General features: G+C 61.0%; 48 protein-coding genes and 2 pseudogenes. 21 read left to right on the forward strand and 29 right to left on the reverse strand.

The genetic code is table 11. The features are described from left to right. The first annotated feature begins 198 nt into the window (after positions 1 to 198). From ACF8Q6_RS11580 to ACF8Q6_RS11590, 3 genes are all read left to right on the forward strand, one after another. Positions 199 to 2,889, forward strand: a complete 2,691-nt coding sequence (locus ACF8Q6_RS11580; RefSeq protein ID WP_392498820.1) for a putative bifunctional diguanylate cyclase/phosphodiesterase — start codon at positions 199 to 201, stop codon at positions 2,887 to 2,889. A 168-nt stretch (positions 2,890 to 3,057) separates the two neighbouring features. Then, complete coding sequence (gene msrA / locus ACF8Q6_RS11585; protein ID WP_010951691.1) at positions 3,058 to 3,726, forward strand: peptide-methionine (S)-S-oxide reductase MsrA; 669 nt, start codon at positions 3,058 to 3,060, stop codon at positions 3,724 to 3,726. Between the two features lie 3 nt (positions 3,727 to 3,729). After that, on the forward strand, positions 3,730 to 4,353 hold the full coding sequence (locus tag ACF8Q6_RS11590) for a glutathione S-transferase (RefSeq protein ID WP_323600706.1): 624 nt from the start codon (positions 3,730 to 3,732) through the stop codon (positions 4,351 to 4,353). A 166-nt stretch (positions 4,354 to 4,519) separates the two neighbouring features. Here the strand turns inward: ACF8Q6_RS11590 and creD are convergent, their stop codons facing one another. The 4 genes from creD to ACF8Q6_RS11610 form a co-directional block, all read right to left on the reverse strand. Next, positions 4,520 to 5,848 (reverse strand): cell envelope integrity protein CreD, encoded by a 1,329-nt coding sequence (gene creD / locus ACF8Q6_RS11595; protein ID WP_392490087.1) that lies wholly within the window; start codon positions 5,846 to 5,848, stop codon positions 4,520 to 4,522. 103 nt (positions 5,849 to 5,951) lie between these two features. Further along, entirely contained in the window at positions 5,952 to 7,388 is a 1,437-nt protein-coding gene (gene creC / locus ACF8Q6_RS11600) for a two-component system sensor histidine kinase CreC (RefSeq protein ID WP_392490088.1), read from the reverse strand. Next, entirely contained in the window at positions 7,388 to 8,068 is a 681-nt protein-coding gene (gene creB, locus ACF8Q6_RS11605; protein WP_392490089.1) for a two-component system response regulator CreB, read from the reverse strand. Before creB ends, creC begins: the two co-directional genes overlap by 1 nt. 147 nt (positions 8,069 to 8,215) lie before the next feature. After that, positions 8,216 to 8,716, reverse strand: a complete 501-nt coding sequence (locus ACF8Q6_RS11610; protein ID WP_014860930.1) for an ATP-dependent zinc protease — start codon at positions 8,714 to 8,716, stop codon at positions 8,216 to 8,218. 181 nt (positions 8,717 to 8,897) lie between these two features. Here ACF8Q6_RS11610 and ACF8Q6_RS11615 point away from each other — a divergent pair, with 181 nt between their 5' ends. Together ACF8Q6_RS11615 and ACF8Q6_RS11620 are read left to right on the forward strand one after the other, a co-directional pair. Continuing rightward, complete coding sequence (locus ACF8Q6_RS11615; RefSeq protein WP_392490090.1) at positions 8,898 to 9,785, forward strand: acyltransferase; 888 nt, start codon at positions 8,898 to 8,900, stop codon at positions 9,783 to 9,785. Positions 9,786 to 9,996: 211 nt separating this feature from the next. After that, entirely contained in the window at positions 9,997 to 10,746 is a 750-nt protein-coding gene (locus tag ACF8Q6_RS11620; RefSeq protein WP_392490093.1) for an RHS repeat-associated core domain-containing protein, read from the forward strand. Positions 10,747 to 10,766: 20 nt separating this feature from the next. Here the strand turns inward: ACF8Q6_RS11620 and ACF8Q6_RS11625 are convergent, their stop codons facing one another. Beyond that, complete coding sequence (locus ACF8Q6_RS11625; RefSeq protein WP_143494272.1) at positions 10,767 to 11,342, reverse strand: DUF2780 domain-containing protein; 576 nt, start codon at positions 11,340 to 11,342, stop codon at positions 10,767 to 10,769. A 193-nt stretch (positions 11,343 to 11,535) separates the two neighbouring features. Here ACF8Q6_RS11625 and ACF8Q6_RS11630 point away from each other — a divergent pair, with 193 nt between their 5' ends. After that, entirely contained in the window at positions 11,536 to 12,459 is a 924-nt protein-coding gene (locus ACF8Q6_RS11630; RefSeq protein ID WP_392490091.1) for an RHS repeat-associated core domain-containing protein, read from the forward strand. Between the two features lie 203 nt (positions 12,460 to 12,662). On the opposite strand, the pseudogene ACF8Q6_RS11635 reads toward ACF8Q6_RS11630, so the two are convergent. After that, positions 12,663 to 12,911, reverse strand: a pseudogene (locus ACF8Q6_RS11635) (formaldehyde dehydrogenase, glutathione-independent); the annotation flags it as partial. Positions 12,912 to 13,166: 255 nt separating this feature from the next. Here ACF8Q6_RS11635 and ACF8Q6_RS11640 point away from each other — a divergent pair. Further along, positions 13,167 to 14,141, forward strand: a complete 975-nt coding sequence (locus ACF8Q6_RS11640; RefSeq protein ID WP_392490092.1) for an RHS repeat-associated core domain-containing protein — start codon at positions 13,167 to 13,169, stop codon at positions 14,139 to 14,141. A gap of 54 nt (positions 14,142 to 14,195) precedes the next feature. Here the strand turns inward: ACF8Q6_RS11640 and fdhA are convergent, their stop codons facing one another. The 7 genes from fdhA to ACF8Q6_RS11675 all read right to left on the reverse strand — a co-directional run bounded on the left by fdhA (position 14,196) and on the right by ACF8Q6_RS11675 (position 23,249). Continuing rightward, complete coding sequence (gene fdhA / locus ACF8Q6_RS11645) at positions 14,196 to 15,395, reverse strand: formaldehyde dehydrogenase, glutathione-independent (RefSeq protein WP_011953256.1); 1,200 nt, start codon at positions 15,393 to 15,395, stop codon at positions 14,196 to 14,198. 301 nt (positions 15,396 to 15,696) lie between these two features. Further along, positions 15,697 to 16,554: a formyltetrahydrofolate deformylase gene (gene purU, locus ACF8Q6_RS11650; protein ID WP_016714526.1), complete on the reverse strand. Its 858-nt coding sequence runs from the start codon at positions 16,552 to 16,554 to the stop codon at positions 15,697 to 15,699. An 11-nt stretch (positions 16,555 to 16,565) separates the two neighbouring features. Beyond that, on the reverse strand, positions 16,566 to 17,198 hold the full coding sequence (locus tag ACF8Q6_RS11655) for a sarcosine oxidase subunit gamma (protein WP_003255677.1): 633 nt from the start codon (positions 17,196 to 17,198) through the stop codon (positions 16,566 to 16,568). A gap of 170 nt (positions 17,199 to 17,368) precedes the next feature. Beyond that, a complete protein-coding gene (locus ACF8Q6_RS11660) occupies positions 17,369 to 20,383 on the reverse strand; it encodes a sarcosine oxidase subunit alpha (RefSeq protein ID WP_392492730.1) in 3,015 nt (1,004 codons plus the stop codon). Then, a complete protein-coding gene (locus ACF8Q6_RS11665; RefSeq protein WP_003255679.1) occupies positions 20,380 to 20,715 on the reverse strand; it encodes a sarcosine oxidase subunit delta in 336 nt (111 codons plus the stop codon). Before ACF8Q6_RS11665 ends, ACF8Q6_RS11660 begins: the two co-directional genes overlap by 4 nt. A gap of 14 nt (positions 20,716 to 20,729) precedes the next feature. Further along, a complete protein-coding gene (locus ACF8Q6_RS11670) occupies positions 20,730 to 21,980 on the reverse strand; it encodes a sarcosine oxidase subunit beta family protein (RefSeq protein ID WP_003255680.1) in 1,251 nt (416 codons plus the stop codon). A gap of 15 nt (positions 21,981 to 21,995) precedes the next feature. Then, positions 21,996 to 23,249, reverse strand: coding sequence for a serine hydroxymethyltransferase (locus ACF8Q6_RS11675; RefSeq protein ID WP_003255681.1), 1,254 nt, complete (start codon positions 23,247 to 23,249; stop codon positions 21,996 to 21,998). Positions 23,250 to 23,573: 324 nt separating this feature from the next. Between ACF8Q6_RS11675 and ACF8Q6_RS11680 the strand changes: the two genes are divergently transcribed. After that, the gene (locus ACF8Q6_RS11680; RefSeq protein WP_392491340.1) at positions 23,574 to 24,614 is read left to right on the forward strand and encodes a low specificity L-threonine aldolase; all 1,041 of its coding nucleotides are present in this window, start codon (positions 23,574 to 23,576) and stop codon (positions 24,612 to 24,614) included. 138 nt (positions 24,615 to 24,752) lie between these two features. Here the strand turns inward: ACF8Q6_RS11680 and ACF8Q6_RS11685 are convergent, their stop codons facing one another. From ACF8Q6_RS11685 to ACF8Q6_RS11700, 4 genes and pseudogenes are all read right to left on the reverse strand, one after another. Next, a complete protein-coding gene (locus ACF8Q6_RS11685) occupies positions 24,753 to 25,490 on the reverse strand; it encodes a methyl-accepting chemotaxis protein (RefSeq protein ID WP_370588310.1) in 738 nt (245 codons plus the stop codon). Positions 25,491 to 25,616: 126 nt separating this feature from the next. Continuing rightward, positions 25,617 to 26,831 (reverse strand): annotated as a pseudogene (locus ACF8Q6_RS11690) (cache domain-containing protein); the annotation flags it as partial. Between the two features lie 40 nt (positions 26,832 to 26,871). Continuing rightward, the gene (locus ACF8Q6_RS11695) at positions 26,872 to 27,174 is read right to left on the reverse strand and encodes a cell division protein ZapA (protein ID WP_003255684.1); all 303 of its coding nucleotides are present in this window, start codon (positions 27,172 to 27,174) and stop codon (positions 26,872 to 26,874) included. Beyond that, positions 27,171 to 27,401, reverse strand: coding sequence for a hypothetical protein (locus ACF8Q6_RS11700; protein ID WP_003255686.1), 231 nt, complete (start codon positions 27,399 to 27,401; stop codon positions 27,171 to 27,173). Before ACF8Q6_RS11700 ends, ACF8Q6_RS11695 begins: the two co-directional genes overlap by 4 nt. 266 nt (positions 27,402 to 27,667) lie before the next feature. Between ACF8Q6_RS11700 and ACF8Q6_RS11705 the strand changes: the two genes are divergently transcribed. Further along, a complete protein-coding gene (locus ACF8Q6_RS11705; RefSeq protein WP_392490125.1) occupies positions 27,668 to 29,293 on the forward strand; it encodes a methyl-accepting chemotaxis protein in 1,626 nt (541 codons plus the stop codon). Positions 29,294 to 29,401: 108 nt separating this feature from the next. On the opposite strand, the gene gbcB is transcribed toward ACF8Q6_RS11705, so the two are convergent. Further along, positions 29,402 to 30,502: a glycine-betaine demethylase subunit GbcB gene (gene gbcB / locus ACF8Q6_RS11710; RefSeq protein ID WP_392490124.1), complete on the reverse strand. Its 1,101-nt coding sequence runs from the start codon at positions 30,500 to 30,502 to the stop codon at positions 29,402 to 29,404. Between the two features lie 295 nt (positions 30,503 to 30,797). On the opposite strand from gbcB, the gene gbcA reads away from it, so the two are divergent. Then, entirely contained in the window at positions 30,798 to 32,090 is a 1,293-nt protein-coding gene (gbcA, locus tag ACF8Q6_RS11715; RefSeq protein WP_392490123.1) for a glycine-betaine demethylase subunit GbcA, read from the forward strand. Positions 32,091 to 32,154: 64 nt separating this feature from the next. On the opposite strand, the gene ACF8Q6_RS11720 is transcribed toward gbcA, so the two are convergent. From ACF8Q6_RS11720 to ACF8Q6_RS11750, 7 genes are all read right to left on the reverse strand, one after another. Next, positions 32,155 to 32,886: an RHS repeat-associated core domain-containing protein gene (locus tag ACF8Q6_RS11720; RefSeq protein WP_143494264.1), complete on the reverse strand. Its 732-nt coding sequence runs from the start codon at positions 32,884 to 32,886 to the stop codon at positions 32,155 to 32,157. A 588-nt stretch (positions 32,887 to 33,474) separates the two neighbouring features. Beyond that, the gene (locus ACF8Q6_RS11725) at positions 33,475 to 34,245 is read right to left on the reverse strand and encodes an electron transfer flavoprotein subunit beta (RefSeq protein WP_392490122.1); all 771 of its coding nucleotides are present in this window, start codon (positions 34,243 to 34,245) and stop codon (positions 33,475 to 33,477) included. A 10-nt stretch (positions 34,246 to 34,255) separates the two neighbouring features. Then, positions 34,256 to 35,488, reverse strand: coding sequence for an electron transfer flavoprotein subunit alpha/FixB family protein (locus ACF8Q6_RS11730; protein ID WP_392490121.1), 1,233 nt, complete (start codon positions 35,486 to 35,488; stop codon positions 34,256 to 34,258). Further along, complete coding sequence (gene dgcB, locus ACF8Q6_RS11735; RefSeq protein WP_198747617.1) at positions 35,488 to 37,440, reverse strand: dimethylglycine demethylation protein DgcB; 1,953 nt, start codon at positions 37,438 to 37,440, stop codon at positions 35,488 to 35,490. The genes ACF8Q6_RS11730 and dgcB overlap by 1 nt, the downstream gene beginning before the upstream one ends. A gap of 178 nt (positions 37,441 to 37,618) precedes the next feature. Further along, entirely contained in the window at positions 37,619 to 39,679 is a 2,061-nt protein-coding gene (dgcA, locus tag ACF8Q6_RS11740) for a dimethylglycine demethylation protein DgcA (RefSeq protein ID WP_003255697.1), read from the reverse strand. A gap of 15 nt (positions 39,680 to 39,694) precedes the next feature. Further along, complete coding sequence (locus tag ACF8Q6_RS11745; protein ID WP_003255698.1) at positions 39,695 to 40,225, reverse strand: DUF5943 domain-containing protein; 531 nt, start codon at positions 40,223 to 40,225, stop codon at positions 39,695 to 39,697. Between the two features lie 76 nt (positions 40,226 to 40,301). Further along, positions 40,302 to 41,279: a dipeptidase gene (locus ACF8Q6_RS11750; RefSeq protein ID WP_003255700.1), complete on the reverse strand. Its 978-nt coding sequence runs from the start codon at positions 41,277 to 41,279 to the stop codon at positions 40,302 to 40,304. 285 nt (positions 41,280 to 41,564) lie between these two features. Here ACF8Q6_RS11750 and ACF8Q6_RS11755 point away from each other — a divergent pair, with 285 nt between their 5' ends. From ACF8Q6_RS11755 to ACF8Q6_RS11765, 3 genes are all read left to right on the forward strand, one after another. Beyond that, positions 41,565 to 41,981, forward strand: a complete 417-nt coding sequence (locus ACF8Q6_RS11755; RefSeq protein ID WP_392492681.1) for a lysozyme inhibitor LprI family protein — start codon at positions 41,565 to 41,567, stop codon at positions 41,979 to 41,981. A gap of 138 nt (positions 41,982 to 42,119) precedes the next feature. Next, on the forward strand, positions 42,120 to 42,812 hold the full coding sequence (locus ACF8Q6_RS11760; protein ID WP_014589381.1) for a hypothetical protein: 693 nt from the start codon (positions 42,120 to 42,122) through the stop codon (positions 42,810 to 42,812). A gap of 73 nt (positions 42,813 to 42,885) precedes the next feature. Continuing rightward, a complete protein-coding gene (locus ACF8Q6_RS11765) occupies positions 42,886 to 43,503 on the forward strand; it encodes a hypothetical protein (protein ID WP_392492683.1) in 618 nt (205 codons plus the stop codon). Positions 43,504 to 43,506: 3 nt separating this feature from the next. Here ACF8Q6_RS11765 and ACF8Q6_RS11770 read toward each other — a convergent pair whose 3' ends face one another. Further along, positions 43,507 to 44,454, reverse strand: coding sequence for a GlxA family transcriptional regulator (locus ACF8Q6_RS11770; protein ID WP_392492685.1), 948 nt, complete (start codon positions 44,452 to 44,454; stop codon positions 43,507 to 43,509). Positions 44,455 to 44,598: 144 nt separating this feature from the next. On the opposite strand from ACF8Q6_RS11770, the gene choX reads away from it, so the two are divergent. The 4 genes from choX (at position 44,599) to ACF8Q6_RS11790 (ending at position 48,168) form a co-directional block, all read left to right on the forward strand. Beyond that, a complete protein-coding gene (gene choX, locus ACF8Q6_RS11775; RefSeq protein WP_392492686.1) occupies positions 44,599 to 45,543 on the forward strand; it encodes a choline ABC transporter substrate-binding protein in 945 nt (314 codons plus the stop codon). Between the two features lie 124 nt (positions 45,544 to 45,667). Next, entirely contained in the window at positions 45,668 to 46,552 is an 885-nt protein-coding gene (locus tag ACF8Q6_RS11780) for a 3-keto-5-aminohexanoate cleavage protein (protein WP_392492687.1), read from the forward strand. 169 nt (positions 46,553 to 46,721) lie between these two features. Beyond that, a complete protein-coding gene (locus ACF8Q6_RS11785) occupies positions 46,722 to 47,687 on the forward strand; it encodes an L-carnitine dehydrogenase (RefSeq protein ID WP_392492688.1) in 966 nt (321 codons plus the stop codon). Positions 47,688 to 47,697: 10 nt separating this feature from the next. After that, positions 47,698 to 48,168 carry a thioesterase family protein gene (locus ACF8Q6_RS11790; protein WP_392492690.1) on the forward strand — a complete coding sequence of 157 codons (471 nt, stop codon included), beginning with the start codon at positions 47,698 to 47,700 and terminating at the stop codon, positions 48,166 to 48,168. A gap of 99 nt (positions 48,169 to 48,267) precedes the next feature. Here ACF8Q6_RS11790 and ACF8Q6_RS11795 read toward each other — a convergent pair whose 3' ends face one another. Next, complete coding sequence (locus ACF8Q6_RS11795) at positions 48,268 to 49,848, reverse strand: zinc-dependent metalloprotease family protein (protein ID WP_392492691.1); 1,581 nt, start codon at positions 49,846 to 49,848, stop codon at positions 48,268 to 48,270. 338 nt (positions 49,849 to 50,186) lie between these two features. On the opposite strand from ACF8Q6_RS11795, the gene ACF8Q6_RS11800 reads away from it, so the two are divergent. Further along, positions 50,187 to 50,444: a hypothetical protein gene (locus ACF8Q6_RS11800; protein WP_003255717.1), complete on the forward strand. Its 258-nt coding sequence runs from the start codon at positions 50,187 to 50,189 to the stop codon at positions 50,442 to 50,444. Positions 50,445 to 50,563: 119 nt separating this feature from the next. On the opposite strand, the gene ACF8Q6_RS11805 is transcribed toward ACF8Q6_RS11800, so the two are convergent. Both ACF8Q6_RS11805 and ACF8Q6_RS11810 read right to left on the reverse strand, forming a co-directional pair. Continuing rightward, positions 50,564 to 51,670 carry a GlxA family transcriptional regulator gene (locus tag ACF8Q6_RS11805; protein ID WP_011953240.1) on the reverse strand — a complete coding sequence of 369 codons (1,107 nt, stop codon included), beginning with the start codon at positions 51,668 to 51,670 and terminating at the stop codon, positions 50,564 to 50,566. 501 nt (positions 51,671 to 52,171) lie between these two features. Then, positions 52,172 to 53,548: an L-serine ammonia-lyase gene (locus ACF8Q6_RS11810; RefSeq protein WP_392491402.1), complete on the reverse strand. Its 1,377-nt coding sequence runs from the start codon at positions 53,546 to 53,548 to the stop codon at positions 52,172 to 52,174. 452 nt (positions 53,549 to 54,000) lie between these two features. Here ACF8Q6_RS11810 and ACF8Q6_RS11815 point away from each other — a divergent pair, with 452 nt between their 5' ends. The 3 genes from ACF8Q6_RS11815 (at position 54,001) to choV (ending at position 57,053) form a co-directional block, all read left to right on the forward strand. Continuing rightward, a complete protein-coding gene (locus ACF8Q6_RS11815; protein WP_010951661.1) occupies positions 54,001 to 54,948 on the forward strand; it encodes a choline ABC transporter substrate-binding protein in 948 nt (315 codons plus the stop codon). Between the two features lie 81 nt (positions 54,949 to 55,029). Beyond that, positions 55,030 to 55,878: a choline ABC transporter permease subunit gene (gene choW, locus ACF8Q6_RS11820; RefSeq protein WP_172830946.1), complete on the forward strand. Its 849-nt coding sequence runs from the start codon at positions 55,030 to 55,032 to the stop codon at positions 55,876 to 55,878. Further along, positions 55,875 to 57,053: a choline ABC transporter ATP-binding protein gene (gene choV / locus ACF8Q6_RS11825; protein WP_003255727.1), complete on the forward strand. Its 1,179-nt coding sequence runs from the start codon at positions 55,875 to 55,877 to the stop codon at positions 57,051 to 57,053. The genes choW and choV overlap by 4 nt, the downstream gene beginning before the upstream one ends. Positions 57,054 to 57,110 lie beyond the last annotated feature (57 nt).

The raw sequence follows: 57,110 nt of genomic DNA on the forward strand, positions 1-57,110 counted from the left end.
CCTGTGGGAGCGGCCTTGTGTCGCGATGGGCCGCAAAGCGGCCCCAAAATCTCCAGCCAAACTGCAGAATCGGCCACGTCAGCCGATAACCTGTCCACAGCATCACTCATGGCCGCTTGCCAGCCCTCGGGACATGATGCAACCTTGCCAAATCCGCCGCAGCCAAAAGGCAGCGTTCCCTCTTCAAGCGAGTCTTCGATGAAAAGCCAACCCGATGCCGCCAGCCGTGTGGCGGCCGAGGTCGTGACACAGTTACCCGTGCCCTCGCGGCTCGGCATGCTGCGTTTCGAAAGGCTCAACGAAGCCACCTGGGCCATGCTCTACCTTGACCCAGCCTGTGAGCGCCAGTTCGGCCTGAAAACCGGCGAGTTGTGTGCCCTGATTGACGCGCCCTACGCCAGCCTGATGGAACCCGAAGCACGCTACCGGCTGCACGACGAAATCCAGTTGCAACTGGCCCAGCGCGGCTACTATCGCGTGCGCTACACCCTGCACACGCCGAGCACCGCGCTGCGCCTGCTGGAAGCGGGTGAAGCCTACAAGCAACACAACCGCCAGCTGTTGCGCGGCTACCTGAGCGTGCTCGACGACCAGCAGGAAGAGACCGGCGAACCCGGCGCCAGCGACCTGGAGTCACGCAACAACCGCCTGCAACTGGCCCTGCAGCTGAACCAGCGCACGCAGCAGGAACAACTGGAGCACCTGGAGCGGGTGCGCGGCCAGCAGGACCTTATCCTGCGCCTTGCCCGCCATCGCTACAGCGCGGGCAACTCGCTGCTCGAAGCGGCCCAGCTGATCACCCAGAGCGCCTGCGAAATCTACAAGGTCGACAGCGCCAGCATCTGGCACCTGGAAGACCAACGCCTGGAACCGATCATCGCCTGGTACCGCGACGCACAGGAGCACCGTCAGCCCGAAGCCATCGATGCCAGCCGCTTCCCCGACTACCTGGATGCACTGCACGCAAGCCGCGCCATCGACGCTCACAACGCCGGCCACGACCCGCGCACCCGCGCCCTGGCGCAAAGCATGCGCCCGGAAAACAAGGCCATGCTCGACGCCAGCATCCGTGTCGATGGCCAGGTGATTGGCGTGCTGTGCCTGGAGCAAACCGGCCAGCCACGGGCCTGGCAGTCGGACGAGATTGCCTTTGCCGGCGAGCTGGCCGACCAGTTCGCCCAAGTGATCACGAACCACAAACGACGGGCCGCGGCCAGCGCCCTGCACCTGTTCCAGCGTGCGGTCGAGCAGAGCGCCAGTGCCTTTCTGCTGGTGAACCGCGACGGCCGGGTGGAGTACGTCAACCCCAGCTTCACCGCCATCACCCAGTACAGTACCGACGAAGTGCAGGGCCGCCAGTTGGGCGAGCTACCGGCACTGGAGAACCTCAGCGAACTGCTGTTCGACTCGCCGTCGAGCCTGGCCATGGGCAACAGTTGGCAGGGCGAGTTCAAGAGCCGGCGCAAAAACCTGGAGCCGTACTGGGGCCAGTTGTCGATTTCCAAGGTGTACGGTGACAACCGTGAGCTGACCCACTACATCGGCATCTACGAAGACGTCACCCAGACCAAGCTGGCCCAGCAACGCATCGAACGCCTGGCTTACACCGACAACCTCACCAACCTGGGCAACCGCCCGGCGTTCATCCGCAGCCTGGACGAGCGCTTCGCCCGCGATGGCGAAAGCTCGATGTGCCTGCTGCTGGTGGACATCGACAACTTCAAGCGCATCAACGACAGCCTTGGCCACCAGACCGGCGACAAGCTGCTGATCAGCCTGGCCAGGCGTTTGCGCAACAGCCTGCACAGCGGTGGCATCCTGGCGCGCTTTGCCAGTAACGAGTTCGCCGTGCTGCTCGACGACACCAGCCTTGAAGATGGCCAAGGCGTTGCTCAACAGTTGTTGTGCACCCTCGACAAGCCGATGTTCGTCGACAACCAGCTGATCAACGTCACCGCCTCGGTAGGCCTGGCCTGTGCACCGTTGCACGGCGTCGACCCGGCCAGCCTGATGAAGAATGCCGGCCTTGCATTGCACAAGGCCAAGGCCAACGGCAAACACCAGGTACAGGTGTTTACCGAAGTGCTCAACGCCGAAGCCAGCTACAAGCTGTTCGTCGAGAACAACCTGCGCCGTGCCCTGACCCAGAATGAGCTGGACGTGTTCTACCAGCCCAAGCTGTGCCTGCGCAGCGGTCGCCTGCTGGGCCTGGAAGCGCTGCTGCGCTGGAATCACCCCGAACGCGGCATGATCCGCCCGGACCAGTTCATCAGCGTGGCCGAGGAAACCGGCCTGATCATCCCTATCGGCAAATGGGTGGTGCGCCAGGCGTGCTGCATGAGCCAGCAACTGCGCAAGGCCGGCCTGGGCAACCTGCATGTAGCCATCAACCTGTCGCCCAAACAGTTCTCCGACCCGGACCTGGTGGCGTCGATCAGCACCATCCTCAAGGAAGAAGCCCTGCCCCCGCACCTGCTGGAGCTGGAGTTGACCGAAGGCCTGCTGCTGGAAGCCAGCGAAGACACCCACCGCCAGCTGGACGAGCTGAAGGCCCTGGGCCTGACCTTGGCCATGGACGATTTCGGCACCGGTTATTCGTCGCTGAGCTACCTGAAGAAGTTTCCGATCGACATCCTCAAGATCGATCGCAGCTTCATCAACGAAATCCCCGACAACCAGGACGACATGGAAATCACCTCGGCGGTGGTGGCCATGGCCCACAACCTGAAGCTGAAGGTGGTGGCCGAAGGGATCGAGACGCCGGAGCAACTGGCGTTCCTGCGCCGCCACCGCTGCGACGTGGGCCAGGGCTACCTGTTCGACCGGCCGATTCCCGGGCGCGAGCTGGCCGAGCGGCTGAAGCGCTATCCGCGTGGCCCGGTGGCCTGACAGCTGCGTAATCCTCGGGCACTATAGAAGCCATTCGGGCCCTTTCGCGGGCACGCCCGCTCCCACAGGAACACCACAACCTTTGAAACCTGTGCTGTACCTGTGGGAACGGGCATGCCCGCGAAGGCCCAAACCCCTATCCCACTGAATAAACACAGAGGAACGGCCATGGTCCTGCGTTCGGAAATCCTGGTGAACAAAAACGTCATGCCAACTGCGGAACAGGCCCTGCCTGGCCGCGACACGCCAATGAGCCTGCCCGAGTTCCACTACGTCTTCAAAGACACCCCGCTGCTCGGCCCGTTCTTCGAAGGCGCCATCGACTTCGCCATCTTCGGCCTGGGTTGCTTCTGGGGCGCGGAGCGCCGATTCTGGCAGCGTGAAGGTGTGGTCAGCACCGTGGTCGGCTACGCCGGCGGCTTCACCCCGCACCCTACCTACGAAGAAGTCTGCTCGGGCCTGACCGGCCACACCGAAGTGGTGCTGGTGGTGTTCGACAAGGACAAGGTCAGCTACCGCGAACTGCTGGCAATGTTCTGGGAGCTGCACAACCCGACCCAAGGCATGCGCCAAGGCAACGACATCGGCACCCAGTACCGCTCGGCCATCTACTGCACCAGCCCGGAACAGCTGGAACAGGCCAAGGCCAGCCGCGACGCCTTCCAGGCCGAGCTGAGCAAGGCCGGCTTCGGTGAGATCACCACCGAAATCGACCAGGCACCGACCGTCTATTTCGCCGAGGCCTACCACCAGCAGTACCTGGCCAAGAACCCGGACGGCTACTGCGGCATCGGCGGCACCGGCGTGTGCCTGCCACCCAGCCTGCAAGGTAACTGAAGCATGAGCACGATGACCCTGTTCCACTCGCCGTTGTCGCCTTTCGTGCGCAAGGTCATGGTGGTGTTGCACGAGACCGGCCAGCTTGAGCGTGTGCAACTGCAGCCGGTGAACATCAGCCCGGTGAGCGGCGACCCGCAGCTCAACCTGGACAACCCGATCGGCAAGATCCCGGCCCTGCGCCTGGAAGACGGCACCGTGCTGCACGACAGCCGGGTGATCTGCGAGTACCTTGACCTGCAGCACGTTGGCCTGCCGCTGCTGCCGCGTGAAGGTTCGGCGCGCTGGCGGCGCATGACCTTGGTATCACAGGCCGATGCGATCATGGATGCGGCGGTGTCAAGCCGGTATGAGAGCTTCCTGCGGCCAGAAGACAAGCGCTGGGAGGGCTGGCTGCAAGCGCAGGGTGACAAGATCCGCCGTAGCCTGGCCAACCTTGAGCAGGAGCACTTGCCGGAGCTGATCTCCGGCTTCGACCTGGCGGCGATTGGTGTGGCCTGTGCGCTGGGCTATCTGGATTTGCGTCAGCCCGGGTTTGGCTGGCGTGAGCGCCAGCCTGGGTTGGCGGCGTGGTATGCCGAGGTGGTCAAGCGGCCATCGATGGTCGCTACAGCGCCAGTGGCCTGAGGGCCCCTTCGCGGGTAAACCCGCTCCTACAAGGTTTTGACACAGTGTTCGGTATCTGTGGTGGGCTTGTGGGAGCGGGCGTGCCCGCGAAGGCCTCACCTCGGTATCACAGGAAACAACAGCCCGATCCTGAGCGCCAACCAGCGCCCGATCTCTCTATCCTCCCTCATGCCGCCCTCCCCACACGCGCCCAGTCCAGCCGCCGGGTCAGCACCATGAACACCCCAAGCAATCCGAAACACAACAGCGACCCCATCAGCAGCGCATAGTCTTCGGCACTCAGCAGCCCGAAGAGCAGCGCGTACAACGCCGCCAAACCCGCAGCAAAACCCACCCCTCGCCACAGGCTGCGTAAAACATGGCTCAGGTAGAAGCCGATCAGCAGCACACAGCCCGAAGCCGACAGCCCATACGCCAGGCCAAAGCCAATGTGCTCGGATAACGACAGCAGCAGCAGGTAGAAGAACGCCAGCGCCACGCCCACCAGGATGTACTGCACCGGGTGCACACTCAGGTTTTTCAACACTTCGAACAGGAAGAAGCCGGCAAAGGTCAGGGCGATGAACAGCAACGCGTACTTGATCGCCCGCTCACTCTTCAGGTACTGGTCCACCGGGTCGATAAAGCTCACGCCGAAGCTGCGCTCGCTGAAGTCTTCGCAACGGCCGGCAGTGGCGCATTGGCGCAGGGCATCTTCGAGGTTGGTGGCGAAGAACGACGTCTGCCAGTGGGCGCTGAAGCCTTGCGCATCGATGTCGCGGCGGTTGGGCAGATAGCTGCCGACGAAGCTCGGATGCGGCCAGTTGGCACGCATGTCAACGCTGCTGGTGCGGCCCACCGGCACGATGTGCAACTGGCCGGTGCCTTGCAAAGCAAGGTCGAAGCCGTAGCTGAATTCCCGTGCCTGCATACCGTCCAAAACCGGCAGGCTGGCATGCACGCCACCGCGCATCCAGTCGAGCTGGGTGCCGGCCTCGAACGGCACCTTCTGTTCGTCCATACTCAGTTCCAGGCCATTCTCGATGCCGCGGATATCACTGATACCCACCACCAGGAACGGCTTGTCGAAGCGATAGTCGTCAAAGTCCTTGTCGATGCCCCAATGCGCCGGGAGCTTGAAGCGGCCGCTGATGCGGCCTTTGGTGTGGAACAACCGGGCCTGGTAGATGCCGCGTGCGCGCAGTTCGGTGTCCACCCCCAGGTCGGCGTCGAAGGTTTCCGGCAGAAAGTACAGGTGGCCGGCGATGGTGCTGGTTTCCTGGGTACGCTCACCGTCCTTTTCGATCCAGCGGCGCTGGTACTTGCGGTACGGCACCACCAGCAGCGGGCCGCTGAGTTGCTGATCGAAGCTGGTGCTCTGGGCGATATCGCGCAGCACGCCGTCGCGCATGGCCTGGCGGTCGTCGATCAGGCCGTTGATCAGCAGTAGCGGGATGAGCAACAGCAACATCAGCATGGCGATCATGCCGAGTTTGAAACCGAGGGTCTTGTTCATGTGGCCTCCTGTGGCAGTGGGCGCAGTGTCTGCGCCTTGCGTGGAGGCTTTGTGGAGCGCGTGTGTGATTTACGTGTATTTGGACTGCTGCGCCCCGCCTATCTCAGCTAATGCGCCGCACCGGCAGCCACAACCGCACCCGCACCCCGCCATCGACATTGTCCACCGCCAATGCCCCGCCATGCAGCTGCATCACCTCGGCCACGAAGTTCAGCCCCAGCCCGGTGCTCTTGCGCCCGCTCCCGGGCCGCGGCAGCGAGTAGAACCGCTCGCTGACCCGCCCGATGGCGTAGGCCGGTATCGCTTGCCCCTGGTTGAACAAACTCAACGCCACCCGTTCGCCATCGCGCTCCAGATCGAACAGCAGCGTGCCCCCTTGCGGGGTGAAGTCCAGTGCGTTGTCGAGCAGGTTGGCCAACGCCTGGCGCATCAGAAACGGATCGCAGAGCAAGCGCAAAGTGGCAGGCACCCGCTGACGTACCTGCAAACCGGCGCCTTCGATACGCGCTGCATGGGCCAGCAGCAACTCATCGACCAACGCCGCCAGCGCCACCTGCTGCTCGTCCTCCAGCGCCTGCATCTGCTCGACCCTGGCCAGGTTGAGCAGCCGCTCGATCATCTGCTGCAAACGCTCGCTCTCGCGCTCGATATTGTCGGCAAAGCGCGCCCGCTGATCAGCGGGCATGTCCTCGCCCTGCAACAGCTCGGAAGCACCACGGATGGCCGCCAGCGGGCTTTTCAGCTCGTGAGTCAGGGTGTGCACGTAGCGCTCGACATAGGCCTTGCCTTCCAGCTGGGTGCGCATGCGCTCCACTGCCTGTGCCAGGTTCGCCAGCTCGCCGCCCTTGTAATGCGGAAGCTCCGCACGCTCACCTTCGCTGACCGCCTGCGCATAACCTGCCAACTTGCGCAGCGAGCGCGCAAGCCACCACGACAGAGCCGCGCCGATCAGCAAGCCCAGGCCGATCAGCCCCAGCCCCAGGGTGAGCAGGCGCCGCTCGGAGCGGTCGATGTAGGGTTGCAATGAGCTATTGGGCTTGGCGACGGTGACAACGCCGATGATCTTGCCGTTGTCGATGATCGGCGCGCCAACGTGCATCACCGAGGTGCTTTCGTCGTTGGGGTCGCTGCGGGTGGAGCGGGCGCCATACTGGCCACGCAGGGTCAGCAGCACGTCATTCCACTGCGAGTAATCCTTGCCCAGGGCCTCGCCACTGGAGTCCAGCAACACGATGCCCTTGGCGTCAGTGACATAGATACGGTGGCTGACCTGGTTCTTGGCCAGCCCCCAGATCTGTGCGCCCGGGCTGCGCGAGCCGTAGGCCTCGAGCACCTCGGGCAGGCGGCCCTGGTTCAGGGTGCCGGCCTTGACGTCGTCCCGTAGGATTTCTGCCAGCAGGTTGGCAGTGTCTACCAATGTTTCTTCGGAGGATTGGCGCACTACCGGGCGAATCTGTTCGCGTACGGTATTGAGCAAGAAGTAACCGGCCAAACCGACGAACAGGAAGTACACCAGGAAGATGCGAATACCCAAGCGCATCAGGCGTGCTCCGGGCTATAGCTGTAACCGAGGCCGCGATGGGTCTGGATCGGCTCGGCGTCACCCGCTACCTGGCGCAGCTTGGCGCGCAGGCTCTTGATATGGCTGTCGATGGTGCGCTCGTAGCCCACGTCGGAGGCCACGCCCAAAGCGTCGAGCAGCTGTTCGCGGCTGAACACCCGCTGCGGTTGTTCGAGCAGGCATTGCAGCAAGCGGAACTCATGCCGGGTCAGCGTGAGCGGCTGGCTGCGGTAGCTGATCTGCATGCGCAAGGTGTCGAGGTGGAACAAGGTGGTTTCGCCGACAACCTCGGCCCTCGGGGCCATGCGTTTGAGGATCGCCCGAACGCGCGCTGCCACTTCACGAGGGCTGAAAGGTTTTACTACGTAGTCGTCGGCACCGATTTCCAGGCCTACTACGCGGTCGATTTCACCGTCCCGGGCGCTGAGAAACATCACCGGCACCTCGGTGAACCGGCGCAGTTGGCGACAGGTTTCGAAGCCACTGATGTCGGGCAGGCCGATGTCGAGGATGACCAGGTCGGCCGGGCGCTGGCGCTGCTGCTCGAGGGCGGCACTGCCCAAGGTTACCCACTCGGTGCTGTGACCGTCGGCCTGCAGGGCGTAGACCAGGGTGTCGGCGATGGCGGCTTCGTCTTCGACGATGAGGATATGAGGCATGGCGTCCGGCCTTGCGGTTTTGAAGGTTGGCACATCTCAGTGTAGGAGCGGGCTTGCCCGCGAACACCGGCGAAGCCGGTGCCTGACACCCCATTATGTGTGTTCGCGGGCAAGCCCGCTCCTACATTGTATGGCGCACGCTTCAGATCAGCAGCCTGGCTTGCCAGCAGTGAACTTCTTCGCCGGGTTGACCGCCGCCTTGAACTCGCGCAGTGCCTTGGAACCCACCAGCAGCGGGTAGTTGAAGTTGCTGCGGTCCACCAGATTCACCTCGACGGTGCGCTTCACATCCCCCAGGCACAACTCCAGGTCGACCACCGGGCGCTTGGAGATCTCTGGCGCATCCCCTTCGTCCTCTTCATCGGCACGGCCCTTGATCTTGCTGATGCGCGAGACCTTGTGCTCGTACACCTTGCCGTCCGATTCCTTGGTCGCCAGGCGGAAGCGCACCCACTCGTCCCCATCGCGGGTGAACAGCTCGATATCCTTGGCCGACAGCGACGCGGTGAAGGCGCCAGTGTCCATCTTGGCTTTCAGGGTTTCGCCCAGCTCGGGCAGGGCGATGTTCTCGTAACGGCCGTAGATAGTGGGTTCTGCGGCCATCACCGGCAGCGCCAACAGCGACAACATGGCTAAAAGAGATTTCACAAGCAGGCTTCCTTGAGAGGGTCAGTGCTTAGATTGCACTGGACAGATAGGTTCGCTGTCACAAGCCTAACCAACATAATGTGAAACATTTGTCCCCGCCGTCGGGCATTGGACATTTGGCGTAGACCTGGGCGCTGCTTATCATTGCGCCCTGCCAACTTCCCACAACAAGAGTTTCCTTATGCGTCGCCTGTTTACCGGCATTCTTACGACCACCCTGCTGCTGCTCAACACCGTGGTGTTGATCTGCCCGCTGCTGGTCTTCGCCCTGCTCAAGCTGGTGTTGCCGGGCCGTGGCCGCGACTACGCGTCGTGGGCGGTGATGTGGGTGGCCGAAACCTGGTCGGAAATCGACAAAGCCATCTTCGCCCTGTGCATCCCTACCCAGTGGGACATCCGCGGTGTGGAAAACCTGCGCAAGGACACCTCGTACCTGGCCGTGAGCAACCACCAGACCTGGGTCGACATCCCGGCGCTGATCGAAAGCCTCAACCGCCGTACACCGTTCTTCAAGTTCTTCCTGAAAAAGGAACTGATCTGGGTGCCGTTGCTGGGCCTGGCCTGGTGGGGGCTGGATTACCCGTTCATGAAGCGCTACAGCAAGGCGTTTCTGGAAAAGCACCCGGAGCTCAAGGGCAAGGACCTGGAAATCACCAAGGCGGCCTGCGAGCTGTTCAAGCGTCAGCCCGTGACCGTGGTCAACTACCTGGAAGGCACCCGGTTTACTGAAGCCAAGCGCCAGGAGCAGCAGTCGCCGTATCGCTACCTGCTCAAGCCCAAGGCGGGTGGTGTGGCGTTTGTGCTCGCGGCATTGGGCGAGCAGTTGGATGCCCTGCTGGATGTGACCATCGTGTACCCCGGCAACAAGGCGCCGGGGTTCTGGGACTTGCTCAATGGCAGCATCAGCCGGGTGATTATCGACATTCAGGTGCGGGAGCTGGACCCAGCGTTGTGGGCGGGGGATTACGAGAATGATCCCGAGTTTCGGCAGACGGTTCAGGCTTGGGTGAACCAGCTGTGGGTGGCGAAGGACCAGCGGATCGAGCAGCTGCGCGCGGAGATGGGCTGAGACCTCTGCCGCCTGAACTGGCCTCCTCGCGGGTAAACCCGCTGCTACGCGGATTACCACATCCCCAAGGATAGGCTCTACCTGTGTAGGAGCGGGTTTACCCGCGAAGAGGCCGAAGCAGGCAGCCGGTTGACATCAGCACGGTTACGTTGCGCCCCCTGATAATTCTGCTAGTTGTGCGCGGCCTCGCAAAGACCCAGACTTGAGCAGCATGTCTCTTGCGAGCGGCTCTCAAGTGAAAATCACCGCCCTGGTCTACAGCCCTTACGGGCACATCGGCAGCCAAGCAGGTAGAGCCACGATAATAGGCTTCAAGGATGAACTATTTGATCCGCTCCTTGGCACCTATGCATTGGGGCGAGGATACCGAAGCTATAGTCCAGCCTTGATGCGCTTCCTCAAGCCCGATGATCTCAGCCCGTTCAGCGACGGTGGCTATAACGCCTACGCATACTGTGCCTGTGACCCCATCAATTACCGTGATGATACAGGGCAACAGCGGGAATTCGCCAATTTACAAAAATTTTGGGAGCAAAAGTCTAACCCGAAACCTCAACGAACAGCACCGCTGACAAAAAAGCCTGCGGCGCAGGTAACAGAGCCCCCTCTGTTGAACGCCAGGCACTCGGTCTCACACCATCTGGCGAAAAAGAAGACTGTTGCCTTTCACAAAGACATAACGATCAAGACGTACCCGAAGGAACAGGTCACCCACAAAAACAGCCTTCTCAAAGAAAGACGATCATTAGCCATCTATGTAAAAAATCTTACGAAACGCGCAGCGCGAAAAAAGCAAGACTACGACGAACTTTTGGAACCTTCTTCGAAAGCCTTCGCCAAAACCCAAGGGATCAGTGACCAACGATATCGTACAGAAATGGAATCACGCAAAGTCTGGCTGACTGAAGCACAATATCGAATCAGAGCCCTGGAAGAGACGCTCAAGACCTTCGATGTATGACGTCTGGCCTTGTGATAATCTCAAACCGATGGCGTGCTCACTGGCGCCGGCGTGGTCCACAGGCTACCCAGGTTCTGCAGCAACGACCCGGCGATGCCCTGCTGGCCGAGGTACTGCAGGATCAGCGGGGCAAACTGGCCGATCATTCCGGTATCCATACCCAGTGCCTTGAACGCATTGTCCAAGTCATTACGGCTCTCCACGTCGTTGCCCAGCGCGTTGCTCAATGCCGACTGACTTTCGCTGTTCTTGCCCAGCAAATCGCCCAACCCGCTCAAACTACCGAGCATATTGGCACCGGACAACAGGTCCAGACCCGGCACGGCCTTGGTCAATTGGCCATAGTCCTCACTGCTCAGGTTGTTGCGCGCCAACCCCAACATCGCCCCTGCGCCGCCCACGGCCTGTTCGGGGGTGATCTTCAATTCGCTGCCCAAGGTGTTGAGCAGATTGGCCTGCGCCTCGGGGGCCTGCACCTGGCCTTGCAGTTGCGGGTTCTGCATGGCGGACACGGCATTGGCGGCGTCGCTGAGGTTGAAGGCGAACACCGGGCTGGCGGCCAGGGTCATCAGGGTTGCCAAGGTGAGTGCTTTCATCGGAAGGGACCTCGTCGGCCGGGATGGCCTGGAAAACGAAGGGTTTGACTGGAAATCTGAGGGATTGTTCCGGGCCCCAGCAGGCGCGTACCTGATATTTCTACCAGTAGTCAATTGCTCAAGACACTTCAGATAATCGTAGTGCCCACGCCATCCATTTCCGGGGCCAACTGCAGACAACGGGAGCACGTCGGTGAAAAACAGTCCTGATACCCCCAAATATTTCTACCAGACCAATAAACTGACCACTGTCATTGGAAATGATCAGAAGCGTTCAATCCTGCGGATTGGAACCCTCCCTCTTGCTGAGTCCGCTGGCAAAGAAGCAAAAAGCTCCCAGCTTCTCGCAACGGATGAGATGGACTCAGTGCTTGTCGTGAGCACGCCTGACGGAAAGAAAAACAATCACAACTATACCCCCTTCGGATTCAACGACAAACTGCCATCAGGATCCACAGCGATGGGATTCAACGGCGAGTTCATATTGGAAAACATGCACCTTTATCTTCTAGGCCAAGGACACCGTGGCTTTAGCACCGAGATGAGACGGTTCATCGGACCGGACAACGCTGAAAGCCCATTCGCCCGAGGCGGGGTCAATGCTTTCGCGTACTGTGTGAACGACCCAGTCAATCGGAAAGACGAAACGGGGATGTGGGGTATTTTCAAGCCTAGAACGTGGTTTCGTAGTAACCAAGCAAAATTGGAGCAGCGCGTGGAAAGCATGACGGTTATTAATGCAAACCTGACAACGCAAACCGCCGAACTCACTACTTTAGTCAAGGAAAGAAAATACGGAGGAAAAACATTCGACAAAAGAATTGAGGCCGCTAAAAAAACCCTCCAAAAAACGCTTGACAGGGGCTTAAAAAAGAAACGCGGCATAAATAAATACATTGAGAACAAAGACCTTGTATACATTTTCCCCGAACTCGAAAAAGCCCAGCAAGCAATAACGGATTCAACCCCTGTCACCTATCGCCCAAAAAGCGGGAACACAGACAGCGGAAACATGTTCTACACCCGTAAAAAATATGACGATCCTAATGACGACAGAAACTACCAATTCGGGGCAACCGACGCAAACAATGAGACGCGCCGGCCACAATCGAAGTAATTAACTGTCTGTATGAAAATGACTGAGCAGTGGCCCTTTGCTCCAGGGCCACTCACCAGGCTTCGGAACTGATGAGGTATGTGCGGGCGGCGCTCGATTTCAAAAGCGATGAAAGGCTTATGACAAGCACCTCCGGCTGAGATGCCTTATCAGAATGGACAAAAAGCCCCTCGATGCGAGGGGCTCTTTTTACTCGACGCTGATTACGCCGCACCCCACATTTTGTGCGGGTCGATAACGAATTTCTTCGGCACACCTGCATCAAACTCGCCATACCCTTCCGGCGCCTGATTCAGGTTGATCACCTGCACACCTACCAATTCAGCAATGTTGATGCGGTCCCACATGATCGCCTGCATCAGCTGGCGGTTGTAATGCTTGGTCGCTATCTGGCCGGTGTGGGAGCTGTGCAATTTGCTCCGGCTCAGGCCGAAGCGGATGCTCAGCGCGCGAATTTTGCTAAGACTTTCAGGTTTTACATCGGGGCGACCGCTGCGAAATCAGCGACCGGTTTTGACAGGTTGCCCTGGTATGAATCACAAGGCTTCGCCTTCATGGCAGCTGTGCATGGGGCACTTCGTGTGCGCCGGGTTTTGGTTCACCTACCGATCTAAGACTGTTATTTCTGCCAGTATCCAAATTCCTGTGGCAATTCAGAATGGGTTGCATGCCGCCTTCATTCATCCAGCACGGTAGGGATTTGAATCATGAGCAAAGCATCGAACAGTTCCCTTTTCTTCTATTACGACAACAAGCTCGTAACCGTGAAACACGGGGACCAGCATCGCGCCATCTTGCGAAATGCAGAACAACCGCTGGCAGAGCTGAGCACAAGCGACACCCACACCTGCAGCTTGCTGGCCACCGATGACAAAGGCTCGGTGCTGTCGGTACAACAAGCGGATGAAGACGAGCAGCACACTTATTCGGCGTATGGACACGATCCAGGATTGCCTTCCTCGCGTACGCAGCTGGGCTTCAATGGCGAGGTTTTGCTTGCGGCGCCGAACAGCTACCTGCTGGGCAACGGCTATCGGGCCTACCACCCAGCCTTGAGGCGGTTTGGTTCCCCTGACAGCTGGAGCCCCTTTGAAGGTGGTGGCGTGAACGCTTATGCCTATTGCAGCGGGGATCCGATCAACCGCATCGACCCAAGCGGACATGTAGTTGCGCTTGTTCAACCTGCTAGCCAGCAGCTACTTATCCCTAAGCCTAAGCTACCCGCACACATCTTCACCACGCAAAAGTCGCCCATCGTGCGGCGTTATGAGGTCGAACACTATGAAACCGCAAGCAATACCGTCATCCAGACTGTGGGAACACAGCGCAACAGCAAAACCATGGCCGTCACCTCGACGCGCCGAACGTTGCGCACAACCGAGCTTATTGAGGTAGTTGCTGATCCGCACAAGGGACCAGCAACGGTGCATGTCACTCGTACCAGCCTCGATAGCTATCTGGAGGCCAGCTGGGAATTGCATGCCGCCGAAGCGGCGAACGCGCTCGGGGATCCAACGTTCGCAGCGGGCCCGGCTATTATCAACAATCTGCAAAACCGTCGCGAGGGGCTGGTAATGATAGGTGAGTGGTTGGCCCGCAGGGCGGCAGATCCGTCCGACCTGACTGCGTACGATAAAGGCACGTTTCGGGTGAGCAGTGGGGCATCGGCAGTGCGCCGCTAGCCCCACAGCCCCCAGAAAAACGCCCCTCTCAGCGAGGGGCATCATGGGCTGCGATCAAGCCGCGCCCCACATCTTGTGCGGGTCAATCACAAACTTCTTAGGCACACCCGCATCAAACTCGCCATACCCTTCCGGCGCCTGATCCAGGTTGATCACCTGCACACCCACCACTTCAGCAATGTTGATGCGGTCCCACATGATCGCCTGCATCAGCTGGCGGTTGTATTTCATGGTCGGGGTCTGGCCGGTGTGGAAGCTGTGCGATTTCGCCCAGCCCAGGCCGAAGCGGATGCTCAGCGCGCCGATCTTGGCAGCGGCATCCACCGCGCCTGGGTCTTCGGTTACGTACAGGCCCGGGATACCGATGTTGCCGGCCACGCGGGTCACTTGCATCAGCGAGTTCAGCACGGTGGCCGGGGCCTCGTGCTTGGCACCTTCGTGGCCATGGCCACGGGCCTCGAAGCCGACGGCGTCGACAGCGCAGTCCACTTCCGGCTCGCCGAGGATGTCGACGATCTGCTCGTGCAGCGGGGTGTCCTTGGACAGGTCGACCACTTCGAAGCCTTGCGACTTGGCGTGGGCCAGTCGAGCCGGGTTGAGGTCACCAACGATTACGCAGGCGGCGCCCAGCAGGCGCGCCGAGGCAGCGGCAGCCAGGCCGACCGGGCCGGCACCGGCAACGTAGACAGTGCTGCCTGGGCCTACGCCAGCAGTCACGGCACCGTGGTAGCCGGTGGGCAGGATGTCGGACAGGCAGGTCAGGTCACGGATCTTTTCCATGGCCTTGTCGCGCTCAGGCAGCTTCAGCAGGTTGAAGTCGGCGTATGGCACCAGCACGTATTCGGCCTGGCCACCGGTCCAGTCACCCATGTCGACGTAGCCGTAGGCACCGCCGGCGCGGGCCGGGTTTACAGTGAGGCAGACACCGGTGTGCATCTCTTTGCAGGAGCGGCAGCGGCCGCAGGCGACGTTGAACGGGACCGATACCAGGTCGCCGATCTGCATGCGCTCGACATCGCGGCCCTTCTCGACGATTTCACCGGTGATTTCGTGGCCCAGAACCAGGCCGACCTGGGCAGTGGTACGGCCACGGACCATGTGCTGGTCAGAACCGCAGATGTTGGTGGAGACCACCTTCAGGATGACGCCGTGTTCGATTTTCTTGCCGCGCGGGTCCTGCATTTTCGGGTAGTCGATGTGTTGCACTTCGACCTTGCCGGCGCCGAGATATACCACTCCACGATTGCCAGACATTGCTTGTACCTCGCTTGATTATTATTTATGCAGCGTTGGTTGAAGCGCCGCCATCCGTGGGCGGCATGTACTACTGGAATGCAGGGAATTGTGGGCCGGATGGGGCCGGACGCACTGACTGGAAGCGACAGGGAGATGCCTTTTAGCGGCAGGGTTGTCGTTGGGGAATATGGGCAGACAGAGGGGCGGCCGGCGCGGGCCTCTTCGCGGCTAAAGCCGCTCCTACGGGGACCGCACCAACCCGAGGGCTGTGCTGTACCTGCAAGAGCGGCTTTAGCTGCGAAGAGGCCGGTACCGGTTATTACAGAACGACAGTCCGGTTGGCGTTCAGGAACACCCGCCGCTCGATGTGATAACCCACCGCCCGCGCCAGCGTCAGGCACTCGATATCCCGCCCTTTGGCAATCAGGTCTTCGGGATAGTGACTGTGATCCACCACCTCGACACCCTGGGCAATGATCGGCCCTTCATCCAGGTCGTTGTTGATGTAGTGCGCTGTGGCACCGACCATTTTCACGCCCTTGTTGTAGGCCTGGTGATAAGGCTTGGCGCCTTTGAAGCCCGGCAACAGCGAGTGGTGAATATTGATCGCCCAACCATCCAGACGGCGGCAAAGCTCGGGCGACAGTACCTGCATATAGCGGGCAAGAATAACCAGCTCAGCACCGGTCTCCTCGATCACCTGCAGCACCTTGCGCTCTTGCCCAGGCTTGTCCTTGGGGTCGAGGGCGAAGTGGTAGTAAGGGATCTTGTGCCACTGCGCCAAGGGTTCGAGGTCCGGGTGGTTCGACACCACCGCGACCACATCCATACCCAGTTGCCCAATGCGCTGACGATACAGCAGGTCATTCAGGCAATGGTCAGCCTTGGACACCATGATCACCACCTTGGGGCGGTGGTTGGGCGCGGTCAGCTCGAAGGCCATACCGAACGCTTCGCTGCGCTCGGCGAGGCCGGCCCGGAAGCCCGCCTCGTCAAAATCGTCCGGCTGACGGAACTCGACGCGAATGAAGAAGCGTCCCGACTGCCGGTCATCGAAGGAGTGGTGCTCCGTCACGTAGCAGCGCTGCTCGAAGAGGTAACGCGTCACCACGTCGACGGTGCCGAGCATGCTCGGGCAGTCGGCGGTGAGAATCCAGGTATCCGGTGCCCGACTCATGTTCTTGCTCCTTAGGCTTCGATGCTCAGGCCGTATTCGGCAGAAGCATCCTGCAGCCACAGCCACCAGTAATCGGCGAAGCTGCGGCGAATTACCAGCTCCCAGGTGTCTTCTGCAGTGCGGCGGATCACCAGTTGCGACTTGGCGAACACGGTGCCCACGGCCTTGCCCACCGGGAAGTTGTTCGGGTGAACATCATAGCTGGTGGACTTCATCAGCACGTCGCGCACGTTCGGGCCGCGCAGTTCCAGCAGGCTTTGCCCGCCACTGACATTGACGACCTGAATGTGCTGGCCTTCAAGGGCCGCGCGCAGCTTTTGCTCCGCTGCCAGCTCCTGGCCGCCGGGCACGATCAGCAGCCACTCATCTGGGCCGACCCATTGCAGCGACATGTCCTTGTTGGCGACCACGGTCAGCGCCACGGGCAGCTCCAGGCCAAGGGCCTTGTGCACGCCGGCGGCGAATTCCGGGTTGTGGCCATCACCGCGCAGGGTGAGGTGACCGAGGAACTTGCGTTCACGCAGGGTCACGCCTGCGTTCTTGCGGCCTTTGCCTACCAGGCTGGCCAGGTCGGCATGGTGCAGTGGCGACTGGGCTTTGGCCTCGGCGCCGGGGTTTTGCTGGAAGACGTTGATAGCGCTCATTTCTTACCTGCCTTGAATTCTGGATTCGACCACGATGCCTGCGGGAGACGGCCATCCTGTGGGAGCGGGCATGCCCGCGAATGCGATGTTGAATTCACCGCCCTCTTCGCGGGCACGCCCGCTCCCACAGAGACCTCATTCCACGCTTGGCACCGGTTGGACCGGGGGCCTTAGACGTTCTGCCGCTCACCCTTCGGATCGAAGAACACCGAAGACACGATTTCCGCCTCGATCACGCTGCCATCTGCCTGCGGCGAGTAGACACGCTCGCCCATGCGCTTGAGGCCGCCTTTGACCACACCCATGGCGAACGAGTAGCCCAGGGAGTTGGACGCGTAGCTGGAGGTGACGTGGCCGACCATGTCCATCGGGATCGGCTGTTTCGGGTCGAACACCAGCTGGGCGCCTTCCGGCAGCCACTTGGTCGGGTCGACCGGCTTCAGGCCCACCAGCTGCTTGCGGTTCTCACGTACGCAGTCTTCGCGGTTCATGCCACGCAGGCCGATCCACGAGAACGGCTTGTTGCGGCCAACGCACCAGCTCATGTTCAGGTCGTCCGGGTTCATCGAACCATCGGTGTCCTGACCAACGATGATGAAGCCCTTCTCTGCACGCAGTACGTGCATGGTCTCGGTGCCGTACGGGGTCAGGTTGTACTTCTTGCCGGCCTCGATGATCTGTTCCAGCACGCCCATGGCGTAGTTGGCCTGCACGTTCACTTCGTACGACAGCTCGCCGGTGAACGAGATACGGAACACGCGGGCCGGCACGCCACCGACGTTGCCTTCCTTCCAGGTCATGAACGGGAAGGCTTCCTTGTCCATGTCGATGTCGGTCAGCTCGCTCAGCAGCTTGCGGCTGTTAGGGCCGGACAGGGTCATGGTGGCCCAGTGGTCGGTGACCGAAGTGAAGTACACCTTCAGCTCTGGCCATTCGGTCTGGTGATACAGCTCCATCCACTGCAACACGCGGGCAGCGCCGCCGGTGGTGGTGGTCATGATGAAGTGGTTGTCGCCGACGCAGGCGGTTACGCCGTCGTCGAAGACCATGCCGTCTTCCTTGCACATCAGGCCGTAGCGGGCCTTGCCCACGTCGAGCTTGGTCCAGGCGTTGGTGTAGATGCGGTTGAGGAATTCGCGCGCGTCCGGGCCCTGGATGTCGATCTTGCCCAGGGTCGAGGCGTCCAGCAGGCCGACGCTGTCGCGCACAGCCTTGCATTCACGCGTGACGGCAGCATGGATGTCTTCGCCGGCTTTCGGGAAGTACCACGGGCGCTTCCACTGGCCGACGTCTTCGAACTCGGCGCCATTCTTCACGTGCCAGGCATGCAGGGCAGTGAAGCGCACGGGCTCGAACAGGTGACCACAGTGACGGCCCGCTACCGCGCCGAAAGTAACCGGCGTGTAGTTGGGGCGGAACATGGTGGTACCCATTTCCGGGATGGTGATGCCGATCGAACGGGCGGCGATGGCCAGGCCGTTGATGTTGCCCAGTTTGCCCTGGTCGGTACCGAAGCCCAGCGCGGTGTAGCGCTTGACGTGCTCGACCGACTCGAAGCCTTCACGGGTGGCCAGCTCGATGCCGGCTGCGGTCACGTCGTTCTGCTGGTCGACGAACTGCTTCGGCCCCTTGGTGCCTTTGTCGTGCGGCACCAGGAACAGTGCCACGGTGGCCTCTTCCTTGCGCGCCACGGTTTTTGGCAGGGTGCCGACAGTGGCCTTGAAACCAGCCTCGGTGGCTGCGCGAACGCCGCCTTCGAAGCCATCGGCAATCACATCGCCCAAGGCATACACGCCGTTGATACCACCGACGCACTCGCGCTTCTGCGGGGCATCGCCCGGCACAAAGCCAAGGATATCGTCACGCCATACCGGGCGACCGCCCAGGTGCGAAGCCAGGTGCACGATCGGGCTGTAACCGCCCGAGGACGCGATCAGGTCGCACTCGAGGACTTCGCCTGGGCTGGTGACTTTGTGCGCCTGCACATCGATCGCCGCCACACGGGCACCGGTAACGTGCTTGCTGCCTTTGGCCTCGACCACGGCGCTGGAGGTGAGGATGCGAATGCCTTTGGCACGCGCTTCTTCAACCAGCGAGCCACGTGGGTTGTGGCGGGCGTCAGCGATGGCGACCACTTGCAGGCCTGCGTCGTGCCAGTCCAGCGCGGCGCAATAGGCGTGGTCGTTGTTGGTCGACAGTACCAGCTTGCGACCCGGCGCCACGCCATAGCGGCGAACATAGGTGGAAACAGCACCGGCCAGCATGTTGCCCGGCACGTCGTTGTTGCCGTACACCAGCGGGCGCTCGTGGGCGCCGGCAGCCAGTACCACGCGCTTGGCGCGAACGCGGTGCACGCGGTGGCGAACCTGGCCGATCGGGGCGCGGTCGCCGAGGTGGTCGGTGAGGCGCTCGTGAATGGTCAGGAAGTTATGGTCGTGGTAGCCGTTGACCGTGGCACGTGGCAGCAGGGTCACTTCCGGCAGGCCTTCCAGCTCTTTGACCACGGCGTTGACCCACTCGGCAGCAGGCTTGCCGTCGAGGGTTTCGCGGGTGTCGAGCAGGCTGCCGCCGAACTCTTCCTGCTCGTCAGCCAGGATCACACGGGCACCGCTGCGCGCAGCGGCCAGTGCGGCAGCCAGGCCAGCAGGGCCGGCGCCCACGATCAGCACGTCGCAGTGCCGGTTCATGTAGTCGTAGCTGTCAGGGTCGTTCTGCAGCGGCGCACGGCCCAGGCCGGCGGCTTTACGGATGTACTTCTCGTAAGTCATCCAGAACGATTTGGGGTACATGAAGGTTTTGTAGTAGAAGCCCGGCGGCATCATGCTGCCGCCTACCTTGCCGAGGATGCCCATGACGTCGTTGTTGACGTTCGGCCAGCCGTTGGTGCTGGTGGCGACAAGGCCCGCGTACAGCGCCTGTTGGGTGGCGCGCACGTTGGGGATCTGGGTAGCTTCGCTGGAGCCGATCTGCAGGATGGCGTTCGGCTCTTCGGTACCGGCGGCGATGATGCCGCGCGGGCGCGAATACTTGAAGCTACGGCCGACAATGTCGACGCCGTTGGCCAGCAACGCGGCGGCCAGGCTGTCACCGGCATAACCCTGGTAGGTCTTGCCGTTGAAGGTGAAGTTCAGGACCTTGCTGCGGTCGATACGGCCGCCGCTGGCGAGGCGATAGGTCTGGCTCATACTTTTTCCCCTTGGCCTTTGACGGTCGACGTGGCGCTGGCGGCTTTGCCGTTGGCGGTCACTTGCGGCTTCTCGCCAATCTTGTAGGTTTCCAGAATTTCGTAGGTCACGGTGTCACGGGTGACGTTGAAGTACTGGCGGCAGCCGGCAACGTGGTCCCACAGTTCATGGTGAATACCGCGTGGGTTGTCACGGTAGAACATGTAGGTACCCCACTCCTCGTCGGAGCAGGCGTTAGGGTCCAGCGGGCGGGCGATATGCGCCTGGCCAGAGGCGTGGAACTCTTCTTCGGAGCGCAGCTCGCCGCAGTGGGGACAGAAAATATGCAACATGACGGTGTCTCCGGTTAGTGGGCGACGGCGGCGGCGCCGTGTTCGTCGATCAGTGCGCCGTTGTAGAAACGGTCCATAGAGAACGGCGCGGCCAGTGGGTGCATTTCGCCCTTGGCCAGGCTCGCGGCGAAGACGTTGCCCGAACCGGGGGTCGCCTTGAAGCCGCCAGTACCCCAACCGCAGTTGAAGAACATGTTCTTGACCGGGGTTTTGGTGATGATCGGGCAGGCGTCCGGCGAGGTATCTACGATGCCGCCCCACTGGCGGTTCATGCGAACACGCGACAGGTTGGGGAACATCTCGACGATGGCCTGCAGGGTGTGCTCGATCACCGGGTACGAACCGCGCTGGCCGTAGCCGACCCAGCCGTCGATACCGGCACCGATCACCAGGTCGCCCTTGTCGGACTGGCTGATGTAGCCGTGTACGGCGTTGGACATGATCACGCTGTCGATGATCGGCTTGATCGGCTCGGATACCAGCGCTTGGAGCGGGTGCGATTCCAGCGGCAGGCGGAAGCCGGCCAGCTTGGCCATGTGCCCGGAGTTACCGGCGGTGACCACGCCGACGCGCTTGGCGCCGATGAAGCCTTTGTTGGTTTCCACGCCGATGACCGCGCCGTTTTCCTTGCGGAAGCCGATCACTTCGGTTTGCTGGATCAGGTCGACGCCCAGGGCGTCGGCAGCGCGGGCGAAGCCCCAGGCCACGGCATCGTGACGGGCAACGCCGCCACGACGCTGTACGGTAGCGCCGAGGATCGGGTAGCGGGTGTTCTTGGAGCAGTCCAGGTACGGGATTTCGGCCGCAACCTGGGCAGTGTTCAGCAGCTCGCCATCCACGCCGTTGAGGCGGTTGGCGCTGACCCGACGCTCGGAGTCACGCATGTCCTGCAGGGTGTGGCACAGGTTGTAAACGCCGCGCTGGGAGAACATCACGTTGTAGTTCAGGTCCTGGGACAGGCCCTCCCACAGCTTCATGGCGTGCTCGTACAGGTGCGCCGACTCGTCCCACAGGTAGTTGGAACGCACGATGGTGGTGTTACGGGCGGTGTTGCCGCCGCCCAGGTAGCCCTTCTCGATCACGGCAACGTTGGTGATGCCGTGCTCTTTGGCCAGGTAGTAGGCCGTGGCCAGGCCATGGCCGCCGCCACCGACGATGACTACGTCGTAAACCTTTTTAGGGGTTGGCGTGCGCCACATCCGCTGCCAGTTTTCGTGGTGGCTGAGGGAGTGCTTGAAAAGGCCGAAGCCCGAGTAACGTTGCATGGTGTGTGACTCCACTCAGCGGTAGACAGGGAAATCTGCGCACAGGGCCGCGACGTTCTTCGCCACATCGGCTTCGACGTCTGCGTCACCGAGGTTGTCGAGGATGTCGCAAATCCAGCCAGCCAATGCCACACACTGAGCGACCTTGAAGCCGCGGGTGGTGACGGCCGGGGTGCCGATACGCAGGCCCGAAGTGACGAACGGCGACTGCGGGTCGTTCGGCACGGCGTTCTTGTTGACGGTGATATGCGCACGACCCAGGGCGGCGTCGGCGTCTTTGCCAGTCAGGCCCTGACGGATCAGGCTGACCAGGAACAGGTGGTTGTCGGTGCCACCGGAAACCACATCGTAGCCACGGTCGATGAACACCTGGGCCATGGCCTGGGCGTTTTCGATCACTTGCTGCTGGTAGGCCTTGAATCCAGGCTCCAGCGCTTCCTTGAAGCACACCGCCTTGGCAGCGATCACGTGCATCAGCGGGCCACCCTGGGCACCCGGGAATACAGCGGCGTTCAGCTTTTTCTCGATCTCTTCGTTCGACTTGGCCAGGATCAGGCCGCCACGCGGCCCGCGCAGGGTCTTGTGGGTGGTGGTGGTGACCACATCGGCGAACGGGATCGGGTTCGGGTACAGACCAGCGGCAACCAGGCCGGCAACGTGGGCCATGTCGACGAACAGCAGTGCGCCCACCTTGTCGGCGATGGCGCGGAAGCGTGGGAAGTCGAGAGTCTTGGAGTAGGCCGAGAAACCGGCAACGATCATTTTCGGCTTGTGCTCGACCGCCAGGCGCTCGACTTCGTCGTAATCGATCAGGCCGGTGTTGGTGTCGATGCCGTACTGGACAGCGTTGTACAGCTTGCCCGAGGACGACACTTTGGCGCCGTGGGTCAGGTGGCCACCGTGGGCCAGGCTCATGCCCAGAATGGTGTCACCGGCTTGCAGCAGGGCCAGGTAGACCGCGCCGTTGGCCGACGAGCCGGAGTGCGGCTGGACGTTTGCGTAATCGGCACCGAACAGCTGCTTGGCGCGCTCGATGGCCAGGGCTTCTACCTTGTCTACGTGCTCGCAGCCACCGTAGTAACGCTTGCCCGGGTAGCCTTCGGCGTACTTGTTGGTCAGGCCGCTGCCTTGGGCCTGCATGACGCGCTTGCTGGTGTAGTTCTCCGAGGCGATCAGCTCGATGTGATCTTCCTGGCGCTGTTCTTCGGCATTCATCGCCGCCAGCAGTGCATCGTCGTAACCCTGGATCTGGTCTTGCTTGCTGAACATTGTGTATCTCCCGGCAGCGATCGTTTTTTGTCGTGGGGCACTGTGGCCCTTTGTGGCGATGTTATGACTGGCGGGGTCAGGTCAGATGCCTGCGCACGCCTTGCAATGGCGCGTTTACGACATTCTCTTTGTGCCACCCATGCGCGCCCCTTCGCGGGCGCGCCCGCTCCCACAGTGATTGGCGTTTGCAGGACCCTTGTGGGAGCGGGCGTGCCCGCGAATAGGCCGGCACAGTCATGAACAGAAATCGCTGCACGGGTTGTATAGGCAAGTGCTGAATCGATGGTTTAGAGTGCTGATCTGCGTCGTTCACAGGACCGTGCCATGACAGACAAGAGCCAACAATTCGCCAGCGACAACTATTCCGGCATCTGCCCCGAAGCCTGGGCGGCGATGGAAAAAGCCAACCGCGGCCACGACCGCGCCTACGGCGACGACCAGTGGACCGAGCGTGCATCGGAGTACTTCCGCAATCTGTTCGAAACCGACTGCGAAGTGTTCTTCGCCTTCAACGGTACCGCGGCCAACTCCCTGGCCCTGGCGTCGCTGTGCCAGAGCTACCACAGCGTGATCTGCTCCGAGACCGCCCACGTCGAAACCGACGAATGCGGTGCGCCGGAGTTTTTCTCCAACGGCTCCAAGCTGCTGACAGCGGCCAGCGTCAACGGCAAGCTGACGCCACAGTCTATTCGTGAAGTGGCGCTCAAACGCCAGGATATCCACTACCCCAAGCCGCGCGTGGTGACCATTACCCAGGCCACCGAAGTCGGCACGGTGTACCGCCCCGACGAGCTGAAGGCGATCAGCGCCACCTGCAAGGAGCTGGGCCTGAACCTGCACATGGACGGCGCACGCTTTACCAACGCCTGTGCTTTCCTGGGCTGCAGCCCGGCCGAACTGACCTGGAAGGCCGGTGTGGATGTGCTGTGCTTTGGCGGCACCAAGAACGGCATGGCGGTGGGCGAGGCAATTCTGTTCTTCAACCGCCAGCTGGCCGAAGACTTCGATTATCGCTGCAAGCAGGCCGGGCAACTGGCGTCGAAAATGCGCTTCCTGTCGGCGCCATGGGTCGGGCTGCTGGAAGATGGCGCCTGGTTACGCCATGGCAACCACGCCAATCATTGCGCGCAGCTGCTGGCATCGTTGGTCAGTGACCTGCCGGGGGTAGAGCTGATGTTCCCGGTTGAGGCCAACGGGGTGTTCCTGCAGATGCCGGAGCACGCCATCGAGGCGCTGCGGGGCAAGGGCTGGCGCTTCTATACCTTCATTGGCAACGGTGGCGCGCGCTTCATGTGCTCGTGGGATACCGAAGAAGCGCGGGTGCGTGAGCTGGCGGCGGATATCCGCGCGATCATTGCTGGCTGAGAGATTGCCGGGAGGGCTTTGCCCTCTATCGCGACACAAGGCCGCTCCCACAGGGGTTATGCATTCGCCTGCAGGTGATGCAATCCTCTGTGGGAGCGGCCTTGTGTCGCGAAAAAGCCGCAAGGCGGCCCCGGCAATCTAAAGCCTGAACCCACCCATCTGGCGCGCCAGGTCATCGGCCAGACCACGCAATGCCTGGCATTCTTCCCGACACCCCTGCACCTCCGCCGCCGTCTCACGCGCCAAATCGGAAATCCCCTGCACCGTCCGGTTGATTTCCTCGGTCACCGCCGACTGCTCCTCGGTAGCCGTGGCCACCTGGTGGTTCATGTCACTGATGTGCTCTACCTGGTCGGTAATCGCGCTCAGCGATGCCCCGGTGCGCTGGCTCGATTCCACGCCACTGCCGGTGGCCTGCTGCCCTGCCTGCATTGAACTCACCGCCGAACCTGCACCTAGCTTCAGGCGCTGGATCATCTGCTGCACTTCGTCGGTGGACAGCTGTGTGCGCCGGGCCAACGTACGTACTTCATCGGCCACCACAGCGAACCCGCGCCCCATCTCCCCTGCCCGCGCAGCCTCGATGGCAGCGTTCAACGCGAGCAGGTTGGTCTGCTCGGAAATGCTGCGGATTACCGCGAGCACTTCATCGACCGAGGCGACTTCGTCGGCCAGCTGGCTAACCGCATCGGCCGCTTTGCCGATGTCGCCCGACATGCCCTCGATGCCACGAATGGATCGTTGCACCACCTCGCGGGCCTGCAACGCCTCGTCTCGTGCCGACTGCGACGCCTGGGCCGCATCGCCGGCATTGCGGGCGATGTCCTGCACGGTCAGGCCCATCTCGTGTACAGCAGTGGCGACCATTTCGGTCATCTCCTGCTGGCGCCCGGAGCGCTCGGCGGTATTGTCCACCACCTGGGTTACCTGCTCCACGGCCCGCCGCAGCCGCTCGGAGGTACTCAACACCTCGCCGATCAGGCTGCGCTGGCTGTCCAGGAAACGGTTGAAACCACGGGCCAGGTCACCCAGCTCATCCTGACGCGAATCGTCCAGCCGATGGCTGAGATCACCCGCTCCCCCGCCAATCTGAACCAATGCGGCGGTAACGCGGCGGATCGGCCGCACCAGGCCACGCGCCAGCAGTACCACCAACAGCAGCGACACCAACGCGACGGCGCCACCGATCAGGCTGGTCAGCCAGACGGCCTGATGCATCTGCGCGTAAATTTCCGACTCTGGCACTTCGGCCACAAGGGTCCAGTTGAGGTCGCGCAGCGGCAGGCCCAGCGCCAGGTAGCGCTCACCGTCACGGCTGAAGCGGATGCTACGCAGGCTCTCGCCTGCGGTCATGACGCCTTTGGCTGCGTCCGCGCCAAGCTGTTCAGCAAGCTGGCGCTTGCCACTGAAGGCAGCATCGGGATGCACCTGGATCAGGCCATCGTTGCGCACCAGGAACACCTTGCCGTGCTCGCCAAAGCTGAAGTCGTGGATCAGCTTCGATAACTCGGTCATGCGCAAGCCCATGCCGGCCACACCCACCAGCTTGCCTTCCTTTTCCACGCGATAGTCGATGAACAGAGCCAGTTCGCCGGTGGCACCATCGATGTCGATGTTGATGAAACGCTCGGCGCCGCTGTCGATGTAACCGTAAAACCACTTGTCCTTGGGGTTGCTGCGGCTGAGGGTGCGGTCCAGGCCGTTCTCGTTGTAGTAGTGGCCGGTTTCAGTCGAGGCGAACAGCGTAGTAAAGGCGTGGTTGCGCTGTTTGGCGGCCGTCAGGTATTCGATGAACTGGGGCGCCTGCGCGGGATCTTCACCGGCAGCCAGCCAGTCGCGCAGCAGAGTGTTACCGGCAATGTCCGCGGCAGCGACCAACGGTTGGCCCAGCATGCGCTCGATGTCGTTGCGGATGGCTTCGATGCTGGCTGGCAGGGCAGTGTCGACCAGGTAGCGGTCGGTGAGGCGGTTGAGCGCCACGGTAAAGATAATGACCACCACCAGGATGCTCGCCAGCAAGGCAGCGCCCATGCTGGTGATCAATTGCAACTGGATGCTCTTACGCCAGATACGCATGCCCCTACTCCCCCGCACATTATTGTTTTGCGGAAAGTGTATACACTTGCGTATCCAGTTAATCCAGTGATCTGAAGCAATCAGATGCACCCTGTAGGAGCGGGTTTCCCCGCGAATGCGGTGTTGAAGGCACTGACGCATTCGCGGGTGAACCCGCTCCTACAGGGGAAGGTGTGCGGTCTTATTGCTCTGCAATGGTCCGCACGATGGCATCCACCGTGGCGTCGATCTGCGCTTGAGTTCGCGCAAGGGTCTGCTGATGCTCTTTCTGCAGTTCGACCTGTTTGGAGCACAGGTTAAGGGCAGCCAGTACCAGCAGTTTGTCACCGATCAAGGTCGGGTACTGACGCTTGGTCTCGTTAAGGGCTTTGTTGAGCATCCGTACCGCCTGGGCCAGGGTTTCTTCCTGGCCTTCGGGCGCCTTGATCGAATAGTCGATGCCGAGAATCGACACGACATTGATCGGCTGCTCTTGCAGTCTCATGCGCCCACAACGCCCGCGCTGGCGCGCTCGACCAGAGCCTGGATGCGTGCTGCGGTAGCGCCGTTCTTCTCTTCCTGTTCCATCAGCGACAGCTGCAGGGTTTCGTTCTCTTCCTTGGCCTGGGCCAGTTCCTGGCCAAGGGCGGTGTTCTGCTCGATGAGTTGAGCGTTTTTCTGCATCAGGTCGCTGACCAGTTGCTCGATTTGATTCAGGGAAGCTTCCAGCATGGGTCTATCTCAGGTTGTTGCGAGGGGCGCACACGATAAAGAAAAGTGCGGCCCATCGCCATTAAATATCGGATTCATAAGGTGTCTGACCCGCAGATTGACAGGGTAATCGACCCCTTGTTCCGACCTGGATCAACCGCCGGTCAGGAAAAGGTTCGCGGTTGCACAATTTTCCCCGGTCCCATTCAAGACTGGCCAGTCACGACCGATAGCCCGGCAAGTCATGTTTTGTCGCTCTTTCCCCACTTGCCTGGATCCTGCTCTCCATGTCCCTACGCAACATGAATATCGCCCCGCGCGCGCTTCTCGGCTTCGCGCTCATCGGCCTGCTGATGCTCGGCCTTGGTATCTTCTCCCTGGTACAAATGGGCAACATCCGCCAGGCGGGCGTTGCCATCGAGCAAGTCAGCGTGCCCAGCATCAAGATCCTCGACGAACTCACCGCGCTGAACCTGCGCATGCGCACGCTTTCCTACCGCCTGCTGCTCAACCGCGAGCCGGCAACCCAACGCGACACCCTCGATCTGCTGGACCAGCGCAACAGCCAGATCGACCGCGCACGCCAGGCCTACCTGCCAATGATCGTTGCCGCCGACGAACAGGCAGCATTCGACCAGTACGGTCAGTTGCTCAACCAGTACCGCCAGCTGGAATCGCGCATGCGCACACTGAGCCAGGCCGATCGCCTGGATGAATTGCGTGACCTGCTCAACCGCGACCTGTTGGCCAACTCGGAGCAGATCAACAAGGTCATGGACACCTTGGTACGCATCAACACTGACCAGACTCGCGCCACCAACGAAAAAGCCGCCAACCAGTATGCCGGCGCTTTCGCCCTGGTGATCGGCCTGCTGGTTGCCGCCACCGTACTGACCTTCGCCTGTGCTTTCCTGCTGACCCGCAGTATCGTCAAGCCGATCGAAGAAGCACTCAAATGCGCCGAGCAAGTCGCCGACGGCGACCTGACCCACGTCATCCGCGCAGAGGGCACCGACGAAGCCGCCCGGCTGTTGCGCGCCATGGCGCGCATGCAGGACAAGCTGCGCGACACCTTGCAGCAGATCGCCGGCTCCGCCACCCAGCTGGCCTCGGCGGCAGAAGAGTTGAATGCCGTCACCGACGAAAGTGCCCGTGGCCTGCAGCAGCAGAACAATGAGATTGAACAGGCCGCCACTGCTGTCACCGAAATGACCAGCGCAGTGGAAGAAGTGGCGCGCAATGCCGTAAGCACATCAGAAGCGTCCAGTGAAGCCAGCCGCTCCACCGGCGACGGTCGTGACCTGGTGATGGAAACCGTGGGTGCGATCGAGCGCATGAGCGGTGATGTGCAGGCTACCGCCAAGCTGATTACTCACCTGGCCGAACAGTCGCGCGACATTGGCAAGGTGTTGGACGTGATCCGTGGCCTGGCCGACCAGACCAACCTGCTGGCGCTCAACGCAGCCATCGAAGCCGCGCGGGCCGGTGAAGCGGGCCGTGGTTTTGCCGTGGTCGCCGATGAAGTGCGGGCACTTGCCCATCGTACACAACAGTCGACCAGCGAAATCGAGCGCATGATCGGCAGCATCCAGGGCGGTACGGAAGAGGCGGTAGAATCGATGCGCACCAGCACCGAACGTGCGGAGTCGACACTGAACATCGCCCGGGGCGCAGGCATGGCACTGGACACCATCGCCGGCGCGGTGGCGCAGATCAACGAGCGCAACCTGGTGATCGCCAGCGCAGCGGAAGAGCAGGCGCAAGTGGCGCGAGAGGTGGACCGTAACCTGGTCAACATCAATGACCTGTCGGCGCAGAGTGCTACCGGGGCGCATCAGACCAGCGCGGCGAGTGCCGAGCTGTCGCGCCTGGCGGTAGACCTCAATGGCCTGGTAGCCCGATTCCGCACCTAGAAGCATTCGCGGGCACGCCCGCTCCCACAAGGTTCACCGCAGTCCTGAAGATAGCGATGACCCTGTGGGAGCGGGCGTGCCCGCGAAGAATCCAGACTGGCCACTGGATCAGTAATCGATCCGCACATCCCCTTTCGGCACGCTGCAGCACGACAGGATGTAACCCTCGGCTTCGTCCTCTTCGGTGATGCCGCCGTTGTGTTCCATCTCCACCTCGCCGCCCAGCTTGAGCACCTTGCAGGTGCCGCAGATACCCATGCCGCAGGCTTTCGGGATCATCAGGCCAACCTTGGCTGCCGCCGCATGCACGGTCTCGCCCGGGGCGATGCGGATGCTCTTCTCGCTGCCGATGAACTCCACCAGATTGAGGTCGGAAACGTCCAGCTCCGGTGCATCGGCCGCCTGCTCGGCGTGCTCCACGGCATCGGCCTTGGCTTCCGCCGGCGTCGCGCCGAACGACTCCTCGTGGTAATTCGCCATGTCGAAGCCGACCGCTTCAAGCATGCGCTTGACCGCCGTCATGTACGGCGTCGGGCCGCAGCAGAACACAACGCGCTCCATGTAGTCCGGCGCAATCAGTTCCATCAGCCGCTGGTTCAGGTAACCGCGGTAACCCGCCCACGGCTCGCCCAGGCCATGCTTTTCGCAAATGATGTGCAGGCTGAAGTTGGGGATGCGCGAAGCCATCTGTTCCAGCTCGCGGTGGTAGATGATGTCTTTCGGCGAACGGGCGCTGTGGACGAACACCATGTCGACGTTGGCATTGGTGTCGTAGAACCAGCGCGCCATCGACATCACTGGGGTAATACCGACACCGCCCGACAGGTACAGCACCTTGCCAGCAGGGAAGTCGATGGCGTTGAACAGGCCCACAGGGCCATGCACCGGCAGCTCGAGGCCTTCGTGCATGGTGTCGTGGAGGAAGTTGGAGACCAGGCCGCCCGGCACGCGCTTGACGGTGATCGAGAAGCTGTAGGGCACTGACGGCGAACTGGAGATGGTGTAGGACCGCATCACGGGCTTGCCTTCGATCTCCAGCTCCAGGGTGACGAACTGCCCCGGCTTGAAGAAGAACATGATCGGCTGGTCGGCCATGAAGCAGAAGGTGCGCACGTCCCAGGTCTCCTGGATGACCTTGACGCAGCGCACGATGTGGCGGCCGTTGGCCCAGGTCTGGGTAGTGACCGGATTGAGGAAGGTATCGGACATGTTCATCTCCAGCGGCCGACTATGGCCCTTTTCATGGCTGCGATAATGCGCAAGCTGAAGACGACGCACATTCCTGCCTGCGACATCGACGTGCTTATCGCGACCAGCCCCGTGGCACAAGGGCTGGCGCGTCGTTATTCAAATCGGCCATGTCGCCCATGGATACGGTTCGCGGCGTCTTCGGACGCACACTCCACGGCAAAAGAACTAGCTGTTTTATCTGAAGCAGCCTTGCGGCACCACAACAACGATTAGCCACCTTTTGCCGGCCGCATACGGCCCCGAGGAATACACGATGGACGTCACCGCAACCCTGAGCCTGGGCGATCCACTTGAACCTGCACGCAAGGCTACCGCCGAGATGCTGCAGACCCGCGAGCGCACCTACTCGCTGCCCCAGCCTTTCTACACCGACGAGCGTCTGTTCCAGATCGACATGCAGGAGATCTTCCATAAAGAATGGCTGATCGCCGGCATGACCTGCGAGATCCCGGCCAAGGGCAACTACATCACCCTGCAGATCGGCAAGAACCCGATCATTGTGGTGCGCGGTGCCGAAGGCAAGGTGCATGCCTTCCACAACGTCTGCCGCCACCGCGGTTCGCGCCTGTGCGTCAGCGAGAAAGGCAAGGTGGCCAAACTGGTGTGCCCATATCACCAGTGGACTTACGAGCTGGACGGCCGCCTGCTGTTCGCCGGCACCGAGATGGGTGCTGACTTCGATATGAACCAGTACGGCCTCAAGCCCGTGAACGTGAAGGTCGCCGGCGGCTACATCTTCATCAGCCTGGCGGAAAACCCGCCTGCCATCGACGAGTTCCTGGCCACGCTGGACCATTACATGGAACCGTACGACATGGAGAACACCAAGGTGGCGGTGCAAACCACCTTGATGGAAAAGGCCAACTGGAAGCTGGTGCTGGAAAACAACCGCGAGTGCTACCACTGCAACGGTTCGCACCCGGAACTGCTGCAAACCCTGCTGGAGTGGGACGACACCAACGACCCGCGCGCCAGCCAGGAATTCAAGGACCACGTGGCCGCCTCCGCTGCAGCCTGGGAAGCCGAGAAGATCCCTTACCTGCACAAGAGCCACGGCCTGCGTAACCGCATCGTACGCATGCCGCTACTCAAGGGCACCGTGTCGATGACCATGGACGGCAAGCAGGCCTGCCAGAAGCTGATGGGTCGCATCAAGAACCCGGACCTTGGCTCGATGCGCATCCTGCACCTGCCGCACTCGTGGAACCACTGCATGGGCGACCACATGATCGTGTTCACCGTGTGGCCGATCAGCGCCCAGGAGACCATGGTCACCACCAAGTGGCTGGTGCACAAAGATGCCGTCGAAGGTGTGGACTACCACCCCGAGAACATGCGCAAGGTGTGGGACGCCACCAACGACCAGGACCGCCGTCTGGCGGAAGAGAACCAGCGTGGGATCAACTCCACGGCGTATCAGCCTGGCCCTTACTCGAAGACTTACGAGTTTGGTGTGGTGAACTTCATTGACTGGTACAGCCAGCGCGTGCTGAACAACCTGGGGGCAGAGCCGGCGCCATACCTGAAGGAAGTGCAGGCGCAGTAGTACCTGATGCACCCGCCATGCTTCGGCAGCAGACCGAAGCATGGCGCTTTCACATCACTGCATCTCAAGGCTGTACTCCCGTACGTATCTCATAAGCCACCGGCTGTATGGGATAGCGCCGCTCGGCAGACGACGTTGCCAATCCGTAAAGCTCATAAGCTGACAAAACTGTGGCGAATGATGCCACCCCAAAATCAACCCAGGCCAACACCTCGGATTCCGGTGTAATCAACCGCGCGGTAGCCGTACCAATACTCAATGAAGCGCTGATGCCTCCAGCGGCCGACACCACCTTATCCGTTACAGACCATCGTGCGACCGCATGCTCAGACGTGCCGTAGGTGAAAACCCCTGAGCGGCTCGCCGGGTAACCACTATTGAGGGCGAAGTCTCGCCCTGTACGGTAGTTCCGGTACATTTTCACGGCACTGATGCCTAGGTTGATCACTCCCGTGACAAGGTTTCTGACTGGCGCGATGATTGCGGGGAAACGACCACTAGGGTCAGCAAAGTTGACAGGGTCACCTTGGCAGTAGGCGTAAGCATTGAGCCCCCCCTTTCCGAACGGGCTTAGCACGTCAGGGCTTATGAAGCGCCTGAGGCTCGGGCAGTAGAAGCGATGGCCATTGCCCAATGGATAACTACCTGTCAACGGATCCAGGTGCTGGCCACAGAAGGCCAGCCCTGATACCGGGACTAGACGCATGCCACCGTACGGCGAGTAGGCGCGCGGCTCGTGATATCCCGCCCCCAAAACCGATTGCTGCTGGTCGATGTCAAGCAGGCATGTCGTCATGGTTATCCACACTACTTGCACGATGTGGACAGGGTAAAGAGCGATCGTGTGCTTGCGTACTGGCAAAAATGCCAGGCCGCATACTGATCATTATTTGATCATATTGACCGAGCCCGCATTATCAATGGGCTACAGCGGAGTTCATACAACTTGTCCACAGAGACACCAACAGACTTTGTGAGCAACCAGGCAATTTTTTGCAATCCGGTTGTGGATAAACGGCTCACGGCCCTGATTATCAAGAATCGGGTAGGATCTGAGCGAAATTGATCATTTTTCGAACAAACCTCTCCACACCTTCAACTACGCAGCCTGCAGCGGTAACCGAACAGATTATCCACAGACCGGCTAACAGCGATTGTGGGCAAAATCAGCAAAATGCTGACATACGCGCAGACGAAGACTGGAAGGTGCATGATCGTTTTTTGATCAAAACCTTGGAGAGCCCGTCACAAAAGGCCTGTAGACATGCACAAACACTTTATCCACACCTTGGCGAACAGATTTGGTGGGCAAAAGCGCTCGGTCAATGCTGAGTATTGAATGAGGGAGCGGCCTTGCCGGGACGCTCCCATAAAGAGACCCCGCTCAGCGCAGGACACCCTCTTCCACCAGCAGCTTGAGGATGGCCTCAGCGCCTTCCTGCGGCGAAACGTCCTTCAGCACCTTGCCACCACCGCCGCTGGCCTTGGCGGTTGCCGCCTTCATGCGGTCGGCGCCACTCTTTGCCTTGATTACCTTCAAACGCTTGGGCCGTGGACGGGCCGGTTGCAGCTCGGCTTCGGCCAACAGTTCATCTTCGACAATGGCCACGTTACGCGCCGCCAATACCCCCCGGCGCGCAGGCCCAAAAGCGCTCTGGCGCGGCTTCGGCGCCGCGTTATCCACAGTCGCCAGCAATGGCAGACGCACCTTCAAGCGACGCCGCTGACCACGCGGCAAAGCCTGCAACACCTGCGCGGTGCCGTTGTCGATCGACTCCACCTCAGCCAACCCGACAATCAGCGGCCAGCCGAGCTTTTCGGCCAGCAGGAACGGCAACATGCCCGATCCCTCGCCAGTCTCGGCCTGGCTGCCGGTCAGCACCAGTTGGGCCCCGGCGTCGCGCAGATAATCGCCCAGCACGCCCAGCACATCGGCCCCGGCCGGTTGCTCCAGCACGTCGAGGTGGTCCAGGCCCATGCCCAGGTAAGCGCGCAAGGCCTCTTCCTGTGGATCGCCCGCATGCACTACCTGCAAGTTATCCCCAGCCAGCAGCAAACCCAACTCCACGGCACGGGCATCCTGCTCGGCGCGGCGGGCGCGGCCAGAGCTGGGGTGGGCACCAATGGAAACCAGGCTGATCACTTTCGTACTCATGCTCGTGCCCTTATGCCGCGTCGCGCTGGCCGCCGCTGCGGTAGTTGTCCACAGCCTCGATCAGCGCCTTGAGAATCGCCGAGCTGTCGCCAATCACCGACAGGTCAGCCCGTTTGATCATGTCGCAGCCTGGATCCATATTGATCGCCACCACCTTGTCGCAGGCACCGATACCCTGCAGGTGCTGGATCGCGCCCGAGATACCCACAGCCACGTAGACACGCGCGGTAACCCAGGTGCCGGTAGCCCCCACCTGGCGGTTACGCGGCATGAAGCCGTCGTCCACCGCCACCCGCGAGGCACCTTCGGTAGCGCCGAGGGCTGCGGTGGCCTTGTGGTACAGGTCCCAGTCCTTGACACCGTTGCCGCCCGAAACGATGAACTCCGCTTCGGCCATGGCAATGGTGGCCGGGTCGACGGCCACCGAGCCAAGGTCTTCGATGCGCGGCAGACTGCGCACCACGCTTGTGGACAACTCCACCGGCAGCGCTTCGTGACGGGTTTCGCTGACCGGCTCGGCGCACTCGGCAGCCGCCAGGATCAGGCGCGGCACGGCGCGTTGCAGGTCTTGCTGGCCGGCGCCCGCGCGGCCGATGCACTGGCCGTCCTTGACCTGCCATACCCGCGTTGCCGGGCGCTCGCCCAGCGCGGCGCCCAAGCGCCGACCCAGTTCACCGCCACCGGTGCGACTGTCGGGCAGCAGCCAGTGGCGCGGTGCGAACTGGTTATCCACAGCCCGCAGGCCCTGCACCAGTTGCTCCGGTGCATAACCTTCAAAGGCCTCGCCTTCGATAACCAGCAGGCGGTCGACACCGGCTGTGGAAAAGTTGCTTTCCTTGTGCTCGTTGAACACCACGGCCAGCACCGCCCCGTCGCTGCCGGCCAGGCTGTGGGCCAGGCCAAGCAGGTCGCGGTCGTGGCTGCTCAGGCGGCCGCCAACCATGTCCGGCACAACGGCAATGTAGAACGCCGGCGCCGCCACCTGGTGCAGTGGCAACTTGACCTCGACTGCTGCCGTGCGCCGCCCGCCCGCGCCGGTGCCCTGCTGGGCGCCGCTGCGGTCGATACGCTTGATGCCGGCCGGGCCGACAAAGCCCGCGGCAATCGCATGTGGGTTCTTGCGGATGATGCCGTTAGGCCCCATCCAGCTGCTCTGTTGCGTCTGCATCGCGGCATGCAGCGGGTGCAGGCGGTTACGGGCGATCCACTCGGCGCGTGGGTCGCGGCGGATAATGTCGCTCATCAGTGCACCTCCGCAGGTTCACGTTTAGCCGTTTGCGGCTTTGGGACAGTGGATGCGTCCTCCTCGATCAGCACGTCGGCCACCAGTTCGGCCAAGTCCTTGATCTGTGGGCGCGGCTCGACCACGCCTTCAAGCATGGCGGTGCACTGCGGGCAACCCACGGCTACCAGCTCGGCCTCGGTCTCACGAATGTCGTCCATGCGCATATCGGGAATACGCTGCTTGCCAGGGATGTCAGTGATCGGCGCACCGCCACCACCGCCGCAGCAACGGGAACGGAAGCCCGAGCGCTGCATCTCGCGCACCTCGATTCCCAGCGCCTTGAGCACTTCGCGCGGCGCTTCGTACTCGCCGTTGTAGCGGCCCAGGTAGCACGGATCGTGGTAGGTGACGCTGCCGCCCTTGTGCTGGCCGAGGTTGAGCTTCTTGGCCGCGATCAGTTCGGCAATGTAGGTGCTGTGGTGCTGCACCTGGTAGTCACCACCCAAGGCGCCGTATTCGTTCTTCAGCACATGGAAGCTGTGCGGATCGCAGGTGACGATGCGCTGGAACTTGTATTTCGCCAAGGTCTGGATGTTGCGCTTGGCCAGTTGCTGGAAGGTCGCCTCATCGCCCAGGCGACGCGCCACGTCGCCGCTGTCGCGCTCTTCCAGGCCGAGTACGGCGAAGTCCACACCCGAGGCTTTCAATACTTTGACAAACGAACGCAAAGTGCGCTGGTTACGCATGTCGAAGGCACCATCACCGACCCAGAACAACACTTCGGTCGCTTTCACTTCGGACAGCAGCCGCAGGTTAAGGTCGGCAGCCCAGTTCATGCGCCCGCCGGGGGCGAAGCCGCCGGGGTTGTCGGTGGCGATCAGGTTGTCCAGCACCTCGGCGCCCTTGTTTGGGGTAGCGCCCTTTTCCAGGGTGAGGTGGCGGCGCATGTCGACGATGGCATCGACGTGCTCGATCATCATCGGGCACTCCTCGACGCAGGCACGGCAGGTGGTGCAGGACCACAGCGTTTCGGCGTCGACCAGGCCATTGACGATCGGCTGGTGTGGATTGCCGCCGTGTTCGCCGATCGGTTTGCCAGGGTACGGGCTACCGGCGAATTGGGCGTCAGTGCCACCGGCAAGGCCGATGACCATGTCCTGGATGAGTTTTTTCGGGTTCAGCGGCTGGCCAGCGGCAAAGGCCGGGCACATGGCTTCACATTTACCGCACTGCACGCAGGCATCGAAGCCCAGCAGCTGGTTCCAGGTGAAGTCCACCGGCTTTTCCACGCCAAGGGGAGCGTTCGGGTCTTCCAGGTCCAGCGGCTTGAGGCCGGTGGAGCGGCCGCCGCCGAAGCGTTCGGCACGGCGGTGCCAGGCCAGGTGCAAGGCACCGGCGAAGGCGTGCTTCATCGGGCCGCCCCAGGTCATGCCAAAGAACAGCTCCGACACACCCCACAGCACGCCCAGGCCCAGAACGGCGACCATCACCCAACCACCGGTGTTGGCCGGCAGGATTCCGGCGACCGGCAGGGTGGCAATGAAGAAGCTCACGGCGAACGCCAGCAAACTTTTCGGCAGGCGCATCCACGGGCCCTTGGACAGGCGAGAGGGCGGGTTCAGGCGGCGTTTGAAGACAAAGATGGCACCGGTGAACATGATCACCGTGGCGATCAGCAGTGCATAGCCGAGGATCTTGCTCTGCAGGCCAAAACCATGCACCAGAATGGCCAGCACAGCAGACAGCACAAAGCCGCCCGCAGTGGCCACGTGGGTCTTGGACATGTATTTGTCGCGCTCAACCACGTGGTGCAGGTCCACCAGGTAGCGGCGCGGCATGGCCAGCAGGCCGCCGATCAGGTTGACCTTGGACGGCCGGCCACGGCGCCACATGCGCACCCGGCGCAAGGCACCGAGCACTGCCAGGCCAAGGGCAGCGAACAGCAGGATGGGTAGAAGGGTGTTCAACATGGGAGACTCCCACAAACAGCTGGATTCTTGCGCCGACCAGAGGGCGAGACTGGCCCCATGTAGGAGCGGGTTTACCCGCGAATGCGTTCGGTCAGGCAACAGTGTTGTCAGTGCTGACGCATTCGCGGGTAAACCCGCTCCTACAGGGATCGCGCCCGATGGCGGCGACTGTTAACGATCAGAAGTCCTTGCACAGGCGCAAGGCGTCGTAGATCGCCGCATGCACGTTGCGCTGGGCCACGCAGTCGCCGATGCGGTACAGCAGGTAGCCTTCGCCCGGCTGGCTCAGGATCGGCTGTGGCTTGATGGCGAACAGCGCCTCCACGTCGATCTGGCCCTTGTTGCGCGAACCTTCCTTGAGCGCGTAGTACAGCTCTTCGTCAGGCCGCACGCCGTTCTCGACCACTACCTGATCGACCACACGCTCTTCCTTGGCGCCGGTGTATTCGTTCTCCAGTACCGCCACCAGCTTGTCGCCTTCGCGGTAGACCTTTTCCAGCATCATGTCGCCGGTCATGATCACTTCTTTGGGGTACATGCTGCGGTAGTAGGTGGGGAAGGTGGTCCCCCCCATGGCCACGCCTGGCTTGATATCGTCGGTGACGATCTCGACCTGGCTGCCTTTGTCAGCGATGAAGTCGGCTACCGACATACCGGTGAATTCGCAGATGGTGTCGTACACCAGCACGTTCTTGCCCGGCGCTACCTTGCCATCGAGCACATCCCAGCTGCTGACCACCAGCCCTTCAGCGGCGCCCCAGTGCTCATTCTGCTCCAGGAACGAGTGCCCACCTACCGCCAGCACGATGACGTCCGGGCGCAGGTCCTGGATGGCAGCCACATCAGCGGCAGTGCCCAGGCGCAAGTCGACTTTCAGGCGAGCCAGTTCAAGCTGGTACCAGCGGGTGATACCGGCAATCTGGTCACGCTGCGGTGCCTTGGCGGCGATGGTGATCTGCCCGCCGATCTGGTCCCTCTTCTCGAACAGGGTCACGTCGTGGCCGCGTTCAGCAGCCACGCGGGCCGCCTCCATGCCGGCAGGGCCGGCACCAACCACCACCACCTTGCGCTTGACGCCGGTGGTCTTCTCGATGATGTGCGGCACACCCATGTATTCACGGGAGGTCGCGGCGTTCTGGATGCACAGCACATCCAGGCCCTGGTACTGGCGGTCGATGCAGTAGTTGGCACCGACGCACTGCTTGATCTGGTCGATCTGGCCCATCTTGATCTTGGCGATCAGGTGCGGGTCGGCCATATGCGCACGGGTCATGCCAACCATGTCCACGTAGCCGCCTTCAAGGATGCGCGTGGCCTGGTTCGGGTCTTTGATGTTCTGCGCGTGCAGCACCGGGACCTTGACCACTTCCTTGATACCGGCTGCCAGGTGCAGGAACGGCTCCGGCGGGTAGCTCATGTTGGGGATGACGTTGGCCAGGGTGTTGTGGGTATCGCAACCCGAGCCGACCACGCCGATGAAGTCGAGCATGCCGGTGGCGTCGTAGTAGGCAGCGATCTGCTTCATGTCCTCGTGGCTGAGGCCATCAGGGTGGAACTCGTCACCACAGATACGCATGCCCACGCAGAAATCGTCACCCACTTCGGCGCGCACAGCTTTCAGTACTTCCAGGCCGAATTTCATGCGGCCTTCAAAGGTACCGCCCCATTCGTCGGTACGTTTGTTGACCCGTGGGCTCCAGAACTGGTCGATCATGTGCTGGTGCACCGCCGACAATTCCACGCCGTCCAGGCCGCCCTCTTTGGCGCGACGCGCAGCCTGCGCGTAGTTGCCGATTACCCGCCAGATCTCTTCGACCTCGATGGTTTTGCAGGTGGCGCGGTGCACAGGTTCGCGAATGCCCGATGGCGACATCAGTGTCGGCCAGTTGAAGCCGTCCCAACGCGAGCGACGGCCCATGTGGGTAATCTGGATCATGATCTTGGCGCCATGCTTGTGCATGGCGTCGGCGAGGTTCTGGAAGTGCGGGATGATGCGGTCGGTCGACAGGTTGACCGAGGCCCACCATTCCTGCGGGCTGTCGATGGCAACCACCGACGAGCCGCCACAGATGGCCAGGCCGATGCCACCCTTGGCCTTCTCTTCGTAGTACTTCACATAGCGGTCGGTCGTCATGCCGCCGTCAGTGGCGTAGACCTCGGCGTGCGCGGTGCTGAGCACACGGTTGCGGATGGTCAGTTTGCCGATCTGAATCGGCTGGAACATTGCTTCGAATGCCATGACGCTATCTCCGGCTTACAACGGCTTTGTAACGAACAGGCCATCTTCGTGGCCTTCTTCCGACCCGCCATAGACCTGTTCGGCCACGGTGCGGATCTTGCTGCCGCGGGCAGCGAGAATCTGGTCCATCGCGCCAGCGAACCAGCCGGTGAACATGTAGTCGACCTTGCGGCCGCACTTGCCATAGACGTACACGAACGCAGAGTGCTTGAGCTTGACGCTGCAGGTACCTTTATCCAGATCGATATCCTGGATCTCGAACAGGCCCCAGCCACGCTGGCTCAGGCGCTTCATGTAGTGCTCGAACACCGCTACGCCTTCCAGGCCATGGCACTCGGCCTCTTTTTCACACCAGTGCCAGGCGGACTTGTAGCCAGCCTTGTAGAGGATTTCGGCATAGGCGTCGGCGCCCAGCACTTCCTCGATGCCCATATGGTTATTGACGAAGAAATGACGAGGCACATACAGCATCGGCAAGGCGTCGCTGGTCCAGACACCGGTCTCGCTGTCGACTTCGATTGGCAATTGCGGGGCGATTTTGGCCATGGAAACTCAACTCCATAAAAATTTTTTGTGGGTGCCCCGGCGTTGCTGGCAGGGGCTATCAGGCTTGGAGAGCGGCTTACTCGCCCCAGACATCCTTGAGGACGTTTACCCAGTTCTCGCCCATGATCTTGCGCACCACACGCTCGGAGTGGCCGCGTTTGAGCAAGGTCTCGGTGAGGTTGGGGAATTCGCCGACAGTGCGAATGCCCAATGGGTTGATGATCTTGCCGAAGTTGGTCAGACGGCGGGCGTAGCCCTTGTCATGGGTCAGGTATTCGAAGAAGTCCTGGCCGTGCCCCTGGGTGAAGTCAGTACCGATACCGATGGCGTCTTCACCGACGATGTTCATGGTGTACTCGATGGCTTCGGCGTAGTCATCGATGGTCGAGTCAATGCCTTTGGCCAGGAACGGCGCGAACATGGTGACGCCAACGAAACCGCCGTGATCGGCGATGAACTTCAGCTCTTCGTCCGACTTGTTGCGCGGGTGCTCTTTCAGGCCCGAGGGCAGGCAGTGCGAGTAGCACACCGGCTTTTTCGATTCGAGGATGACTTCTTCGGAAGTCTTGGAGCCGACGTGGGACAGGTCGCACATGATGCCGACACGGTTCATCTCGGCAACGATCTCGCGACCGAAGCCGGACAGCCCGCCGTCACGCTCGTAGCAGCCGGTGCCCACCAGGTTCTGGGTGTTGTAGCACATCTGCACGATGCCCACGCCCAGCTGCTTGAACACGTCCACATAAGCGATCTGGTCCTCGAACGCATGGGCGTTCTGGAAGCCGAAGAGGATGCCGGTCTTGCCCAGTTCCTTGGCCTTGCGGATGTCGGCGGTGGTGCGCACCGGCATCACCAGGTCGCTGTTGTCGCGGATCAGCTTCTGGCTGGACGCGATGTTGTCGACGGTAGCCTTGAACCCTTCCCAGACCGACACCGTGCAGTTGGCTGCAGTGAGACCGCCTTTGCGCATGTCTTCGAACAGCTCGCGGTTCCATTTGGCGATGATCAGGCCATCGATGACGATGCTGTCGGCGTGTAATTCGGCTGGGCTCATCAGGCTGTCCCCTTTTATAGAGTTGGGTCGCGCCAAACCTTCTGCCGGCGCTTTGAGGCCAGCATATGCCTGTGCCCCGAGGCGCCCCGGTGCAAAAACGACAGGGGGTTTGCCGAAAGCGTCAATGCGCGACAAGAGCGCGTCTGGCGCGTGTTCCGGGGATGAGAGACAGTCTCGATAACGACATTTGCGGCCGGTACATGAACATTTGGTCAGGGAGCTACCACCTGACCTCTGGCTGAGCGAGAATCCCTGCGATTCGACAGCCTGTTGAGGAGAAAACGGATGAAATCAATGGCATGGCTGGTGCTGCTGGCCATCGTGAGCGGGGCCCAGGCCAGTGAGGAAGAAAGCACACCTTGCGACAATGTGGAAACCGACCAGCAAACCTTCGCCTGTGCAGCATTCAACAAGCAGGTCGCCGAGCGTGAGCTGCAGTCGGCCTATGACGACCTGGTCGCGCGCATGCGTGATCAGTTTGGCGACGAGGCTGGCCTGATGTCGCGAATAGAGGCAGCCGAGAAAGTCTGGAGCCAACTGCGCGATGCAGACTGCAAGGTCGAAACCCATGCCGAACAACCCGGCAGCAGGGCCTACCAGATCGCCTGGAACAGCTGCATTGCACAGCGCAGCGATGAGCGAGCCGAGTATTTGCGCAGCCTGGGCTCGCAAAACAGTGACGAGCCGGCACCCGAAGATTGATCAGCACGTGCGAGTGAAGGATCAACTCCAGAGGAACAACATGCCGCTGATGCCCCCTGCGTAATTGCTCGATAGTGCCCCCAGACCACGTGCTCACCATGTGTGTCTTGGAACTCACAACGATCAAGGAATTACAAAGTGGCTGACATCAAAGTTGAAATGGAAAAAATCCGCAAAGAGGGTCAAGAGCGCGTAGCCGCTACCGGCCAGACCATCTGCATCTTCGCTGACAATGTCCCTGCCAACATTGCAGAAGACATCCTGGCCGGCATGCGCTTGATGACCGAACTGGCCAACAAGAAGTTCGACAAGGAGACCCAGCAGCGCGAGTGGTACAACTTCTACAACGATGGCCTGATCAAGTTTGGCTGGACCATGACGGGCGCAGCGCATGCCGAAGATGCCATTGATGAGGACAACCTGACCCTGGCAGAGCTGATTACCAAGTCCGTCACCATCAGCGTCTCCGCGGACCCTCGTCGCGCCGCCTGCGCCAGGCGTGTTCTGCAGATTGTCGTGCAGAAACCGGAAGTCAAGGCGCACCTGGAAAAGCACAGCCACAGCGAATCCGGCAAATCGAGCAACTTCGTGGTCGCCCAGTGCGAAATGACGCCACAAGGCCTGCCCGCGATGCACATGACCAGCTTCCAGGCCAGCTACGACTCGAAAGTGGAGCGTGAAGGCGCCCTGACCCGCAAGGTCGACAAAACCTCTACCCGTGTCTATCGCGCTTCGCAACAAGGCACGTTCAGCGTTCGTCACTTCGACGCTGCACGTGACCTTGTGAATGAGAAGATCAAAGGCGACCTCGGCGCGTTTCTCGCTATCTGATTAGCGAGGCCGGGTACCAGAGCGCGCTGGTACCCGGTTCTGGTCATCTGCATCCATCAAGGAGCAATGCCATATGGCTGATACGAGCCTGGATACCCGAATATTCGAGGAGCGGCTAAGCATCAAGCCTGCGCCCTGGCTGACACTCGATACATGGGAAGATTTGCAGCTATGCCTGCGTTATTCACAAGCAGTGGCCAATGAAAAATACTCGATGGAAACCCAGCCTCAGCAATGGTTCACTGTCGCTCGCGCCACCTTGCAATCATTGAAATTCACCCTGTTCGAACATACTCATAAAACCATCGTGTATGAGCCGCACTTGCTTGCATTAAGCGATGTTTACAGTGGCTATCTCCCCCCGCCCCGCGAGAAAGGACCTTGGTTCAAGAGCCTCGAAGACAATGTTCAAGCCGCTCTGCAATCGGCAGGTACGCGTACCTTCACCGTCATGAACGCCTCTTCACATCTCAGTATCGAAATGGACCATGAAGGGGACCAGGTCCCGGTTGCGATCCTGTTCTATGCCTACTGCATTACCGACCCGGTCGAGCCCACCAGAAAGTTGAACCTGATCTTTGACCATCTGGGTGCACGCTTCAATGCAGCGGGTTTCGCCCCGCTTCGCGAGGACCTCCAAGCAAGGAATCGCGAAAAGCTAAGGGCCATTCTCGAGCGTGAACTGGATTGAAGCTCACTTTGTACCGCTTGGCCGTCGCTCCTCCCGCGGGCACCGTCCAAACCTCAGCTTGTAGCGCCGCGTGAAATAGGATGGCAGTTCAAACCCGCACGCAAGGCTGACTTCAGTCACCGACATGTCGGTCTGGGCCAACAGCTGGCGCGCCTTGTCCAGCCGTAACCCAAGATAGAAACCGCTCGGTGTTGCATCAAGGTGCATGCGAAACAAACGCTCCAGTTGACGCCGTGTCACCTTGATCGCGGCAGCCAGTTCCAGCGTAGTCAGCGGTGGCTCGATATGTTTTTCCATTTCGCCAATGGCATGGACCAGCTTCTTGTTGCTGATGCCATAACGCGCACCGATCTGCATGCGCTGGTGGTCCTGGCGCTGACGGATACGACCCAGCACGAACTGCTCGGACACCTTGACCGCAAGTTCGCTGCCGTGAGACTGGGCAATCAGGTGCAGCATCAAATCGATCGAGGCCGTTCCGCCGGCACAGGTGATACGGCTGCGGTCAATCTCGAACAGCTCCTGGGTGGCTTGAAGGCCTGGATAGCGCTCCTTGAATGCCTCAATCGCCTCCCAATGCAATGTCGCCCGGTAGCCCTCGAGCAGCCCTGCCTCGGCCAGCACCATCGCGCCCGTGTCGATGCCACCGAGCATGACCGCTTCGTGGTTGAGCCGCCGCAACGCATGCAGCAGTTTGGGTGCGACATTGGCCAGTGGCTCAAAGCCCGCAACCACCAGCAGGATGTTGGCCGGCTCCCCCTCCCCCAAGGCGGCATCGGCATTGATCGACATGCCATTGCTCGCCAGCACCGCCTCACCGTCCAGGCTAAGCACCTGCCACCGGTACAACTGCCCACCAAACCGATTAGCCACCCGCAGTGGCTCCACCGCCGAAATGAACCCCATGGCGGAAAAGCCGGGCACCAACAGAAAGGCAATCGTCTCCATCATCCCCTCCTCCACAGAAACTGGTCGCCCCGGTGCTAATTCCTGTCGCTAGCGTGCGCTTGGGCAAGGTAGCGCCAGCGTAGCGTATTCACACGGTCCGCAGAGGCCGCCCTCAATAACAATATGCACTGCCGATGGAGAGCCACCATGCACAGCTTGATCCGCCGCAGCCTGTTGCCCCTTGCCCTGAGCAGCATCGTCGCCACCCCGCTTTTCGCCGCCGAGCCCGCCGCCTGCAAAAACGTGCGCCTTGGCGTGGTCAACTGGACCGACGTCATTGCCACCAGCGCCATGGCCCAGGTACTGCTCGACGGCCTGGGGTACCAGACCAAACAGACCAGTGCCTCGCAACAGATCATCTTCGCCGGCGTACGCGACAAACGCCTGGACATGTTCCTGGGTTACTGGAACCCGATCATGACCCAGACCATCACCCCGTTCGTCGATGCCAACCAGGTCAAGGTGCTGGACAAGCCAAGCCTGGAGGACGCGCGCGCCACCTTGGCCGTGCCGAAATACCTCTACGACAAGGGCCTGAAGACCTTCGCCGACATCCACAAGTTCGAGAAAGAGCTGGGCGGCAAGATTTATGGCATCGAACCGGGTTCCGGCGCCAACACGCAGATCAAAGCGATGATCACCAAGAACCAGTTCGACCTGGGCAAGTTCCAGCTGGTCGAGTCCAGCGAGGCAGGCATGCTCGCCGCCGTCGACCGCGCGGTGCGGCGCAAGGAGGCCGTGGTGTTCTTCGGCTGGGCGCCACACCCGATGAACGTGAACATCGACATGGCCTACCTGGGTGACAGCCAGGATGCGCTCGGCCCTGACGAGGGCCGTGCGACGGTGTGGACGGTGACGGCGCCGGACTATGCCGAACGCTGCCCCAATGCCCACCGCCTGCTGGCCAACCTGAAGTTCAGCGCCGAGGACGAGAGCCGCATGATGCAGCCACTGCTTGACCACAAAGACGCGCTGGAATCGGCCCGCCAGTGGCTCAAGGACCACCCCGAGGACAAGGCGCGCTGGCTTGAGGGTGTGACCACCTTCGATGGCAAGCCGGCTGCGGACAACCTCAAGCTTACCGCCAACTGACAGGGCCCTTTCGCGGGCACGCCCGCTCCCACAGGTACAGCGCCACACTCGGGATTCACATTGATCCTGTGGGAGCGGGCATGCCCGCGAAAAAGCCAACACCGACCTCACAAGGAACTGCACCATGAACCACGACGTCATCATCACCTGCGCCCTCACCGGCGCCGGCGACACCGCCTCGAAAAGCCACCTGGTCCCGGTCACCCCCAAACAGATCGCCGAATCCGCCGTAGAGGCCGCCAAGGCCGGCGCCACCGTGGTCCACTGCCACGTCCGCGACCCGCAGACCGGCCGTTTCAGCCGTGATGTAAACCTCTACCGCGAGGTCATGGAGCGTATCCGCGAAGCCGACGTGGACATCATCGTCAACCTCACCGCTGGCATGGGCGGCGACCTGGAAATCGGCCCGGGTGAAACGCCGCTGGCGTTCGGCCCGGGCACCGACCTGATCGGCCCGCTGGAGCGCCTGGCCCATGTCGAAGCGCTGCTGCCGGAAATCTGCACCCTCGATTGCGGCACCCTCAACTTCGGTGACGGCAACTCGATCTACGTGTCCACCCCGGCCCAAATGCGCGCCGGTGCCAAGCGCATTACCGAACTGGGGGTGAAGGCCGAGCTGGAAATCTTCGACACCGGCCACCTGTGGTTCGCCAAGCAAATGATGAAGGAAGGCCTGCTCGAAGACCCGTTGTTCCAGCTGTGCCTCGGCATCCCGTGGGGCGCACCGGCCGACACCACCACCATGAAGGCCATGGTCGACAACCTGCCTGCCAACGTCACCTGGGCCGGCTTCGGCATCGGCCGCATGCAGATGCCCATGGCCGCGCAGGCCGTGTTGCTCGGCGGCAATGTGCGGGTGGGCCTGGAAGACAACTTGTATCTGGACCGTGGCGTGCTGGCCAGCAATGGCCAACTGGTGGAACGCGCAAGCGAGATCATCACCCGCATGGGTGGCCGCGTGCTCAGCCCGGCAGAAGGCCGGGAAAAAATGAACCTCAAGCGCCGCTGATCCTTTCAACGATCGCAAACGCGCCGAAGACCCTGTGGGAGCGGGCGTGCCCGCGAAGCAGGCAACGCGATGGATGGATGGCACCGGCCGCGCCGGTGTTCGCGGGCATGCCCGCTCCCACAGGGTTGGCATTAACCCTGATGACTGTGTTTTACCCTGAGGACTCGCTATGCCCTTTATCACTGAAATCAAAACCTTCGCCGCCCTGGGTAGCGGCGTGATCGGCAGCGGCTGGGTTGCCCGCGCCCTGGCCCATGGCCTGGACGTGGTGGCCTGGGACCCGGCGCCAGGTGCCGAACAGGCATTGCGCAAACGTATCGCCAACGCCTGGCCGGCACTGGAAAAACAGGGCCTGGCACCCGGCGCATCGCAAGACCGCCTGAAGTTCGTGGCAACCATCGAGGAATGCGTGCGCAATGCCGATTTCATCCAGGAAAGCGCACCAGAGCGCCTGGACCTCAAGCTCGAGCTACACGCAAAAATCAGCGCCGCAGCCAAGCCTGACGCAATCATCGGCTCAAGCACTTCGGGCCTGTTGCCCAGCGAATTCTACGAATCGTCGACTCACCCTGAACGCTGCGTTGTCGGCCACCCGTTCAACCCGGTGTACCTGTTGCCGCTGGTGGAGATCGTCGGCGGCAGCCGCACCTCACCCGAGGCCATTGAAGCTGCCAAAACCATCTACACCGCCCTCGGCATGCGCCCACTGCATGTGCGCAAGGAAGTGCCAGGGTTCATCGCAGACCGCCTGCTCGAAGCGCTCTGGCGCGAGGCCTTGCACCTGGTCAACGACGGCGTTGCCACCACGGGCGAAATCGACGACGCAATCCGCTTCGGCGCAGGCTTGCGCTGGTCGTTCATGGGCACATTCCTTACCTATACCCTGGCCGGTGGCGATGCCGGCATGCGCCACTTCATGTCACAGTTCGGCCCTGCCCTGAAGCTGCCCTGGACCTACCTGCCCGCACCGGAACTGACCGACAAGCTGATCGACGATGTGGTGAGCGGCACTTCCGAGCAACAGGGCGAGCGCAGCATCGCTGCACTGGAGCGCTACCGTGACGACACCCTGCTGGCGGTACTGGAAGCGGTGAAGTCCAGCAAGGCCCGCCACGGCATGTCGTTCAGCGATTAAGGAGACCAAGATGCCTGCTCTGATCACCTACCGCACCTCGGTCCAGGAGGACTGGGTCGATTACAACGGGCACCTTCGCGATGCCTTCTACCTGCTGATCTTCAGCTACGCCACCGATGCTCTGATGGACCGCATCGGCCTGGACGCCGATAGCCGCGGGCAAAGCGGTAACTCGCTGTTCACGCTGGAGGCGCATATCAATTATTTGCTCGAGGTGAAGCTGGGCACCGAGGTGTGGGTGCAGACACAGATCCTCGGCTTTGATCGCAAGCGTCTTCACGTGTATCACAGCCTGCACCGGGCAGGGTTCGACGAGGTACTGGCGGCAAGCGAGCAGATGTTACTGCACGTGGACCTTGCGGGGCCGAAGTCAGCGCCTTTTGGGCACACGACTGTTTGCCGATTGAATCACTTGGTAGAGCAACAGGAGGGGGCACAGGCGCCGCAATATATGGGGCGTACGATAAAACTTCCTGCTTGAATAACCAGAGAACCGGCGCCAGGGTCTCCATAGATACGAAGCACCTTGGCGCCTTCACTCGCAACAATCAGACAGCGTAGAAGCGGGCAATCATAACGATCACTCGTATGACACCCTATGGACTGGCCCTATCAGTCTTCTTGTAAATTCAAACCCCTCTGGTTTACCACCGCCAGAATGCACACTCGTGATGACAAAATCCCCAGAAAAGTTACTTCCCGTATAGCAGCTCCTTACTGTGTATAAAATGTTGGAGAAGCATAATTTTCTCGGGGTCGAACCGCTGTAGAAGTCTTTTACCTGTGCCCCTACGGGATCGACATCATTATCCTTGCATTCCGGATACCATGAGAGCAGCACTTCTTCACCCGGGTTCAATTGAATGGAACAACCCCGGTTCGACCCGTACAACTGCAAACGAACGCGATGAGCAGGGTCCGGATAAAAATTGGCAACAGTGTCCCGATTTTCATTGAAAGTCCGCGCCACATCATTTTTATCTACCGTACCCATAGCAACCCCTTGGTACTGCAACCGCGGGTTTGAATGATAGGGAATGGCACCATGCGACGTTCGCATCTGCGTATGGAAATTTGGCGCCGTATGCTTGTAGCCATAAGCGTAAGGGGATAGGTACTCACTTGGATCCTCATCGTTATGAGAGGCCCCCATGTTATGTCCTAATTCGTGGCCTAACGCACCAAAGCAACTAAAGGACGAGAAAGCGGTCTCCTTGGACGCTGGCGTTTTCGCTATACCGCAGTAAATACTATACGTGGAAAGCATCGATACCAGATCGGCGCGCACTTTTTCACGTTCGATATGAATTTTCGCCCCTAATGGTCTATCGGCTATCATATCATTAAGCTGAGTACTGGGTTCTTTGCCTGTTTCATCGTAGTCAGAGTCGTAAATATTCGACAGCTCGTACACGGCATCGACTTTACTATTGATCAAGTACTGGTTGGCGTTCTGTAACGCCTGCGCCAATTCGATCTTGTAATTCGGAAACATGGCCCTCGACTGCTGCGTTGTAACGAATAGCACCCTAATAGTGCTTTTTGGCGACTGAGACGTACTGAGTGACTTGGTTTTTGCCTGTGCTTGCACAGGAACAGCTATCGGCGCTGCTTCTGGTGGTAATTTTGATTCATCAACCTTGACCAAAACTTGCTGGCCTTTGCCAACCGCCGTTAACCGGTAGAGCTGCCCCTCCACCCGGATATCCCCAACGACCAGGTTGCCGTCGCTCACCAACGAAACCCAGTTGAGCGGATCCATATCGATTTCCGCAGGTGAGGGGTAGAGTTGTCTGCGATTGGAAGGCATATCGCCAACCCACCCTACCATTCCCGAAGCAACATTATCGCTTCTTGACAACTTGAAACTCACCGTTCGGCCGTCAGTCAGCGGCATTGATAGCATCGCCGTATCTTTCGATACAAGCCCAGGCTTGACCTGCACTTCTTTAACTTCAGCGTCTTCTGCCACATTCAACAAAAGCTTCAAATACTGGTCAGTACCCGACTGCCTCTCAAGGGCAGCGCGGTTCTGGTCTGGCTTGATCTGAAACAGCGTATCCGCCGAACTGTCGAGATGGTTTGTAGGGTCCGAAGCTGTGCATCCGCCAAAAAGAAACACAGCACCTAGCAAGCAGAATTTCAATTGTTCCCGGTTCATGTTCATGCTCCAGATATCGGAGCCTTACTGGACCATGGGCATCGATTCCCAACAACTGACATAAATAACAGTTGCAAAAAAATAACCCCGGAAAGCCGTGAGCTACCGGGGCCAAGAGCGAGCAACATCCACTGTGCGTGAGCGAGGGTGACCAAACCCTCTGTACCGTGAATGGCTTCAGTGTGCGTGCTTGCCTGGCAGGGGATTTAGTCGTAAACGACCTGTTCTTAGCCAAAGCAGCCATGGCGGCATTCTGTCCTTGCGAGGCTGTCGCGCACGTCACAGAATCGGTCGTAAATCACAGCAGCACTCTCTTAGCGATAAAAGGGACAACAGCCATGATGCATGCGGATTTGATTGATCAGGACGACCTCGCCGGCCACCTGCGCGCGCGCGGTTTCGATATTCCTGCCGGGGCCAGTGCCGAACAGGCGTGTGAAGCGGTGGTTCGTGGGCTGACCGAGCCCAATGCGCGGGCGCTGAAGGGGATGGTGGAGCAGATGTACACCGGCAGTGCGACGATCCTGCCTGCGGTGCGCCAGGCCATCGACAAGCAACTGTTGCCAGCGTTGGCGCAGTTCAACAAACGCGCGTAATTCATTTACCCAGGGCCGGCCCCTTCGCGGGGCAAGCCCGTTCCCACAGGCCACCTCTGGCTAAGGTTCAGCAGGTGACCTGTGGGAGCGGGCGTGCCCGCGAAGAGGCCGGCGCGGTATCAAAGCCTTACACTGGCAAATGTCGACTCGTTGCGCGCCTGGCTCAGGGCCGCCATCGGCCCGCTGTGCGGCGACAGGGTCATGGCCTGCGGAATCGGCATCATGGCCACCTGCTGCGCGGTGTTGGAGCCCACGCGCTCGTCACGCGGCGGAATACCGAAGTACTCGCGATAGCACTTGGAGAAGTGCGGGGTCGACACGAAACCGCACACCGATGCCACTTCGATGATCGACATCGGCGTCTGCTTCAGCAACTGCCGCGCACGGATCAGGCGCAACTTCAGGTAGTAGCGCGAAGGTGAGCAGTGCAGGTACTTCTGGAAAAGGCGCTCCAGCTGACGCCGCGAAACCGCCACATAGACCGCCAGTTCGTCCAGGTCGATCGGTTCCTCCAGATTGGCCTCCATCAACGCGACGATTTCCTGCAACTTCGGCTGGTTGGTGCCAAGCATGTGCTTGAGCGGCACACGCTGGTGGTCCTGCTCGTTGCGAATACGCTCGTAGACGAACATCTCGGAGATCGCCGCCGACAGCTCGCGGCCGTGATCACGGCTGATCAGGTGCAGCATCATGTCCAGCGGCGCGGTGCCACCGGAGCTGGTGAAGCGGTTGCGGTCAAGGGTGAACAGGCGGGTGCTCATGTTCACCCGCGGGAAGGCTTCCTGCATCGCGGCCAGGCATTCCCAGTGCACGCTGCAATCGAAGCCGTCGAGCAGGCCAGCGCAGGCCAGTGCCCAACTGCCGGTGCACACGGCGCCCAGCCTGCGCGACTGACGGGCCTGGGCTTGCAGCCAGGTGACGTGTTCACGGGTGACGGAACGCTGGATGCCAACACCACCACAGACAATCACGGTGTCGATAGGCGGAGCATTGCTGATGGCGGCATCCGGTGTGATTTGCAGACCATCGCTTGCCCACACTTGGCCGCCATCGATGGTCAGCGTGTGCCAACGATACAGCTCACGGCCAGACAGCTGGTTGGCCATGCGCAGCGGCTCGACCGCCGATGCCAGGGAAATCAGGGTGAAATTGTCCAATAGAAGAAACCCGATGGACTGGGGTGTTGTGCGGTTCTGGGTTGGATTCCCGGAGGTGTACGACGTCATCGCGATTTCTCCTCACACAAATGCAGGGTGTGCCTCAGGCGGGCACTTACTTCTTGTTATGACCCCTCGGTCATTTTCCGGGGGTAGGCTTGCCAATCTCAACGCAAACGCCGTGCCTAAACTTGAACGGCCATCCAAAAAAACCTGAAAACGACGCCTTTATTGGGCATTTCAAGTGCTTGCATCGTGTTGGCCAGTCGTCCAGAACAGGCGAGCTAGCGCGTTGCCTGTAACGGTTGAGCAGTTTAGTGACACGCGCCGCGTGGGTTTCCCAGAAGCGACACCCTTAAGTGTCACCGACAACGCCCACACTGATCGCGACATCCGACGATCGGTAGGCGGGGCGCCCATCACCGCACCATAAAGAGGCATAGGCGGTTGTGTTGCACCTGCATCAGCCTCAAGGGCCTCTTCGCGGGCAAGCCCGCTCCTACAGGGATTGCACAGTTCCTGTAGGAGCGGGCTTGCCCGCGAAGAGGCCCAGAAGGTCAGTTCAGGAAATCAGCACTCGATAGCGCTGACCGCCAGACCGCCGCGCGAGGTCTCTTTGTACTTGTCGTGCATATCGGCGCCGGTATCGCGCATGGTGCGGATTACCTGGTCGAGGGAAATGAAGTGCTCACCATCGCCGCGCAACGCCATCTGCACCGCGTTGATGGCCTTCACCGCAGCAATCGCGTTGCGCTCGATGCAGGGCACTTGCACCAACCCACCAACCGGGTCGCAGGTCAGGCCAAGGTTGTGTTCCAAGGCAATTTCAGCGGCGTTCTCAACCTGTGGCGGGGTGGCGCCGAGCACTTCGGCAAGCCCCGCTGCGGCCATCGCGCAGGCCGAGCCGACTTCCCCCTGGCAGCCCACTTCGGCGCCAGAGATGGAGGCGTTCTTCTTGCACAGGATGCCCACAGCGGCGGCAGCCAGGAAGTAATCGACAACGCTGGACTCATCCACCGCATCGCTGAATCGCATGTAGTAATGCAGTACCGCCGGGATGATGCCTGCCGCGCCGTTGGTAGGCGCAGTCACCATGCGCCCGCCGGCGGCGTTTTCTTCATTGACCGCCAAGGCGAACAGGTTGACCCATTCCATGGCACTCATGGTCGAGCCGATCACGTTGGGCTTGCCGATTTCCTGCAGGCTGCGGTGCAGCTTGGCGGCACGGCGGCGCACGTTCAGCCCGCCGGGTAGCGTGCCCTCGTACTTGAGGCCGTTGTTGACGCATTCCTGCATGGCTTCCCAGAGCTTGTGCAGGCCAGCGCGGATGTCTTCCTCGCTGCGCCAGACCTTCTCGTTGGCCATCATCAATTGCGACACGCTGAGGTCGTTTTGCTTGCACAGGCGCAGCAGTTCGGCGGCGCTGTTGAAGTCGTACGGCAACACTGTCTGGTCAGCATCCAGCACACCGCTGGCGGCTTGGGCTGCATCGACCACAAAGCCGCCACCCACCGAGTAATAGGTGTCGCGGTGCAACTCACCCTGCTCGCCTTCGGCAATCAGGGTCATGGCGTTGGGGTGATACGGCAGGTTCTCGTCCAGCAGCAGCATGTCGCGGGCCCAGATAAACTCGATGGGCAAGCGGCTATCCAGCTGCAGGGTGTTGGTTTCGCGCAGGTCAGCGATACGCGGCACGATCTGGGTCGGGTCAATGGCGTCCGGCCACTCGCCCATCAGGCCCATGATGGTGGCGTTGTCGGTGCCATGACCAATACCGGTGGCCGACAGCGAGCCATACAGGCGCACTTCGATCCGTTTTACACGCTCCAGCTCACCGCGTTCGCGCAGGCCCTGAACGAACAGGGCGCCAGCACGCATGGGGCCGACGGTGTGGGAGCTGGAGGGCCCGACACCGATCTTGAACAGGTCGAACACGCTGATGGCCATTGTCGAATCACCTCTTGCTGGGCTTGTCTCTGCGCGCCATGCGCAGGGCGGGGTAGCTGCTAGGCTCAAACAGCGGGCCGCCTTGAATGCCAGCATCATCGGGCTTTTACCGCCCACCTCGCCGTCTGCAACCGACGTACTTTTGTCCAGCAGCGCCGCGCTGTTCTCAACCAGAAACTGCGCCCACCGCGCCGTTTTCCAGCGGCCTGGTGACGCAAAAATGCGTACGAGGGGGTGGAAAAATCCATAAGCGACATCGCCCATACTGGATACGACCCGTTCCGTACTGGATACGACCCCACCAGTAGGCGATTGCCCGGCGCTGGAGGATTATCGAAAGCGACTCGTAAAGCACGGCCACGCATCCTGCCCTCTGCAGGCCTGGTCGACCGGACCCTCAGAAAGCCCGGCGACCCACGCGAACCCGAAGACAATATCTCAGGAGTCCATCCATGAAAGGTTCACCCTCGCTGTTGCTGGTTGCGTTACTGTCCGCGCCATTGCTGGCCCAAGCAGCCGAACCCGAGCAATGTCAGACTGTGCGCTTCTCCGATGTCGGCTGGACCGACATCACAGTCACGACCGCGACCACCAGCGTTGTGCTCGAAGCCCTGGGTTACAAAACCCACACCACCATGATCTCGGTACCGGTGACCTACAAGTCGCTGGCCACCGGCAAGGACCTGGACGTGTTTCTCGGCAACTGGATGCCGACCATGGAGAACGACATCAAGCAGTACCGCGATGCCGGCACGGTAGAAACCGTGCGCGCCAACCTGGAAAACGCCAAGTACACCCTGGCAGTCCCCCAGGCGCTGTACGACAAGGGCCTGAAGGATTTCAGCGACATACCCAAGTTCAAGAAGGAACTGGACGGCAAGATCTACGGCATCGAACCGGGTAACGACGGCAACCGCACCATCCAGAGCATGATCGACAAGAACGCCTTTGGCTTGAAGGACGCCGGTTTCAAGATCGTGCAGTCCAGCGAGGCGGGCATGCTGTCGCAAGTTGACCGCGCGCAGAAACGCGGCGAGGCATTGGTGTTCCTGGGCTGGGAGCCACACCCGATGAACACCCGCTTCAAGATGCAGTACCTGACCGGCGGGGACGACTTCTTCGGCCCCGACTTCGGCAAGGCGACCGTGCTGACAAACACCCGCAAGGGATATACGCAGGAATGCAGCAACGTTGGCCAACTGCTTAAGAACCTGTCGTTCGAGCTCAAGGATGAAAGCACCATGATGGGCTATGTCCTGGACGACAAGATGAAACCCGAGGCCGCCGCCAAGAAATGGATCAAGGACAACCCAGGGAAGCTGGATGCCTGGCTGGCCGGCGTTACCACCGTGGATGGCAAACCTGGCCTGGAGGCGGTCAAGGCCAAGCTTACGCAATAACGAACTACGCAGTAGCGCTACCTCGGGGCAGGACCGTGCCTGCCCCGGGTTGATTTCAATCTATGCAGGTGGAAGCTCGCTATCATGCTTATCGATCAGAAAATACCCCTGGGCCAGTACATCGCGTCGTTCGTCGAATGGCTGACCCAGAACGGCGCGAATTACTTCGACGCCATCGCGCAAGGCCTGGAGTTCATGATCCATGGCGTCACCAGCGCCCTGACTTTCTTCAACCCGTTCGTGCTTATCGCCCTGTTCGCCGCCCTGGCGCATTTCATACAGCGCAAGTGGGCACTGACCGCATTCGTCGCCCTGTCGTTCCTGCTGATCCTTAACCTGGGTTACTGGCAGGAAACCATGGAGACCCTGGCGCAGGTCACCTTCGCCACAGTGGTATGTGTGGTGATCGGCGTGCCACTGGGCATCCTCGCCGCGCACAAGCCGATGTTCTATACCGCCATGCGCCCGGTGCTCGACCTGATGCAGACGGTGCCCACCTTCGTCTACCTGATCCCAACCCTGACCCTGTTCGGCCTGGGCGTGGTGCCGGGGCTGATCTCCACCGTGGTGTTCGCCATCGCCGCGCCCATTCGCCTGACCTACCTGGGTATCTGCGACGTGCCGCAAGAGTTGATGGACGCCGGCAAGGCCTTTGGCTGCTCGCGTCGTCAGCTGCTTACCCGTATCGAACTGCCGCACGCGATGCCAAGCATCGCTGCCGGTGTCACTCAATGCATCATGCTGTCGCTGTCGATGGTGGTCATTGCCGCCCTGGTTGGCGCTGATGGCCTGGGCAAACCTGTGGTCAACGCACTGAACACCGCCGATATCTCCCTGGGCTTCGAAGCGGGCCTGGCGATCGTGCTGCTGGCAATCATGCTCGACCGTATCTGCAAGCAACCGGAACTGCCGGTAAGGGGTGAGGCATGAGCATCATTCGTTTCGAAGACGTCGACGTCATCTTCTCCAACAAGCCGCGCGAGGCACTGGCGCTGCTGGACCAAGGCCAGACCCGCGAGCAGATCCTCAAGCAGACCGGCCTGGTGGTGGGTGTCGAAAAGGCCAACCTCGATATCAACAAAGGCGAGATCTGCGTGCTGATGGGCTTGTCTGGCTCGGGCAAGTCGAGCCTGCTGCGCTGCATCAACGGCCTCAACACCGTCAGCCGTGGCAAGTTGTTCGTCGAGCACGAAGGCAAGCACATCGACATTGCCAACTGCTCCGCGGCCGAGCTGAAGATGATGCGCACCAAGCGCATTGCCATGGTGTTCCAGAAGTTTGCCCTGATGCCTTGGCTGACGGTGCGCGAGAACATCAGCTTTGGCCTGGAAATGCAGGGTCGCCCGGAAAAGGAACGGCGCAAGCTGGTCGACGAGAAGCTTGAGCTGGTGGGCCTGACCCAGTGGCGCAACAAGAAGCCGGATGAGCTTTCTGGCGGCATGCAGCAGCGCGTGGGCCTGGCCCGGGCGCTGGCGATGGATGCCGACATCTTGCTGATGGACGAACCGTTCTCGGCCCTGGATCCACTGATCCGCCAGGGCCTGCAAGATGAGCTGCTTGGCCTGCAGGCCAAGCTGAGCAAAACCATCGTGTTCGTCAGCCACGACCTGGACGAGGCGCTGAAACTCGGTACCCGCATTGCGATCATGAAAGACGGTCGGATCATCCAGTACAGCAAGCCGGAGGAGATCGTGCTGAACCCGGCCGACGAATACGTGCGCACCTTCGTCGCCCATACCAACCCGCTGAACGTGCTGTGCGGGCGCAGCCTGATGCGCAGCCTGGACAATTGCAAACGGGTCAATGGCTCGGTGTGCCTGGACCCAGGTATCGATTCGTGGCTGGACCTTGGCGAAGGCGGCGCGCTCAAGCGTGCACGCCAGGGCCAGAACGGGCTGGACATGCAGAGATGGGCACCGGGGCAAGATGTGGAGCTGCTGGAACGCAGGCCGACCGTGGTGCACGCTGACATCGGCATGCGTGAGGCACTGCAGATTCGTTATCAAACCGGCAACAAGCTGGTGCTGCAGGATAACGACAGGGTGGTGGGGATACTTGGGGATACCGAGCTTTACCACGCGCTGCTCGGCAAGAACCACGGTTGAGGCAATGGGGGCCGCTTCGCGGCCCTTTCGCGACGCAAGGCCGCTCCCACAAGGCCT

The organism is Pseudomonas sp. GLN_2 (assembly GCF_043106005.1).
GTDB lineage: Bacteria > Pseudomonadota > Gammaproteobacteria > Pseudomonadales > Pseudomonadaceae > Aquipseudomonas > Aquipseudomonas alloputida.

Bases quoted from the DNA above. Each gene is read 5' to 3' on its own strand.
- ACF8Q6_RS11675 (WP_003255681.1), bottom strand. From the start codon at position 23,249: ATGTTCAGCAAGCAAGACCAGATCCAGGGTTACGACGATGCACTGCTG.
- choV (WP_003255727.1), top strand. From the start codon at position 55,875: ATGAGCATCATTCGTTTCGAAGACGTCGACGTCATCTTCTCCAACAAG.
- creB (WP_392490089.1), bottom strand. From the start codon at position 8,068: ATGCCTCATATCCTCATCGTCGAAGACGAAGCCGCCATCGCCGACACC.
- ACF8Q6_RS11705 (WP_392490125.1), top strand. From the start codon at position 27,668: ATGTCCCTACGCAACATGAATATCGCCCCGCGCGCGCTTCTCGGCTTC.
- ACF8Q6_RS11615 (WP_392490090.1), top strand. From the start codon at position 8,898: ATGCGTCGCCTGTTTACCGGCATTCTTACGACCACCCTGCTGCTGCTC.
- ACF8Q6_RS11795 (WP_392492691.1), bottom strand. From the start codon at position 49,848: ATGAACCGGGAACAATTGAAATTCTGCTTGCTAGGTGCTGTGTTTCTT.
- dgcB (WP_198747617.1), bottom strand. From the start codon at position 37,440: ATGTTGAACACCCTTCTACCCATCCTGCTGTTCGCTGCCCTTGGCCTG.
- ACF8Q6_RS11765 (WP_392492683.1), top strand. From the start codon at position 42,886: ATGGCTGATACGAGCCTGGATACCCGAATATTCGAGGAGCGGCTAAGC.
- ACF8Q6_RS11800 (WP_003255717.1), top strand. From the start codon at position 50,187: ATGATGCATGCGGATTTGATTGATCAGGACGACCTCGCCGGCCACCTG.
- ACF8Q6_RS11755 (WP_392492681.1), top strand. From the start codon at position 41,565: ATGAAATCAATGGCATGGCTGGTGCTGCTGGCCATCGTGAGCGGGGCC.
- ACF8Q6_RS11730 (WP_392490121.1), bottom strand. From the start codon at position 35,488: ATGAGCGACATTATCCGCCGCGACCCACGCGCCGAGTGGATCGCCCGT.
- ACF8Q6_RS11770 (WP_392492685.1), bottom strand. From the start codon at position 44,454: ATGATGGAGACGATTGCCTTTCTGTTGGTGCCCGGCTTTTCCGCCATG.
- ACF8Q6_RS11660 (WP_392492730.1), bottom strand. From the start codon at position 20,383: ATGAGCCAGACCTATCGCCTCGCCAGCGGCGGCCGTATCGACCGCAGC.
- dgcA (WP_003255697.1), bottom strand. From the start codon at position 39,679: ATGGCATTCGAAGCAATGTTCCAGCCGATTCAGATCGGCAAACTGACC.
- ACF8Q6_RS11745 (WP_003255698.1), bottom strand. From the start codon at position 40,225: ATGGCCAAAATCGCCCCGCAATTGCCAATCGAAGTCGACAGCGAGACC.
- purU (WP_016714526.1), bottom strand. From the start codon at position 16,554: ATGAGTCGGGCACCGGATACCTGGATTCTCACCGCCGACTGCCCGAGC.
- ACF8Q6_RS11790 (WP_392492690.1), top strand. From the start codon at position 47,698: ATGCCTGCTCTGATCACCTACCGCACCTCGGTCCAGGAGGACTGGGTC.
- gbcA (WP_392490123.1), top strand. From the start codon at position 30,798: ATGGACGTCACCGCAACCCTGAGCCTGGGCGATCCACTTGAACCTGCA.
- ACF8Q6_RS11785 (WP_392492688.1), top strand. From the start codon at position 46,722: ATGCCCTTTATCACTGAAATCAAAACCTTCGCCGCCCTGGGTAGCGGC.
- creC (WP_392490088.1), bottom strand. From the start codon at position 7,388: ATGCGCTTGGGTATTCGCATCTTCCTGGTGTACTTCCTGTTCGTCGGT.
- ACF8Q6_RS11695 (WP_003255684.1), bottom strand. From the start codon at position 27,174: ATGAGACTGCAAGAGCAGCCGATCAATGTCGTGTCGATTCTCGGCATC.
- ACF8Q6_RS11625 (WP_143494272.1), bottom strand. From the start codon at position 11,342: ATGAAAGCACTCACCTTGGCAACCCTGATGACCCTGGCCGCCAGCCCG.
- ACF8Q6_RS11725 (WP_392490122.1), bottom strand. From the start codon at position 34,245: ATGAGTACGAAAGTGATCAGCCTGGTTTCCATTGGTGCCCACCCCAGC.
- choX (WP_392492686.1), top strand. From the start codon at position 44,599: ATGCACAGCTTGATCCGCCGCAGCCTGTTGCCCCTTGCCCTGAGCAGC.
- ACF8Q6_RS11720 (WP_143494264.1), bottom strand. From the start codon at position 32,886: ATGACGACATGCCTGCTTGACATCGACCAGCAGCAATCGGTTTTGGGG.
- ACF8Q6_RS11685 (WP_370588310.1), bottom strand. From the start codon at position 25,490: ATGACCGAAATGGTCGCCACTGCTGTACACGAGATGGGCCTGACCGTG.
- gbcB (WP_392490124.1), bottom strand. From the start codon at position 30,502: ATGTCCGATACCTTCCTCAATCCGGTCACTACCCAGACCTGGGCCAAC.
- ACF8Q6_RS11810 (WP_392491402.1), bottom strand. From the start codon at position 53,548: ATGGCCATCAGCGTGTTCGACCTGTTCAAGATCGGTGTCGGGCCCTCC.
- ACF8Q6_RS11700 (WP_003255686.1), bottom strand. From the start codon at position 27,401: ATGCTGGAAGCTTCCCTGAATCAAATCGAGCAACTGGTCAGCGACCTG.
- ACF8Q6_RS11670 (WP_003255680.1), bottom strand. From the start codon at position 21,980: ATGCAACGTTACTCGGGCTTCGGCCTTTTCAAGCACTCCCTCAGCCAC.
- creD (WP_392490087.1), bottom strand. From the start codon at position 5,848: ATGAACAAGACCCTCGGTTTCAAACTCGGCATGATCGCCATGCTGATG.
- msrA (WP_010951691.1), top strand. From the start codon at position 3,058: ATGGTCCTGCGTTCGGAAATCCTGGTGAACAAAAACGTCATGCCAACT.
- ACF8Q6_RS11665 (WP_003255679.1), bottom strand. From the start codon at position 20,715: ATGTTGCATATTTTCTGTCCCCACTGCGGCGAGCTGCGCTCCGAAGAA.
- ACF8Q6_RS11815 (WP_010951661.1), top strand. From the start codon at position 54,001: ATGAAAGGTTCACCCTCGCTGTTGCTGGTTGCGTTACTGTCCGCGCCA.
- fdhA (WP_011953256.1), bottom strand. From the start codon at position 15,395: ATGTCTGGCAATCGTGGAGTGGTATATCTCGGCGCCGGCAAGGTCGAA.
- ACF8Q6_RS11780 (WP_392492687.1), top strand. From the start codon at position 45,668: ATGAACCACGACGTCATCATCACCTGCGCCCTCACCGGCGCCGGCGAC.
- ACF8Q6_RS11680 (WP_392491340.1), top strand. From the start codon at position 23,574: ATGACAGACAAGAGCCAACAATTCGCCAGCGACAACTATTCCGGCATC.
- ACF8Q6_RS11640 (WP_392490092.1), top strand. From the start codon at position 13,167: ATGAGCAAAGCATCGAACAGTTCCCTTTTCTTCTATTACGACAACAAG.
- ACF8Q6_RS11655 (WP_003255677.1), bottom strand. From the start codon at position 17,198: ATGAGCGCTATCAACGTCTTCCAGCAAAACCCCGGCGCCGAGGCCAAA.
- ACF8Q6_RS11805 (WP_011953240.1), bottom strand. From the start codon at position 51,670: ATGACGTCGTACACCTCCGGGAATCCAACCCAGAACCGCACAACACCC.
- ACF8Q6_RS11620 (WP_392490093.1), top strand. From the start codon at position 9,997: ATGTCTCTTGCGAGCGGCTCTCAAGTGAAAATCACCGCCCTGGTCTAC.
- ACF8Q6_RS11590 (WP_323600706.1), top strand. From the start codon at position 3,730: ATGAGCACGATGACCCTGTTCCACTCGCCGTTGTCGCCTTTCGTGCGC.
- ACF8Q6_RS11580 (WP_392498820.1), top strand. From the start codon at position 199: ATGAAAAGCCAACCCGATGCCGCCAGCCGTGTGGCGGCCGAGGTCGTG.
- ACF8Q6_RS11750 (WP_003255700.1), bottom strand. From the start codon at position 41,279: ATGAGCCCAGCCGAATTACACGCCGACAGCATCGTCATCGATGGCCTG.